This window comes from Lentilactobacillus farraginis DSM 18382 = JCM 14108 (assembly GCF_000583655.1).
Classification (GTDB): Bacteria; Bacillota; Bacilli; order Lactobacillales; family Lactobacillaceae; genus Lentilactobacillus; species Lentilactobacillus farraginis.
The window spans coordinates 1-47,370 of sequence record NZ_BAKI01000019.1; the positions used below are offsets into that span (position 1 = coordinate 1).

Consider the following 47,370-nt stretch of genomic DNA (forward strand, 5'->3'; position numbering starts at 1 on the left):
AGTTTGATGACCACCAATGACTATCAAAAATTCATACAGAAGTCACCCACGCAACGACTAACCCGGCAAATCCTGGCATTGTTTCCAAATAGCAAAGTGACCCAACCAATGAGTCAATACGCATTAGGAAATAGCACCGCTATTAATGAAAAAAGTTATCAACAAATTTCATCCATGAAAGATATGCAGCGCTTCTTAAACACGCCTAACACGTTGACAAATACGCAACGGCTGGCGAGAATTCGAAAAATTCTTAAAAATCATGGATACACTGGGAATAAATTAAATGATCAATACGAAATTGGGATTGTGATTCGCAATTTTAATTTAAAGCATCCCTATGATACAAATGACCTTTTGCAGGGGTTAGTAATTGCGAAAAAATGAGGAATGAAAATAAAACCGGAAAGCTTAGATCCACCTAGACTTTCCGGTTATTATTTTCGTCACACTTTACTTGTCTACAGTTACTAATGATTTAACTGCTTTACATTTAAGCATTAACTGATAAGCATCATCAATTTGATTGACCCCAAATCGTTATGAATTAATTCAAGAAGCCCTCGATTTTAATCAGCAACTTTATAAAATTCAAAAGTCAGCCTTTTACTAGAGGATTAAGTCAAATTAAAACCAGCTTCCAAAGACCAACCAGAGTTTCGCTCTGATTAAGTCCTTGGAAGCCGGTTTATTAGTATTAAATGCTATTTAACATTGTGCCTCTTTAAAAATTCACTTAACGGAATCAAATTGTCGGCATAGTAACGTTTTTTAAAGGCGTCAATTGTCTGCTGGTCATATTTATCCGGATCCAAAGTCAACTTTTCAACCGGAATCGGTCGTTCGTTGGTGATTTTAACATCAATCAGAACCGGCTTACCAGCCTTGTTTAATTCAACTGCTTTATCAAAAGCGGCTTTCATCTGATCAACTTTTGTAACTGTGATACCAGTCATTCCCTGTGCTTCAGCAGCTTTGGCAAAATCGGTTTGCGGTAGGCTGATGCCAAACCACTCGTGGTCTTCATCTTCCTGTTCATCTTCAATAAAGCCAAGTGCGTCATTAGAGAAAACCACGTTGATAATCGGCAGATGATAGGCAACTTCCGTACTCAAATCCTGCATAACCATCGCGGCCGCACCATCGCCGGCCAGGTTAAAGACTTGACGGTTTGGATAGCTGAGCTTACCGGCAATCGCCCCCGGCAGGCCAACGCCCATCGTTGCAAACAACCCAGACGTAATCCATGGTTGCTTGCCATTAACTTTCAGTAATCGAACCGCGTTTTGGGTAACATCACCAACATCAATCGAGTAAATCGCATCGTCTTCAGAAATTCGATTAATTTCCTTAAAGGCCGGTTCAAATCTTAACTCGCCGTCTGTTCGATTCATCATGTCATCATTGTACTGATGCCAATTGGCAACGTTATCCACATTTGCGGCATACCAATCTGAAGGCGCACTATCACTGCCCAATTCAATAAATCGTTGAAGGGACTTCTTAGCATCGGCCAAAATTGCCACATCCGTCTTGTGTCGTTTACCCAGCACCTGTGGATTACTGTCAATTTGGATAAACTTGACATCCGGTTTAAACATTATTTCAGCAAATGGATAGTTTGAGCCGACAAATAACATCAAATCGGTTTCTTGCAGTGCTTCATTGGCTGGTTTTGAAGCTACCCGGGCTGCCGATCCCAAAAGGGCTTCGAAATCATAAGGAATAATCTCCTTGCCAAGCGCCGTTGTAATCACCGGAACTTGGAATTTTTTGGCAAACTTCATGACTTCATCGGCCGCGCCAATTGTTCCCTGACCAACGTAAATTAGCGGTTTCTTGGCGTTTGAAATCAGGTCGAGTGCCTGCTTAATTTGCTCATCGGGGCCGGGACCCAGAACCGGTTTGGCAAAGTTGGCAGCGGCACTATAATACCCGTCTGCCGGAATTTCTTTATTTGCCAAATCATTTGGGATGGTCACAAATGCCGGACCGTGTTGCGCAAATGCCCGGCGAATCGCTTCGTCCAAGATATGGGGTAAACTCTCTGCCGTCATCACTGTTCGGGCATAAACGCCGGCATCTTTAAACCATGGGTTCTCATCAAATTCCTGGAAGAAGTCCTGATTCATCAGGCCTGCGGGTTTTGACCGACAATAAAAAGAGCCGGAATTTTATCAGCCATGGCATCATAAGCGCCCTGATACAAATGGGTCGCTCCAGGACCCGCCGAGCCAAACGCAACCCCAATGTGTCCGGTTAATTTTGTATCGGCAACTGCCGCTAATGCGCCAACCTCTTCATGTCGGACATGAATATATTTAATTCGATCTTTTTCAGCATCCAAGGCATACATCAAATTATTAACGGTGCCGCCGGGAATCCCATAAATATGATCAACGTGCCAACTTTCAAGTGTTCGCAGTGCGGCAACGCCTGAGTTAATTGTTTCTGCCATGATTAAGACCTCCCAAAATGATGATCATTTATCTTTATGAACTCATGATAACGATATCATTTTGGAAATACAAACAAATGCACTTATTTTTTGTAACCACTATTTATGTCTTAAAGAAGTTATTGGGTCTTCAAAAATAGTCACTTTCGCCCTTGATGGTACTGCTGCTTCGCCTTTTTCTCCCGAAGTTTTTCCTGCTCCTCGTAAATCTTCATATTCATATCCCTGGTAGCCGGATCATTATTCAGTAAAGGTAAATTACGAAACCCGCTAGCGATACCGCTAAGAATGGCTGCAATTTTATGTGTTATGCTGGATTTTGCCAATTATCCCTGCTCCAATCCTTTGAATTTTGTTTCTTATGATACACGCCATTGATTTATTGCGTCAATGAGGATTATCAATAATACTAAAAGTTAAATGACCGGTGTGAAATAAGCCATCCGCCAATTTCAAACCGGTCATAAAAGTTTTTTTCACTTAATTAGAGCTATTCTTCAAATAATTTGCCTGCCTTGGGTCCCGGATCCAGCGTCCAGATTTTTTCAATCGTGATCACCCCGGCACCTTTGGGAACCGGAAATTTACCGGTCGCCCATTCCTTAGCCTGTTCATAATAAGGGCCGTCCGTATAAAGCTTAGCGGTGCCCCCAAATCGAAACCCTTTCAAAGCCTTGGCATTGGCTACCGCAACAATCGCTTTACCGTTATCGTTAATGTTAGCCTGGGTTTGACCACCCGTCATTTCATTATAAATTAGGTGTTCATCATCCAATACCCGCATTGAAATTTTCGGACCAACATCCGGGTTACCATTTGCGTCAACCGTTGCGATATAGGATAATTCACCGGCAATGAGATCTTTCATTGCCTGATTCAATTTTGCCATTATATTCATCCCCTAATGAAATTGTAAGGTCATTTTAGGGCCAGTTGAACAGACAAGCAATCATTTAGCCCTGTTCAATATATTGACGACGAAATTCAGCCGGAAAATCAGGCGCCAACTTTAAGCCTGATTTCAAATAATTAGCAAAGCTGCCATACTGTTGTTCAATCGTTTCAAAAAAATGGCTTAAATAACGTTTGTCAACAACCAATGCCTGCCCCAGCGCCTTTTGCTGACCAGCCGTTAACTGATCCGCCAGGCGGGCAATTATTGCTTCGTTGGCTTTCTTTCTGGATTGGTTCGTTTTTAAGTAGTCCGAAAAGATTTCAGCGTCACTGGCACCGGCGATTTTTAAAATCAGTGCGGCCGCCACACCCGTCCGGTCCTTACCGGCAAAGCAGTGAAAAAAAAGTTGGCTGGGGGTCAGCCACCAAAGCAGTTAAAAATTGTCTGTAACCTTTTTGAGCCGATGCACTGGTTACCAATCGCGCGTAGGTTGCCAACATTACTTGGCTGATATCGCCGGCATTATTAATCATTCCTTCAATACTGACACCGCTCTTTTTGGCATCCACCAAAACATCAACCGGTTCATAGTCAACCCCCTGCCAAACACTATCCGGGTACTGGTTTCTCTCAGCTGTACTTCTAAAATCCACAATTCGCGAAATTCCCAAGTGATCTCTTAAAAAAGTGACCTGCTGGGTCGATAAATCAAAAATTTGGCCACCACGATACAACATACCCTTTTTAATTTGGCCATCGGCTGTCGCGTAACCACCCAATGACCTGAAATTTGTTAGTTCTACCATTATTTTCCCCACCTATTACATTATATTGGAGTTGAGACAAAAATAATTTTGTCCAGTCCTTTTTACATAATCAAGATTATTACCGAGAGAAGACGTGCTCCGGAAGTTAACCGCCTTTTGTCACACGCTTAGCTTTTTTAACCGGTAACTCGATAATATTCCGCACCGTAATTAGCCATAAACTCATTTAAGAGTTTCGGGTCCTGCTCCGTGATAACCACATCGGGCTCACCCGCAATCAACGGTTCCCGTCTACCTGTCGTCAACGGCCAATATTTAGCCACAAAATCCGGTAAGTTGGGATCAGAAATATGTTGTTTGACATACCAATCAATAAACCGTTTCATCCGATTAGTGGCATCATCGAAATGCTTAATTTCTTCAAGCTGGTTTTGAAGGGACTGTTCGGCTTTATCAATTGCTTTTTGCCGTGGTTCCGTTAAAATACCGAACCATGAAATTTCCCAAAGCAGCCAGGTGAAGCCCTGCCAAAACGGCCCGTGGGGAATCCGAACCGACATTGCCATCAGTGATTCGTAAGATTCCATATTGATACCGGCGTATTTTTCACCTGAACGCGGATCAAATAATACCGGATCCCAATTATCGTAAAATTCTTCATCTGAACGGGCTTTACTTTTATCGACCAGCAATTCAAACTTGGGCTTGGTCTCACGCTTAAGAGTAGCTGCCTTCAGCATTTCCGATAATTGCGTCATAAATACTCGGCGGATTTCAGGCAGCGCCCGTTCCGGATTCCGTGCATGAAATTCAGCTATCAACTGGTCAAAATTTCGAGGGTATCGAGCAGCGGCAACGGCCATTCTCATTGAATATTTCGTCTTTGGCAGCGCATAAATAAAGACTGCCCGATCAAGTTTTGTTAAATGTTGATTGACGTTTTCGACTACCGGATTGGACATTGGTGACCAATTAACCGAATAATTCACCCGTTTTCCCTGCCCAAATAATTCCAGTCGCGTAATATTTTGAAGATGCGTAAGCTGGCTTAAATTATTTTCAAATTCAGCCTGATGCTTCTTTAAAGTCAAATCAATTATCAATTCGAATCCGTTAATTTCATGAGCCGAATTGGTCGACGCATCGGGCTTTAAAATCAGCTTGGCAAGTTGCTGTGGTTGTATAATAACCGGCTGACCGGCTTGGAAATAAATCTTGATCTGGATTAACAACGATAAATCAACGACATTGCCATCGCGACTAAGAACTGTCAGCGCCTGCAGCGCAGCTTGCTGCCCAGTTGATAAGCTTGTCTGTAAATTTTTTGCCAGATAATCTCCGGCTGTCGTAGCCGTAATTAAGTTTTTGCCTGCCAATTCGGAAATTACATTTTCCGGTTCCATATCTGCCACAATCACCTTACCCCCATAAAAAACGAAATTACCATATCGGTTTTAATATTACCGATATTTTATCGGATAGGCAACTGATTTGCGGTCCCACAGGCTAAATTCATTTTAAAGAAGTATTTTTTGCGGTACCCCTAAATTATTCTTTTGTTTATCCGTAATCTAGTGTAAAATAGTTTTTAGAGAAGGTGAGCATGTGCAAAACGAACCCAGTCAGAATTTAGACCTCTATAAACAATTGGTCAAAGAAAAAGCAACTGTTGAAAAGCATGATACTGTCAAGGCATATAGTTTTCTGGCAATGCTCTACATGTTTCTCGGTGAATAAACGGCTGCCTTCTCTAGTTGTCCTCCTTATTATTAATCGTATTGTGGTTGTTTATTGGCGTTCACAACTAGAATACAGTTAATAATTCTGTTTGTTTTCCTTTATTTGCAGAAAAATCCGCCAGCTGGTTATTTTTAACCAGTCAGCGGATTTTTTGGTTTAAATATAATATGGCATTTTTAAAAGTTAATTTAAATCGCTAAAAACCATACGTAAAAAGTTTGTAAATTAATTGACCTACTATTAATTTGGTTCTATCCTGTAGGCGAAGTGGAAATTTGAGAATTATATTAGGAGGCATTTAATATATGGCAAATTCTACTGAAAGTAATCAAGCTTTAAAAGAAAGAGAAACTGATTATTCCTCAAAAGAATATTTTGATCTAATGACGAAGTATTGGCGGGCAGCAACTACATCTCCGTTGGTCAATTGTATCTCCAAGACAATCCTTTGTTGAAACGACCGTTAACAAAGGCCGACGTTAAGTTTCACCCGATTGGTCACTGGGGGACAATTGCCGGTCAAAACTTCATTTACACGCATTTAAATCGGATTATTAAAAAGTATAATCTGAACATGTTCTACATCGAAGGTTCCGGACACGGCGGCCAGGTAATGGTCTCCAATTCGTACCTTGATGGTAGTTATACGGACATCTATCCAAACATTACCCAAGATGAAAAGGGGCTGCAACGCTTGTTTAAACGCTTCTCCTTTCCTGGCGGTGTTGCTTCACATGCTGATGCCAAAACACCGGGATCCATTCACGAAGGCGGCGAACTGGGTTATTCGCTTTCGCATGGTGTCGGTGCCATTTTGGACAATCCAGATGTTATTGCAGCCGTTGAAATTGGTGATGGCGAAGCTGAGACCGGTCCACTGGCCACATCATGGTTCTCGAACGTCTTTATTAACCCGGTTAAAGATGGTGCAGCCTTACCAATTTTGAATTTAAACGGCTTTAAGATTGCCAACCCAACCATTCTTGGCCGCAAATCCGATGAAGAATTAACCAAGTATTTCGAAGGAATGGGCTGGGAGCCAATCTTTGTCGAAGGTGACGATGCTGACAAGCTTAATCCCGTTATGGCCAAGGCAATGGACACAGCGATTGAAAAGATTCATGCGATTCAACGACAAGCTCGTGAAAGCTCGGCTGATGACGCGACCCGCCCAGTCTGGCCAATGATTATTTTGCGGGCACCAAAGGGCTGGACAGGTCCAAAAGAGTGGGCTGGCAGGCCGATTGAAGGTTCATTTCGAGCCCATCAAATTCCAATTCCGGTGGATTCGCAACACATGGCACACGCTGATGCACTGGTTAAATGGCTTAAGTCTTACAAACCGGAAGAATTGTTTGATGAAAACGGTACTTTGAAACCGGAAATTCGAGCAACCACGCCTGATGGCGACGCCCGCATGGCAGCTAACCCAATTACCAATGGCGGCAAGGACCAAAAGCAACTTGACTTACCTGATTGGCGCAATTATGCATTGGATAATTCAAAGCGCGGTGCCGGTGAAGAACGTCAGGATATGGTTGAATTAGGTAAGTTCTTCAGAGACGTTATAAAGAATAATCCAAACACGTTCCGTTTGTTTGGCCCTGATGAAACTGCCTCCAATCAATTGCAAGAAGCCTTTGACGTTACCAACCGCCAATGGATGGAACCCATTCACAATCCAAATGATCAATGGATGAAAGCCGACGGTCGGATTATTGATTCACAACTTTCCGAACACCAGGATGAAGGTTGGCTTGAAGGGTATACCCTTACCGGCCGCCACGGTGTCTTCACCAGTTATGAAGCCTTTCTGCGAGTGGTTGATTCAATGTTGACCCAGTACTTCAAGTGGATTCGCGAAGCTGATGAACAACCATGGCGTCACAAGTATCCATCTTTGAACTTGATTTCATCGTCAACTTCATTCCAACAGGATCACAACGGCTATTCTCACCAAGATCCAGGTATTTTAACTCATTTGGCAGAAAAGAAGCCAAAGTACATTCGTGAATTCCTGCCTGCCGATGCCAACAGTCTTTTAGCTGTTATGCACAAAGCTTTGAATATGAAACAAACGTTGAACGTCACAATTGCTTCCAAGCATCCACGGCCACAATTCTATTCAGTTCAAGAAGCTGAGCAATTGGTCGACCAAGGCTTAAAGGTTATCGACTGGGCAAGCACGACTAAGCCGGGTGAGGAACCCGATGTTGTTATGGCTGCTGCCGGAACAGAACCAAACCTGGAGAGCCTGGCTGCAATTGATATTCTTCATCAACAATTCCCAGACTTGAAGATTCGCTTCATTAATGTGGTTGACCTGCTTAAACTTCACTCACCACAATTTGATCCGCGTGGCTTAAATGATGAAGAATTCGACAACTACTTCACCAAAGATAAACCGGTTGTCTTTGCTTTCCACGGTTATGAAGACTTGATCGAGAGTTTGTTCTTCCGTCGTCACAATAACAATCTGCACGTTCACGGCTATCGTGAAGACGGCGATATCACCACCCCATTTGACATGCGGGTTCTTAACCATCTGGATCGGTTCCATTTGGCCAAGGAAGTTGCTGAAGATGTTTACGGCGATAAAGCTTCTGAATTCACTTCCCACATGGATGACAAGCTTCAAGAACACCATGACTACATTCGTCAAAACGGTGCTGATTTGCCTGAAATCCGTAACTGGGAATGGAAAGACCTTAAGTAACCGCCAAATGACACGTTGGTTAATACCCATTAACAACAAAGTAACTTTTTAAAGTTAAAAAGAATCAAGCTTGAATTGCTTGATTCTTTTTGTTACTTTCGAGATTTAACTTCAACGTAGTCGGCAACTTGTTATAATATAAATGGTTATGGTTAAATGAGTTATTATTGGAGGCTATTATGAAAGTTATTAATGTTGAGTTAACGGTTAAGCCGGGGATGCAAAGTGAATATGAATCTTTTATCAATAAATTGGTTCAGGGTTCTCGAGCCGAAGCCGGTAATCTAAGCTACAACCATTTCAAGAAGATCGGTGTCGACAATGAATATGAAATCATCGAACATTGGCAGGATGCCGATGCGGTTGCTGTTCACAACGAAACACCCCATTTTAAAGCCTTTCTTTCGGGGGTTGGCCACTATCTGACCAAGGACCCGGTCATTATTCGTATGGATTATCAAGAATAATAGGACCAATAAAGCCGGCTTGCACGCGAAAACATGCAAGCCGGCTTTTTCTGTTTCAGCAGTTAGTTAATTTTTCGTTTTGGATTTAAAATTCCCATTGGATCAAACAAATTCTTGATCTGGTGCTGTAAAACATCCACCCGATCACCTAATTCTTCATTGGTCCACTGATTCTTAGACGTACCGACAGCATGCTCACCGGAAATTGTTCCACCAAGCGCCAGTGTCTTTCTAAATAGCCGCCGAGTAGCTTCGATAACCCTTTCAGGCGGTGTTGGCTGATCGTTCCACAACAGACTTGGGTGTAAATTACCGTCACCGGCATGCCCCGCCGTATAAATGTCGACATTCAACTCCCGGCCAACCTGGTTAATGTATTGGACCATTTCCGCCAGTTTGGAAAGTGGTACCGCCATATCTTCCATAATATAATATTTTGCATTTGAAAAGACCGCCGGCAACATATCCTGACGCAATTTAGTCAACGCCTTGGCTTTTTCGGGGTCATCTGTGATTTGAACCTGCCAAGCACCTTTTTCGGCTAAAATCTGCTTGGCGGCTGTCAGCTTTAAGTCACTGGCACTGTCGATACTGAAAATTAATAGGGATGACGCTTCACTTTGGGCATAATGCGTCTGTTCGTATTTGTCCAAGGCCTGAACGGTTTTACCATCCAATGCTTCCAACATTGATGGGTAAAGGCCGGAGTTTCGAATTGCCTTAACCCCTTCAGCCAATTTAGCCATATCATCAAAGAAGGCAATTCCGGTAATCGTCTTACCAATTGGAATCGGGAATAATTTCACCGTAATCTCCGTAACAATCCCAAGCGTTCCTTCAGAGCCGACCAACAACTGCGTCAAATCGTAACCATAGGCTTGCTTAAACGTCCGGCCGCCAAGTTTAATTTCCTGACCGTCAGTTAACATCACTTTTAATCCTAAAACAGAATCCTTGGTTGCCCCGTAACGAACACCGCTTAAGCCACCAGCATTGGTTGAAACGTTGCCGCCAATTGCCGACATGGGTTTTGATGCGGGATCCGGTGCATAAAACATCCCCTGTTCCCGCGCTGCTTTGTCCAGGTCCTGATTAATAACGCCGGGTTCGACGACAGCCAAAGAATCGTCTTTATTGATTTCTTTAATATGATTTAACCGGGCAACCGATAAAATAATGCCGCCATTAATACCGTCGGCCCCAATAACCGTACTGGTGTCGGCTGTTTGCGGAACTACCGGCAGGTGAAATTTCTGAGCTGTCTTAAGTACGCCACGGATATCTTCCTTGTCACCCACTGCAACGTAAGCCAGGATGTGACCGTTAATTGAACTTTCCGCATTGCCATTAGCGGTGTGTTTAGCTGCCGTTTCATCATCCACATGAATTTCGGCATGTGGGGCCTGCTTCTTTAGAAATTCAATTATTTGTTCGTCATTATAAGCTGTAAAAACTGCCATAAACTGACACTCCCTCATTCACAAGTTTAAAAATTGGTATCGAATCAATTGTCAACTCGATTTAAATTACCAACTTTAATAAATCCATTCTTAGTTTTAAAATGAATGACGCAGTTGGTCAAACATTTGCACGTTTAAATATTAAACAGGTAAGAATACTTATTACAACAACGATTATCAATACTAACTATTTATAAGTAGCCATTTCACAAGCTAATTTCTCACAATCAGCCATGCAAGTTTGCTATAATGAATTTAGAAGTTATAGAATTAAAAAGTTATAACTATCATAATTTTTAAGGAGTTGGTCAAGATGGCAGTTAAAACAACTGTTTCAGAACTGGCGAAGTTACCTGAGATGAACGCACCGGTAATTACGCTGAATTTGAACTTAAACAAATTGGCTTATGACGCAAATGAGCAACTTCGGGTGAAAAATATCTTGAAGCAAATTCAAAAGGAAATCGGTCCCAGCATCGAACCGTTTGTTAATGAAGCCAATGACCTCATTCGACAACAATTGCCCTATGATGGTATTACGCTGATTTCCGATCGAAGCAGCTCACATGTCTACTACCTGATTCGAACCAGTGTTGACGAAGCTGATTATCATACTGACAACTCCATAGACTTTCTGCTGCTTTTAAATGCTGCTCCCAATACCGACTACACCCTGCTTGAGTTGAACCGTGACAACAGTAAGCTATATCGGCTGCAAAATAAGCGAGTCAGCCCACTGGCCGTTGAAAAATATCCCTTAACTGTTCAAGACGCTTTGGGAACCGAGCTGCGCGGCGGTGAATTAAATTTCAGCGGCCGGGGTGGTCAAACGCAATATCATGGCCATAATGAAACCAGTCAGGAAAAACAAATCGATCAGGAAAGATACTACCACGTCATCGAGAACCTGTTGGCAAAAGAACCGACGTTAAAAGAGCAGCAATTTATTCTGATGGGTCTTCCCCAAAATATCAACCTTTTCAAAAAGATTAATCAGGATTTAAAGCTGGCAGCCGTTTCAATTGACCAGTCTGTCCAAAATCTGGCACCGGATAAAATTGCTGAACTGGTTAACAAGAAAGTTGACGATTACCACAACACCCATTCAAATGAAGCCATTACCAAGACGTTCAAAGGTGAACTGTTTACTGATTTGGAAACCATTCAGAATATGTTGAATGCCAATCAGGTTCGGCACTTATTCGTGGCTTCAAAAGATGAAATCAATCAAAATGACCCGGAGTCCTACGCTAAAATCAACACAATGATTAAGCAGGCCCTTGCCCAGGACGCCAAGGTTTCAGTCATTAAAGAGCAGCCGGAAATGCCACTGATTAGTGCAGTTAGCCACTAACAAATTCAAATAATTTCTTTTTAAGATAAACGTAGGAACATGGCTGAGACAAAAGTAATTTTGTCCAGCCTTTTTTGTGTTCACGATTATTACTAAGCGAAAACGTGCGCCGAATGGCAACTTCCTGCCACGTAATCAAATTATCCAAACATTCAAGCCCCGAATATTCGGATAATTCGATTACGCTTTGGAAGTTAACCGCCTTTCGGCCCACTCTTTAAATAAAAACGCATCAAGCTTCCCGGTTCAACCGCGCACGAATTTCTGCGGCAATTTCTACCAAGCGCTTGTGATTTTGAACCTGGGCAATTTTATAACCGACAAAGTAAGGTGATGTCGCAAATCGCGGCACAATTTTACAATAAAATCGGTCGGCCAATCGGTAAAAGAACAAGTTATAGGAAGACAAGCGGCCGCCCATATAATCCTTCAGTAAATACTTTACAATCACGTGAACCGCATCTGCCAAAGTATCGATCTCGGCAAGCTGATTAATTGAAATGTTGATTTCAACAAAGCCAATTATCGGGTTGGTCGATAGTGTAATCATTCGCCCTTCGGTTTTATCAACCGAAACACCGGTAAAGTTTTGAATATTGACATTTTTATAAACATCGTAATCGTTAAGCCCGACAATTTGAAAATGGGGATGTCGCAGACTACCGCCGGAAAGTGGTCCAAAATTTTTATACATAATCACGCTGGTATACTTATTCGATGAAATCAGTTTCTGCCAGCATTTAAAAGCAAACTGAAACACCCGCCGATTCTGTTCCAGTGAATATGTTGACGGGCCACCCTCATGATCGCTGGACTCAATCACAACTGTTTGAAAAGTATCTTCCAGTGTCCGAAATTTATTAACCAACCAAATTCGATCGGCTTCCTTTGCTAAAATGTTTGTTAAATGATCAACGTCACAAAAGGGACAGTAGCCCTTTGGATGTCGAATATTTTCCGGCTTTCCCTTTGCTGCTTCGTAGTCAAACGTTAATGGTTGGTTCACAGTCAAATTCACCCTTCTCTGTTATTATCTTTTATCATTGTAAGGCTATTGAATCTTGCCGTCTACCAATCACAAATTAATCATAAATACCATTTTATGCGAAGAAGTGAAAAAAATTGTAAAATTAATGATGAACGATAGGTTAACTTAAAGGAATGGTGAAAACGAATGAACATTTTATTACTTACCTCCGGCATCACGCTGGATCAATTGTCCCATGTAATCAAAACTTTCGATTTGTCTGCAGACAATCAATTCTACTTTAACGGTCGCTCGATGGACGACCGTAATCTGGCAGAAATGGATATTGTTTTTGGCTGGGACGCTAAAGTAATGTCAAAACTGTTAAATATGAAACACGCCAGGTTAAAATGGGTGCAGGCGTACTCTGCCGGCGTCGATTATTACCCACTAACCCAATTGGCAAACCGAAAAATTCTCCTCTCCAACGTTAGCGGGATTCATGCCGAACCGATTGCTGAAAACGTTTTGGGGATGATTTTAAGTTTCTATCGTGGCTTACACACGGCCGCAGCCAATCAGGTCCAGCAACAATGGCAGGCCCCCAACACGCCATTAACCCTTGCTTCCGGCAAACAAATGGTTATTTTTGGAACCGGCCATATTGGCAGCCGGATTGCCGAACTTGCGCAAGCCTTTAAAATACAGGTAATCGGCGTCAATCGTTCCGGCCATCCAGTAAAAGCGTTTCCACAAACAACCGCAATGACACAGGTTGATTCGGATTTACTCAAAAAAACAGACATTATCGTCAACGCATTGCCGCTCACTCCCGATACCAAAGGGTTTTATAATCGGGACTTCTTTAAATTGGCCGCCAATCGGCCCCTCTTTGTCAGCATTGGCCGGGGCCCGAGTACGGTAACCAATGACTTAGTTGAAGCCTTGCAAGCCGGACAATTAGGTGGTGCGGCATTGGACGTAACCGATCCCGAACCGCTTCCAGCCGACAACCCACTTTGGACCATGCCAAACGTGATTATCACGCCACACATTTCCGGTCTGTATCAAAATTATCTTCATGATGCCTTCGCAATCTTTGCTGAGAATCTGCACCAGTTCAAAACAACTGGCACCCTTGCCAAAAATGAAATCAATCTGAAAACCGGTTATTAAAGAATACCGGGATTTTACGATTTCAGTACCAGCTAATCATTCATGATGGCGGGGATGGGACGAAAGAAGCTGTGTGACAGGAAATTGCCTTTTGGCGTCTCCACTCGATAATAAGCATGATTAAACAAACGGGAATGATAAAATTACTTTTGTCGTCCTTGAAAATAAGGCTTAAATTAAATCCAGCAAAAAAGAGACCGATTAGTGGTCTCTTTTTGTATGAAAGCATTTTTAAAATTAATTGGTTGTTGCGACATTATCCGCCGGCTGTCTGTCAGCATCCCGCAAAATTTCCGAAACTTCTTGACGACGACCGTAAAGATAGGTGACCGAAAAACTCACACTGAAACTAATTAAACAGCTGATCAAAAATGCCGGGATTGATTGGGTTGCAATACTGATGAATCCAAGAACACTGTTTGACCCCAACGAGACAGCCAACACATGCGTTAACCCCAAATAAATTGAAGCAACCCCCGATCCAATCATAGAAGCAATAAACGGAAATTTCAGCTTTAGATTAATACCAAACATTGCCGGTTCCGTAATTCCCAAAAGCGCCGACATACTTGCGGACGAAGCCAGGCCCCGCTGCTTTTTATCCTTGGTCAGAAACAAAACTGCCAGTGCTGCTGCGCCCTGGGCAATATTGGAAACCGAAGCAATCGGAAAAATAAAGCTGCCGCCAGTTTTATTAACATTTGCGATTAATTGGGTTTCAATTGCCGGAAAGCTTTGATGCAGACCAGTAATAACCAGTGGTGCGTAAAACAAACCGAGTACGCCCGTGCCGAACGCACCGGACGTTTGGTACAGCCAAAGTAAACCGGCCGTCAAACTGTCACTGACATCGCGCATTACCGGACCAACAATTACAAAAGTTAGGATTGCAGTGACCAAAATCGTAATTAAAGGTGCAAAGGTATAATCCAAGGCTTCGGGCAGTCGCTTATGACACTGCTTTTCAATGGTTGCCAGCAGCCAGGCAACGGCCAACATTGGAATAACGGATCCCTGATAACCGGCCTGAGCAACCGGCAGCCCCAAAAAGTGCCAATAAGGCAGTTGATGATTGGCTAAAGCCGTGCTGACGTGATAACCACTCACTAAAGCTGGTGAAACCATCATCATGCCCATGCACCGCCAAGATAGGGATTACCACCAAACCGTTTGGTGGCCGAAAAGCCAATCAGAACCGGTAAAAAAGCAAACGGTGCGTTAGCCAGCATATTGATAAACGCCGCAAATCCTTTTAACGCCGGATATGCCATAATTAACGAAGGTTTCATAAATAAATGTGGCGCCGCCAATACATTATGAAGCGCCATTAACAGCCCTGCCGCGACGATCGCCGGTATAATTGGAATAAAAATATCTGCTAGTAAATTAATAAAGTTTAAAAAGCCGGTTTTTGTCTGTTTTAAGATACGTGTTTGAATCAAAATAAATCCTCCCGAAAAAATGTCACTTCGGCATAGTTTACAGGTTTTTTCAGCGGATGCAAGCTTTTTTATCAATTAATTTAAGCATTAAAGTTAGGAAAACGATTTCTTTACTATTCTATCAAGCTCAATTTAATTGTAATTAATTGCTTTTCTATCAGAATACATTAAACTGTAATTCGTTAACGATAACAGATTATGCTGAGGAGTGATTCTAATGATTGCATTTGGATACGAACAAAATGGCGGTCCTGAAGTCTTTCAACAATATCAGGTCCCCGTCCCAGAGATTTCAGCCAACCAGCTTTTAATTAAGACCCATGCTTTTAACTTAAATAATTTTGAGCAACTGCAACGGGCCGGTAAATTTAAACCGACCGATCATCGGATTATTCCAGGCCGTGATGTTGCCGGAGTGGTTGCCCAGGTTGGCAGTGGCCTCAACGGATTTAAAATCGGTGACCGGGTTGTCGCCCACGGTCATCATGCATACGCTGAATACGCGATTGGTGAAGATACCAATACCGTTAAAATTCCTGATAACGTGACTTTCGCACAAGCTGCCGGTATCGTCACTCCTGGATTAGCTGCTTATAAAGGACTGATCTTCTTTGCCAATATCAAAAAGGGGCAAACTGTCGTTGTCAAAGGTGCTTCCGGCGGGGTTGGTTCAATTGCCGCCCAGGTAGCACTCGATTTAGGTGCCAAGGTTATCGGTGTTGGTGCCGGTCGAAACGCGGATTACGTTAAATCGTTAGGAGTTTCTCAATACGTTGCCTATGACGAACAGGATCCGGCTGAAGTCCTCGCCGACACGGCAGATGTTGTTTTTGACGCTGCGTTAAACGGCCAAGGTGCCGATAGTGATGCTCAAATCGTCAAAAGTGGCGGTCTGATTGCAGCCGTTGCCAGCGATGAACCGGCTACCGAAAAACAAATTTTCTTTAAACAAATCCATCCCACCAGCAAAATTTCCGACACTGACGCGCTAACCGCCTTGTTGAAGCTGATGGCAGCCGAAAAACTAACTATCAAAATTGGCGCTGAGCTGCCCTTCACTATTGATGGGGTCATTAAGGGCCATCAATTACTTGAAACCAAACATGACGGTCGAATCATCGTTATCAACGACTAATTAACATTAAAGTTCTAAAAAAGCCGGGACAGTTTGTCCCGACTTTTTGCGTTCTGGATGAATCAACTATTGACCAGCAATTGAAAATGTTTTTGTTGTCACATTGCCAACCTGATCGACCGCTTTAATCGTAAAATGATTTGCACCGGCATTTAAGGCGTAAGTCTGATCCAATTGATAAGCCGGATATGGATTCAACGGTTGGTCGGCAGTGTGCTGATTAAAACCGGCAGCTTTTGACTGCGAGAAAAGATTGTTCTCGTTTACATAGACCTTAACACCAGCAACATTATCGTTCGCACTGCCTTTGAAAGCTACCTGATTCCCATTTGACGTTGCGGTAACGTCAAGTGTCGGGGTAACAACATCCAGGTAAATCTCCAAAACGCCGCGTTGCTTCTGCCATTGGTAATGACCATTCTTAGCCTTAACCCTGGTGTATAAATCATAGCCGACACCCCGTTGCTCAGTTGGCTTAAACGGCACTTTAAAGCTGAACCGGCCATTTTTTGATAGTGTCACCTGATTACTTGGATCATTTTCATTGGGAGTCGCCAGAATGACTAATTTTTGCTGCTTCGGTTTGTTAACCCGGCCGTTAATTGTCAGCATTTCACTATGAGAATCATAAATTGCCGCGCTGTTGGTTCGATTTAAATACGTCGCCGCATTATCCCGAAGCTGCGAAAATTTAATTCCCTTACTTGGCGTCGTCCGGTTCGTCAATTGAGATGGTTTGTGACCACTTGGAATTGGTGTTCCAAAAACAGTCGTAATTTTTTTAGCGGCCTGCTTATTTGACGATAGTTTGGGAACCGTCCTTTTAATTTTCTGCAGGGGAATTGCTCCCGGTGCCCTGGAGATGACAATTAATGGGGCAGTTGATTTGGAGTAGGCGCCAAATTTCTTTTCAGATAATTGACTCCATCCCCGAATTGTTTCATAACCGGTTTTGCCAAAGTGAAATTTAAAGGTCACAATCCCCGTTTTTGGATAAACCTTTCCTTTAACAATTTTGTTATTAGCCGTGTCCTTCGCAAACGCGGTCAGATCCGAAACATTTTTGGGTACCCGGCCGGCAATTACAAAGCTTTTTTGATTCGAAATTTCAACATAGGTTGAAGAAGCATCTTTGCCGGTTCCGTACCGCAGCCAACGGAACTGTGGTACCTGATTTAACGTGCCGGCCGCCACTTGAGATGTCGTTGCGGTCTTCTCGTGTCGAACAGGAACACTTATTTGATTACCAGCAATATCCGTCAGCTGTAATTTAGCTGAATGCTTCTGCAGCCAAGCCCGGGCAGCCTGATTCAACCGATCGTTAAACGTCCCCTTTAAGGTGGCCCGCCGCGTTAATCGAACACCAAACTGATGCCCGGCAACTTTAAGAATCCCCTCAGAAATTGACGTAAATCCTGCTCCCCGATCACTAAACCGGCCGGCAAGACGACCGGTTTTGGCATTATAGACAACACCGAAGGCCCGAGGGGATTGATTATCAACTTCAAGCGGATAAGAAACCAGCTGCTGCTTATCAGCACCTTGATTATAGTTGGTCGTTACCAATTGGTAATGATAGCGACCATTTGGTGCGACAATTGACCGACCGGTTTTCTGATCGACGTAGCGACCATCCCACTGAAGCGCATTGGGATTTTGACGCATATTAAAGGACGTGCTCAAATCGAGGTTGCCATCGTCTCCGGCAACTGATTTATCCGTGTCAGGCTCCTGATCAATGACTCGCACAACCCTGCCCTGATCGTTCACAATCCGAGCAGTCACATTGGCAAGGCTTTGTTTGGCAAATACAAACGGCATCACAACGTCCTGGCGACCATCACCGTTAGGCGAAAACGCAACCCGAGCCGGGTGGATCTTGTCAACAATCGTCTGCCAGTTGGTTCGATCCGCATGACCGTTTACGTACGCACTTAGAGAAGCTTGATCGCTAATTCCAAGCGGTGTGTAAGTATTGTCTACCAGGTAGCCACCATGAAAAATACTAGTCGTCATAAACGCCGGTGAATCAATAATCTGCTCCTGAGTTGGATCACCATAATAAGCCAGGTAGGGAACTGAAATGGCCTGACCGGCCTGATCTGCTTTAAATTGCAGAAACCCTTCAACAACTTGATTTTTGTTAACTGTTGGTGAAATGGTCAAATTAAACACCACTTCCCGGCTCTGTCCGGGAGCCACCGTTACCTGGTTTTGATCAGCCGATAACGTTGCGCCCTTTAACGGTATATCATGTACCCGACCGCCATTTTTCTTATCTCGAATTTCCGTCATTGGCCCCTCATAGCCGTTAAATGTATAGGAAACCGGCTTTGTTCCATGATTGGTCAATGTGAGCTTAAATGATTTTTGATGTCCAATCAGGCCCAAAGATTCCGAAGCAATGCCGGTTGTCGAATCCTTCGCCGTTACCTGTAAACCGGCAGCGGCAGCAACATTGATTTGACCGGCCCCCTGCCTTCGGGGTGAAACGTGGTATTTATCTGCGTAGTTGGCATCCTTTATCGGCACCGCGCTGTTCATTAGCATATTTTTGGCCGTCATCACCAGTTGGCTGCCGGTCAAATCAGGTTGAACCTGTTTTAATCGCTGAAGTACCAAGGCGGCTGCACCGGCAACGTATGGGGAAGCCATTGAGGTTCCTGATAAAGCCGAATAACTGTTATTCTGCCAAGTCGAGTTAATCCCCATACCGGGAGCGGCAACATCCGGCTTTAAACCAAAAGTCGGCGTCGGTCCCCATGAAGAGAAGGGCGCCATTTCGGCCTGGGACCCCCTTTCCGAGTTTTCAGCTGCGACCGTCATCGCGTTGGGTGAAACCCCCGGATCAGTTAGCGTCCCACTGTTGACTGCCTGATAAGCCGTTTGAATTGCATTCGTTTCGGCCAACGGATTCCTGGTATAAATACTGGCAGAATGGCCGGCATTTCCCGCCGCCAAAGCGACAAAGACACCGTGGGCAATCGCATATTGAACGGCTGCCTGCTCTTCATCAGCTGAAGATTGATTGGGTGCGCTGACTCCCAATGAAATATTAATCACGTCAGCGCCGAGATCAACCGCGTCATAAATTGCCCGGGCAACGTCATTTTTGGTCTCGTCACCAATCATGTCGGAAACCCGCAAGTCCAACAACTGCGCTTCAGGAGCCACACCAACAACATATTCCCTTTGTTTTTTGGTTGCCGGCCCGTTAGCGGCAATGATTCCGGCAACGTGTTCACCATGGAAACTTGAAGCTTCATCCGGTTCCGTTGCCTGATTGCTGTTGGTTGTGTAGTCATAGGCAAAAGGAATTTTGGCATTCACATACCTGCCATATCCCTTTTGGGCAATTTTTTGTTGCGCCGCGGCTTTAGAAATTTTAACTGAACCCGGATCACGCAACCGCAGATCTTGGTGGGGTTGAATTCCGGAATCAATCACGGCAACGACCATTCCCTGACCTCGATCACCCGCTTGCCACAGTTTAGGGACGTTTCCTTTATCAATTGCTGCCTGATTTTCGTTCTTCCCCTTTGCATAGGCAGCGATTGATTGCCCCAACAGCCGGGTCGCTGGTTGACTTGAATAGCCGGCCAAAAAGCCGATTCCCAAAGCTGTTAGAACAAGCAACCCCATGCGCACACGATTAAAACGCGTTTTAGATAAAATCTCTTCTCAATAGACATGCGAACTCCCCCTCGCAAATAAACTGTTTAACGACCTTAAGTATAGTGAAAGCCGGTCTGATTTGCATTTGATTAGTTCAACTTTTCCAATTCCCGACGAACTTGGGGAGCTTCTTGTTTACTGCTGGTAAAAATCACCCGATCATTCACCTTTAGGGAAGTGCCGCCGGTTGGCCGAATAAATCGCTTATCACGATAAATCTGGGTAATCGTAATTTTATCAATAAACGGCAGGTTTCTGACCTGAATATCGGCATACCGCCGATTTCGAAGCGCAACTTCATAAACGCTGGCCTCCGTTGATGTCATCAGCCGCATAGTAGACGGTGCTTCAATCAGAGACCGCAGCATACTGATGTTGACATCCGGCGTGTTGTACAGTTCAATCCCCAGGCCAGCTAATTCCTCCTGCTTTTCGTTTAAAATATTTCGATCCTCAAAGCGGACAATCACCCGCTTAACACCGTACTTTTTAGCGGCTTTGGCCAATTCATAGTTTTTCTTGGAGTTAACCTGACCCAAAACCACAATATCAGCGTCAAAAACGCCTTGATTAACCATGAAGCCGGTCTCCATGTTATCCAATAAGTCAATTGAAACCTCACTGTTAAACGCTCGGTAATTGTGCTGATTGTTGGTATACATTGTGACATCATACCATCCCTTGGCAAGCTGCTGAGCAACCGGAACCGTTGTTAAATTGGTTCCAATAAAGTGAACCGTTTTTTTCTTGAGGTCCTCGGTTTCTGCCGAGTACAATTTATTAAAAATTAACGGCCCAATAACACAGGTTAAAATGGCTGCCAGTAAAAAGGCTCCTGATTGCTGGCTGGTTAACCGGTGAAGATGAGAAGCCACCTGCAAAACTGCCAAAACAACTGTAATGGTCGTTGCCGACATTGCGGTCCCCGCGACAGCATTTGTTGATTTAAACCGCTTTTTCAACGTGAAGTAAACCAACACTTTTGCTAAAACATAAGCGGCAAAAATTACTGGAATCATCACCAGTGTTTGGGAGCTGGCTACCAATTGACGCAAATTCAAGTTGACACCACTCATCATGAAGAAAATCGGAATAAAGAACCCATAACCGATTGAGTCAAGCCGAACTTTGGTTTCTTCATGGGGTTCCAATAATTTAATCACAATCCCGGCTAAAAAAGCCCCTAAAATCCCTTCGGCACCAACCGACTCGGCAACCGTGACCAACGTTACAATCATAAAAAACGCCAGTCGGACGTCCAGTTGGGTCGTTGACTTGTTGATTTTGTCAAAAAACCGAAAGAATGGTTTAAAACGCCAAAACAGTAAAGCAGCAACTACCAGAACCAAAAGAATCAACCACAGGGATTTAGAGTTGGGGCTGTAAGCCGAGGCATAGAAAGTCAGGCCGACCATGGGGACTACTTCCCCCAATGCCGCAATCAATAAAATTGTTTGGCCAAATGGCCGACTCAACAATTCTTTTTCTTTCAGACTGGCAATTACAATTCCCAATGAAATGGTCATAAACAGAATTGACGACAGAAAAAGATCATCAAAGATTCCGGTTAGCTTTAAAGCATACCCATTACAACCGACATGATCATAATTGACAAGTAACTCATAACAGCAATGGTCAACACTGAATACTTGGGCGCATTTTGCTGATCCTTTTCCTCAAGCGGTGATAACCGTGTCGATCGACGTTTAAAGAGACTGAAATCAATTTCCATCCCACTAAGAAACAGCAGGACAATCACGCCAACATTCTGCAGTAAATCCAGCGTGCTGTTCATGTGAATCAAATTCAATAAAGAAGGCCCTAAAACGACCCCGACAATAATTTCAACAACGGCGGTTGGTAAAAAGGTCACCTTAAATCTGGCCATCGTCAGCGGGATAACCAACGCCGCAAGTAAAATAATCACTAATGATAGTTGGTTCAAAATATCAACTCTTTTCTAATTTTAGATTGAAGTTTAGCTGTATAGCTTATCATAAAAACAGCTAACACTTTAATAGAAACGAGGCCAAAATTCAAACAAAACTGTTTTTAAAATAGTTGCAGCTTGACGATTGCTTCTTCCAACAATTTTGAAAACGCTTTGAAAGCGCTTATAATGTAGTTAACAATCATTTTATCTGGAGGTCGTTAAGATGGATCCACGATGGCACAACGCATTATACACAACTGAAGGCATTAACTCAGAGGGCTTGGAAGGTCACGCATACATTCCCAATGGTCTAAAGGTTCAAACCAGCAGCCCGCTCAATCAGCATCCCGGAACCAATCCCGAACAGCTGCTGAGTCTTTCATTAAGCACCTGTTTGGAGGCAACGCTGGAAGCTATCGAACGAGAGCATCATCTGCCGCATACGTCCGCGGTTCGGGTTCAAGTAGCATTTATCGGTGAACGGGCCCATTATGAATTTCTGGTCAACGCCCAAATCAAAATTAGCGGTGTTGATTTTGAAACTGCAACTAAAATGACCGCCGAAGCTGAAAAGCGCTGCTGTGTTTCTCAACTGTTGGCCGGCAGTCGCAATTACACAGTCGAAACAGTTCGTGAATTTACTAACAAATAATAAGTCTAGACCCTTAAATTAAAATTATTTTAATTTAAATGGCATTATTTCTTGATCCGGGGTAGTAACTGAAGCTGATTTGCGGTAATATTTATTTAAATTAAGGAATTAATCAACTAACTTTATTCGTAAATACTCGAATTTAATAAGTGTTTATGAACAAAAAGGCTTGATTTTAAATTAATTTTTCAATTATGTCATTTTACTGTATAATCTCATTTAATGACATTAAAAGAAAACAGGAGGCATTTATTTATGGATAGAAAAATCCCAAACATTATGGGTACTCAACATCCAGATAACGCAGGAGTTCCGTTTTTCAAAAATCATGATAACCCGTTTATTTCAGCTTACCGGGAAATTGACGAAGCTTATGAAAACTTCTCAACCTTGGGTGCCGACGAATATATGTGGGACTGGGAAGGTAAGCACGCCGATGCATCGGTTATCGACCGCTTATATTCCGAACACTACGATTACTTCAAGAAGCACCAACTTGGCCGGGACAAATTTTTAACCTTCCGTTTTCCAAATATTTGGGAAGAAAAGGGTTACAGCTTAATGCAGGCCATGACAACGATCCTTTCAGCCGAGGATTTTGCGAAGGATTTGGGCTTTGATGAGCGGCCATTGTTTGAAGCTATTCTACCAATGACTCAGTCAGCCGATCAATTAATTGAAATGGAAGATAAGTTTTCAAGTTTAGCCCATTACAAATCCAAAGAATTCAATACCGGCCATGAAAATTCGGATACCCTGCAAATGATCCCCCTGTTTGAAGGTTTCCAATCACAATTGGACGCGCCTGAAATCTTAGAGAAGTTTATTGAATTATACAAAAAGCATTTTGGCCGAGATGTTGAATATATGCGAGTCTTCTTGGCCGGCTCAGATTCTGCCCTTTCAAACGGTTTCCTAAATAGTATTATTGGAAATAAATTGGCCCTGAGTCATTTAGCTAGATTTGAAGATAAAAGTGGCTTACCAATTTATCCGATTGCCGGAATGGGCAGCACCGTCTTCCGTGGTGGTCTTTCACCGCTGATGTTGGATCGCTACCTGGAAGAATTCCCCGGCTTAAAGACAGCCACAATTCAGTCTGCATTCCGTTACGACTACCCATTAGACGTGGTCGAACCGGCTATCATGAAATTACGTGACGGCCTGCAGCAAAGTAAGTTCCAAATCATTTCCGAAGAAGACGAAAAAACGCTTTTGGAAATTGCTGATAAAGCAGCTAAAGAATATCACGTAACACTGGATCCGCTTATTAACGATTTACAGCCGATTTTCGATGCCTTTCCAAAGCGTCGTGATCGTCACCAGCACGTGGGAATTATTGGTTATTCACGTGATGTTGATGGCTACAAGATGCCACGGGCAATTACATTTACAGGTGCACTCTACTCAATTGGTGTTCCGCCTGAATTTATCGGTGTTGGTCGGGTCCTTACCAAATTAAACGATAAGGAATTAACTGTTTTGAGAAAATATTATCATAACATTAAAGCTGATTATGAACATGTTTCCCATTACTTCAGTAAAGAAGCTTTAACCGAACTTCAACGAAAGAATCCTGCTTGGAAAGCCGTTGATGATGATATCGAAGGAATTGAAAAGCTGTTTGATATTGTTGCAGGTCCTGAAACCAAAGAGGAAGAAAAGCATGCCCAACTTGCTGCCGACTTGGTTAAAATTAACGATGATACCACTAAGACAGCTCTCATCCAGCGTCAAGCAACCTTGAGAAAATTCTTAGGTTAATTTATCCCAAAAAGACATCCTGTCCAGGGGTGTCTTTTTTGGTACTTGGCGATATAATTAAAATAGAATGGAATAGCTAAGAAACTTTGATTTCTAATGAAAGGTAGATTTTATCATGTTCAAAACCAGTTTAATTTTACCGGTACTTGTCGCCGGTCTCGCTTTCCTGACAACCGTCGGGGATTCAACTGCCGCTGAAGCAACGGTTGCCAAGGCTATGCCGGGAGCCCTCACTTACCATAAGACCGATCAGTTCGCAAGAATTGGTTCAAATTACAAATCATTTAAGCTTTATAACCACGTACCAACCAGCTCTTATAAAAACATCAAAACAATTTCCTGGAAAAAGGCCAAAATGAGTCCTAATGGTATTGTTAATAACGCCGTTCATATTGATTTGTATGCCACGCAAGGAACCCGATACAACTGGTATCGAATTTCCAAAGCCAACGTATTGCGGGGCAAAGCAGGTGCTGCTGATTCAACCGCCGGCAAACAAAGCGTTCAAAAATATTGGGTCTATGGCCAGGCGTTGATTTTTCCAAAGGTAACCACAACAGCCGTCTTTTCTTAGTACCTACGCCACTTTTGGCTGGACTGAGACAAAGGTAATTTTGGCCAGTCCTTTTCGATTATGCTCTGGAAGCTAATCATCTTTTGTCTCACTCTCAAAATAATTCATATTCCAGAAAACAGCCGATTGCGTTATGCTGGAAAGGAACAGAATTTTTGAAAGGATTGATTTAATTGAAAACAACACGAAATTTGTCAAGCTGTACAGCCGTTTTAGTCGGTAAAAAGGCCACCGTCGATGGGTCAACTATGATCGCCAGAAATGAAGATGCCGGTGGCGGTATTAACGCAAAACGCTTTATTGTCGTCAAGCCCGAAGATCAACCGAAAACTTACATATCAACTTTTAACAATTTTCAGCTGAAACTACCGGCTAATCCGCTTCGATATACTGAAACGCCATGTGCAGATCTTCGTAACGGCCGCTGGGGAGAATCGGGTATCAACACCGACAATGTCGCCATGAGTGCCACTGAAACCGAATTTACAAACACCACCACGCTCGGCTTGGACCCCTTGGTCGATGACGGCATTGGCGAGGAAGCCATGCTGACAGTTGTTCTCCCCTACATTCACAGCGCCCGGGAAGGCGTTCAGCGATTGGGCGAACTGGTTACCAAGTACGGGACCTGTGAGAGTAACGGAATTGCCTTTTCGGATCAAAACGAAGTTTGGTATTTTGAAACAGTTGGCGGCCATCATTGGGCTGCTGAACGGATTCCCGATGATACTTACGTGATTGCCCCTAATCAAACCGGCATTCAAGAAATCGACTTTAATGATTCACAACACTTTATGTATTCGGCGGATTTAAAGGAATTTGCTGAAAAAAATCATTTAAATAAAAGACCGGACAGTTTTAATTTTCGGGATATTTTCGGTGAAGATGTTCAAAGCGATCACTACTACAACACCCCCAGAGTTTGGTACGGTCAGAAATATCTTAACCCGGAAATTAAGCAGGACCTCAAAGCCGCACCATGCCGTTCAGTCGGGTACCCGCTCATCTGGTTTCAATTGAAGACGTGGCGTTTATCCTGAGCAGCCATTATCAAGGAACCGACTTTGACCCTTACGGTAAAACCGGAACCCCGGAAACCAGGCAGCGCTATCGGCCAATTGGCATGAACCGCAATCAAGAAATGCACATTCTTCAAATCAGACCCGACTTCCCTGCTGAGCACGCCGCCATTCACTGGCTGGCCGAAGGTGTTAACATCTTTAATTCACCGGTACCTTTCTTTGCCAATTGCCTCGACACGCCAAAGAACTTCAAGGAAACGCCGGAACGAACGACGACTGAAAGCTTTTATTGGCTGAACAAACTTATCGCCATGTTAGCCGACCCCTTCTTTGCCGAGCACGATCTGGCTGCAATGACCGCCGTTTCTGAGAGCCGTAAATTCGGATTTGCCAAGGGAAGAAGTGCTGTCACGAAAGCCGACCAGGAATTTGCCGAGCTTTCCAAGGCCGAACTGCCGAAATGGCACACCAAAATCAACAATGAAGTTGCCGCAGCCATTACCGATAATTTAAAAGATCTGCTAAACCAATTGGTCCTGCTGCGGGCGGAAAAAATGGTCCCAACCTTTGAAAAAGGCGGCGAACTATAAAAACCAATCAACTATAAATATAAAGCGTGAATCAAGTGATTACTTTCAATTAATGGCAGCCATCTTCTGATTCACGCTTTTTAATTTTCAATTATCCCCTTGACCTCATCGGGTTTCACCCGCGAATAGTTACTGCATAACATCCCCCCTTTCCATTCGTACCAAATAATTAACTGACCAGGATGCTTAACTGAATTTTTCACTATGGTTAAGCAAACGTTTATTTGAGAATGCTTAAATATAAATTTCAACTTGATAAATCAAGCCGACAAGCGTATGCTCTTATTTAAAGTAGTTAATACTTTTATTTTTTCGCTCTTTAAAGTATTAATTACTTTTATTAAGCTTGAAGGGAGTTTTTAATCATGGATAACGTTAACCAGCGGACAATTTCCCGAATTTTTCTGATTATCGGGACCGCATGGCTATTTGATGCGATGGACGTCGGCTTATTATCATTTATCATGTCCATTGTGCACAAAGAATGGGCACTAACAAATTCTCAAACCGGTCTGATTAGTTCAATCAGTACGATTGGGATGGTTTGCGGTGGCTTTTATTTTGGCCACCTGGCTGATCGAATCGGCAGAAAGAACACTTTAATTGCCACTCTGCTGACTTTTTCGATTGGTAATCTGATTCTGGCCGGTGCGCCCGGCTTTATGGCATTTCTGATCATCCGCTTCATTGTCGGTATGGGACTCGGTGGCGAGTTACCGGTTGCCGCCACCTATATCGCCGATATTTATCGTGGCCGCAAGCGCTCACAAATGCTGATTTTGGCGGATAGCTTTTGGGCGCTCGGTTGGCTGGCAGCATCATTTCTGTCATTTCTGCTAACCCCCTTTCTTGGTTGGCGGGGTATCTTAGTCATTACTGCCGTTACCGGATTCTTTGCTATTATATTGAGAAAACATATTCACGAAAGTCGTTCCGAAAGTGCCGTCAAGCAACACTGGCTGGTTTCTCTTCGACAGACATTCAAACCTTGGACATTAATGCTTTGGCTGGCTTGGTTCATGGTCATGTTCAGCTACTATGGCATGTTTATGTGGCTGCCAAGCATTATGGTAGATAAAGGTTATGGGATTGTTAACAGTTTTGGTTACACGACCATTATCGTCGTTGCCCAGCTGCCCGGTTACTTCTGTGCAGCCTGGTTGGCTAAACGGATTAAAGTAAAGTATGTTTTCGCCCTTTACATGCTGGGAACCGCGCTTGGCGCTGTTATGTTCGGTCAATCAACAACCGCTGCTTTAATCGTCGTTTCCGGTTGTGTTCTTTCCTTTTTCAATCTCGGTGCATATGGTGCGATTATCGCATTGACACCCGAGCTTTATCAAAATAACATTCGGGGAACCATGACCGGTATGGCTCAGGGAATTGGCCGAATTGGTGCTATTTTCGGTCCACTGTTAATTGGTGTTTTGATGGATCGACAAATCGGTATCAGCGTTATTTTTGGCATCTTCATGGTATCGCTGGTTATTGGCGCACTTGCCGTTTTAGCCCTGCCGACATCAAATAATCTTAAGGAGACTCACAACAATGAACCCAATCTTAATTAAAGAAAAACTGGCGGCGTTTTTAAAAGAAGACCTTCAATTTGATGATTTAAGCTTACGGTTCCTGCCAGCCGGTCAATCAATCAGCGGCAGCTTCATTGCCAAACAAAGTGGTATTATCTGTGGCCAGCAAATCCCTCAAATTGCCTACAACCTTATCGATAAGGCTGCTTACACGCCAGTTGTTTCTGATGGTACCAAGGTCAAGCCGGGGCAAACAATCGGCCGGGTTATCGGCACGCCGGCCGCTCTGCTATCCGGTGAACGGGTTATTTTAAATCTCATGCAGCATATGAGTGGCATCGCAACTAAAACAGCTCAAATGGTAACTAAATTAGCTGATCCGAGTATTCGCCTAACCGATACCCGAAAAACAACGCCCGGCCTACGTATGTTCGACAAATATGCTGTTACCGTTGGTGGCGGGGTTAACCACCGATTCGACCTGACCGGCGCAATAATGCTTAAAGATAACCACATTGCCTTGGCCGGTGGTGTTAAGTCTGCTCTTTTAATGGTCCAAAGGCACGCCGGCCCCTTGACGCCGATTGAAATTGAAGTCGAAACCGAGTCAGAACTACGGGATGCTGTTTCAGTAGGTGCCAACGTCATTATGTTTGACAACCAAACCCCTGAAACCATCAAAAAATGGCGGCGGCTGGTTCCCGCTACCATTAAGGTTGAAGCTTCAGGCGGTATTTCAGAGGATACAATTGCCGATTTTAAAGGCTGCGGCGCCGACTTTATTTCAGTCGGTAACTTGACAAACGATGTTTCACCGTTAGATATCAGCTTTTTGATTGATGGTGCTGTGAAAAGCACCCCCGTCTAAACATGAAATATCCTAATTTTAAAAAATTATGCCATTTATAATTGGTCATTATTTTACGTATACCCGGGCAATCATTGACACTGTTTATCTTTTTGTTAAGATTTTGTCGATTAAAGCGTATTATTACAGTGAAATGCTGTAATAATGCGTTTTTTAAACCTATCCTAATTTGACTTTTATGCTAAAATTATAGTGTGCTTGTTAATCAAAATTCACATGGGGGTCGTTTAATTGAGCCAATATACTTTTTTAAAACCTTACACACTTCGGAACGGTGTGACTGTCAAAAATCGGATTGCGATGTCGCCCATGACCGAACAATCCAGTTTCGAAGACGGTTCAATCACTTCTGATGAAATTGCCTATTACCATTTACGAGCCGGTGGCGTTGGCTTACTAATCACCGGCTGCGCCAACGTCAACGATCTTGGCAAGGGCTTTGAGGGTGAGCTAAGCGTTGCGCACGAAAGCATGCTGCCTGGTTTATCCCGGTTGGCAAACGCCATTAAAGTTAACGGTACAAAGGCTATCCTACAGATTTTTAGCGCCGGCCGAATGAGCCATTCAAGCATTTTGCGCGGCAAGCAGCCGGTTTCAGCCAGTGCAGTGGCAGCTGTTCGTCCAGATGCCGAAACACCCCGATCCTTGAGCGAAGACGAAATTGAGCAGACAATTACTGACTTTGCCAAGGCAACGCAATTAGCTATCGATGCCGGCTTTGACGGGGTCGAACTACATGGTGCCAACACTTATTTATTGCAGCAGTTCTTCAGCCCCCATTCCAATCGGCGAACCGATCGCTGGGGTGGTAGTTTGGAAAATCGAATGCGGTTTCCATTGGCAGTTGTTGACGCCTGTGCCAAAGTTGTCAGTCAAGCGGGCCGGCCGTTTATTCTCGGCTATCGCATTTCTCCTGAAGAAATCGAAAAACCCGGCATCAGATTATCTGATACCTTGGCACTGGTTAAGCAGCTGAATCAAAAACCAATTGATTACCTGCACGTTTCATTGGCAGATGCTTGGGGAACTTCAATTGTTGATCAAACAGACAAGCAACCGGTTTTTGAAAAAATTCAGGCTGTCTTGGCAGCTGACCTGCCGTTAATGGTTGTTGGTCACTTGGCAACTCCTGCTCAAGTCGAGAAGTTAATGAATGCCAATGTTGACTTCGCGGCACTGGGACGAGAGTTAATTCGGGAACCAAAGTGGGTTCAAAAAGCAGCTGCCGGCGACGAAAAAGCCATTCGTTATACATTTTCATTACAGGACCTGGATGAGCTGAAAGTCACGCCGCCACTGCTGCATTTCTTACGGACAGCCTTTAAAAAGGGCTTTCCAATCTCAACAGACACACGTCAAATTAATATCGATTAGGTAAATAGAGAAGGAGAATTTTATGGCAAAAATTCAAATGGCGGCGCAAGGGACGCTGACTTGATTTATCGACACCTTATGAAGGTTAGCGGGCAAACAAATAACCTTAGCTATAGTCAAAAGGACGTTCACAAATATCTGAATGAAATCAAAATTTCCGATAGAATGCGGGATGACAGTATTGCCGTTTCATTTGTTGCCTATGAAAACGAGGAAATCGTCGGCTTAGCACAATTGAGGCGAAGCGCACTGCCCCGCTATACTAATCGCGGTGAGCTGGCCGTTTCAGTTGACCAGGATTTTCAAAGCCAGGGAATCGGCAGCCAGTTAATAGAAGAAGTCCTGGATTGGGCTACTCAAGAATGGCAGTTGCACGGCATTTATCTGGACGTTCTGTCTGGAAATCTACGGGCGATCGATCTTTATAAAAAATACGGCTTTAAAATTGTTGGTGACCTGCCGCTTCTAATGACCATTAGTGGTCGCGACGTCGCCGGAAAGCGAATGTTTAAAGAACTAAAAAACGATTGAATCAAAACTGGAAGTTGCCTTTCAGCGCACGCTTTCGCTCGGAAATAATCGTGATTACAAACGGGTCTGAAACAAAAATAATTTTGTTTCAGACCCGTTCTTTTTCATAAAGCCCTTTCTTTGAATCCCACAAGACGGTTACAATAATAAGTGACCGATCAAAACTTTTAATGATGAAAGAAGTCATTCAAAAATGAAAGAAACGTTTACAGTTCCTTGTAACGATAATGAAATCACACTGACTGTCGACAATGTCAGTTATCAGTATTTGGCGTTGCGCCGAGCTTCTCTGGATGTTGCCCCCTTGGAATCCGTTAATGTGACCTTAACGGATGAACCGGTCGACGGTCACGCCTATTATGAAGTTGCCGGTTTTAGCGTCATGGTTTCCGCAACATTGGCCGATCACCAATTAGCCCCCGGAGACTACACTGTCTACCGGGCAACGCCAGGCAGTCATCCAAGTATGGTGATTCAGCGAGCAACCCCTGCTGAAGCCTAACGTAAAAAGAGGCGAGACTGAAACAAAAGTAACTTTGGCCAGTCCCGTTTCCTACAATTATTACCGAGTGGCAGTTAACCATCTGTCATCCCATTCTCGATTTAATTTAGCTTAATGGTTAATCCGATTATCAAGTGCCGCGCTTAAATCAGCAACCGATTCAAAGACAAACTGGTTTACCTGTCGCAGCCGATTTGAATCCGCGTATTGCGACCAGGCGGCAGAATAACAATCAATTCCCACGGAACGACAGGCATCAATATCACCAATCGTATCCGCAACATACGCCATTTGGCTGGGAACCAAATGGTAGCGGTCCAACAGCTTTTTAAAATTTTCAGCCTTGTTGGGTCCCTTGGACGAACCAATTAAAATTGGTGAAAAATAGTTAACTAATCCTAATTTTTCAAGGCTGATTCGACAACTAACCGAGCCTTTGCCGGTTACAAGCGGTGTCACAATTTGTCGGTTCTTTAAATGATCCGAGAGATTTTTAATTCCGGGAAACGGTGCCGTTAATGCCGCATGGCTTTCCTGATATTGTTGATAAAAATCGTCCAAAATATTCGCCGGCGCATGTGGAATCAACTGATTCAGCATCCCAATCTCGTTGGCGCCAAAGGTGGATAAAATCTCGTTATTGCTTATTTCACGGTGCGTATACTTATAAACTGTTTTTCGAAAAGCATCGAAAATAACCGGAAATGTTTCACCAACCGTGCCATCCAGATCAAACGCAATAAGTTTATAAATGAGAATCCTCTCCATTCTTGTGAGTTTAACTGATAAACTTATTTTAACCGACAAAGGGCCTCCTGCCAAATAAATGACGGGGGCCTTTTAATCGACAACTGTTTTAAATTAGTAATCAGCCGTTTGCTTTCTCAGGGTGTCCCTGAAGGTAAATGACGTGGGTATTCAAGTATTCTTCAATACCGTGACGACCATCATCACCGCCGATACCGGATTCCTTCCAGCCGGAGTGTGAACCGTTCATTGCTTCAAAGTTAAAGCGATTAATGTAGGTTTCCCCATCTTCCAGCTCGTTGGCAGCCCGCATTGCATTATCCAAGTTCTCAGTAAAGATGGATGATGTCAAGCCAAAGTCACTGTCGTTAGCCATTTCAATGGCATCATCCAATGTCTTAAAGGTCAAGACCGGCAATACCGGGCCAAAGATTTCATCCTGAACAATTTCTGAATCCTGCTTGACATTGGTAATAACAGTCGGTTCATAGTAGAAACCATTTGCAATATTCAACTTATGACCACCGGCTGTAATCTTGCCGCCGGCTTTGACTGCCCGGTCAACCATTCCGGCAACCTTATCCAAAGCTGCCTGGTTAATCAACGGTCCCATCCCAATGTTTTCATCTTTCATTGGATCGCCAACCGTGACTTCAGACATCTTCTTGGACAGTTTCTTGATAAATTCGTCGGCAACGTCTTCTTGAACGTAAACCCGTTCACAATTGTTGCAAAGTTGACCATTATTATCAACTCGGGAATCAATAATGGATTGAACCGCCAAATCAATATCGGCATCCTTGCAAACAATTGCCGGTGCTTTACCACCGAGTTCAAGAGAAACTTTAGCCATGTGGGTAGCAGCGCCTTCCATGATTCGCTTACCAGAGGCAACCGAACCGGTCAAACTAATAATGCCGACTTTCTTGTTACGGGTAAGTTCATCACCGACAACCGAACCGGGACCGGAAACAATGTTGACAACGCCCTTTGGAATACCAACCTTTTCACAAATCTTGGCAAATTCAAGTGCCAGGTTTGGTGTGTCGGAACTTGGCTTCATAACAATGGTATTACCGGTTACCAAAGCCGGACCCATCTTACGGGCAATCAGGAAGAATGGGAAGTTCCATGGTAAAATTCCGGCTGCCACGCCAATTGGCTGCTTGGCAATCATGATATTTTCATTCTTATTATCGGATTGAAGAATCTCACCTTCGTAAGTGCGGGCTGCACTGCCCATGTAATCAAAGTAATCCGCTGAGAATAGGATTTCGGTGGTTGCCAAAGACTTAATCTTACCCTGTTCTTCCTGGAGCATTTCAATCAAGTGATCCTTTTGACGACGAACCTCGTTGGCAACATCGTGTAAATATTGACCACGGGTTGCGGCAGGGACTTTCTTCCATGATTTTTCTGCTTCATAAGCAGCATCGATGGCTTCACGAGTTTCTTCACGGGTTGCGCTTGGCACCGTTGAAATCGGTTCACCAGTAGCCGGATTAATAACCGTAATGGTGTTACCCGAATTTGAGTCCTTAAATTCTCCGTTAATATACATTTGATAATGTTTTAATGCAACAGCATTTTGTGCCATAGTATTGCTTCCTTTCCAATGATATCCTGTCGAATTGACTGGCAGAAAAGAATGCTTTTAATACTTATCTGTAAATTATTAACAATCCGGTATTAATCTCCCGGCTTGTAGTCGTCATCAATGACCAAAACCGGTTTGATTGTTTTGCCACTGACTGAGTCGGCGTTGGCTTGATTGATGTCGTCAAACTTGTAAAACTTTTCGGTCTTGTCAAAATCAAACATGCCTAGTTTGTAGAAGCGAATTAATCTTGGAATATCAACTTGTGGAATTGAATCGCCCATATTGACACCGACAATCTTACGATCGCTGGTGCAAAGGTCATTCCACGTATCCAAATCAATATGCTGATCGGTAACGGCAATCGTTGCGGTCGTCCCACCTTGTGCCAATGCCTTAATGGAATCTTCCATGACCTTCTTAACACCGGTTGTATCAACCGCATAATCAACACCATGACCATCTGTCAGTTTTTGAATAGCTTTAACAGCATCTTCATCTTTACTATTAATGGCGTCCGTTGCACCGAGTTCCTTAGCCAGTTCAAGCCGTGACGGAACAATGTCGATGGCAATTACTTTCGTGCAACCGGAAATTCGGCCGGCCATCATAGCAGCCAAACCAACTGCCCCGGTTCCAAATACCGCGATTGTTGAACCGGGCTTTGGCTTCAACGTGTTAAAGACAGTCCCGCTTCCTGTGACATAGCCACAACCCAGAGGTCCAAGTTTTCGCAAATCCAGATCTTTGGAACTTTAACGGCATTTCGTTCACGAACAACCGTTGTTGTTGTAAATGATGATTGGTCAAACATATCCGCAACATCGTGACCATTCTCGGTAAAGTGGGCACTGCCGTCAGGTCGAACACCTGAAAGGTTATTGGCCGCATAGTTTAAGCATTGGGTCGGAATCCCACGTAAGCAATTAATACAATTTCCACAGCCATAGAATGACAAGACAACGTGATCGCCAGGCTTGAAGTTTTTAACTTCCGGACCAACTTTTTCAACGATGCCGGAGCCTTCGTGTCCTAAAACGATCGGGTAACCGATTTCCGCGGTTCCCTTTCGCAAAGCTTCGTCTGAATGACAAATCCCACTGGCAACCATGTGGACCTGAAGATCGTCAGCCTGCATATCAGCCAGTTCGACATCGTCCTTCATCTCAAAATTGCCACCCTTATTGTTGACAACTGCTGCTTTAATTCGCATAATCACATCTCCATAACAATTTATTTGTATTTAATGAGCAATCGTTATCAAATAAAAAGCGGACCTTTTATCACAAACTTTTTGATTAAAACCAATCGTTTGCCAGTCAATATTCTGACAATCGAGAATGATTCCAACAGCCATCCGCTTCTTTCATAACAACCGCTTACATCTTCATTTATAGTGCATTTCATATTTTTTTGCAAGTTTATTTTCATTATTTTTGGCGAAAAAAGCCATCCGGATTTTCACTCGTATACGCGCCGTAGTTATTTCACAATCGCACTTTTTTTAATTTATTGTGAAATAAATAATCAGTGAAATTTGAAAGATCGTGAAAAATTCACGTAAAAATTCGGCCGACTTTTTCATAGCAACCGCGTATCGATTGTAACTATCGGTTAACCGACCTGCCAATTTTCAATATTAGCGTTTTTTAATTTTCGAACTCTGAGCATCCCCTTAATCGCTCTAAATTTTGTCATTAACTCAGCAAGTCGAGCGTCGGAACAATCAGTCAGGTCTGTATTGACGATGGTATAGCCATAACCGTTTTGATTATTATTCATCATTTCCATCACCGTCAACTGCTGTTCATTCAGTAAAGATGAAATCTCAGCCATGGCATTATCCTGCAGTTTGAAGAAAAATGTCAACCGGTCTGGGCTGGTAAACGGCAGATCAACCCGGGGAAAATTCACTGACGAGCGGACCGTCCCGTTTTCCAAAAAGTCCAATAAATTTTGAAGAATTAAATTAGCACTATGCGTAAGTGCTTCGGTCGTATTGCCGCCCAGATGCGGCAATAACGTGACTTTTGGCTGTCCCTGCAGTGTATTAGTCGGAAAATCACTGACATACCCCGCAAAAACATCTTGTTTTAACGCAGCAACCACAGCTCGATCATCTACCAATTCGCCACGACCAAAATTAAGCAGAAAAGCCGACTTCTTCATCATTTTAAAATGCTTGGCTGTCAATAAGCCGCGGGTTTCCGGCGTTAGCGGTAATAACAGAACAATAAAATCCGCTGAGGTCAAGACTTCTTCAATCGTTTCAAGCTGCTGGACGTGCCGGAGATTCTTAAAACTTCGATTATACCCGATAATCTGCATTCCCAAATGATAACAGGCATCCGCCAACCGCTGGCCAATGGTCCCCAGGCCCAGAATCCCAAGTGTTTTACCATAGAGTTCCTGGCCAATATAATCCTTCCGCCTTTTTTCGGCGGCTTCTTGTAAAGTCTCGCCAGCAGCGCTTTTTTGCCGGTCAACCATTTGAATGGCCTCATTCAGTGGCCGAACACACCGAAACAGGTTTTGGATAATGAGTTCCTTCACCGCGTTTGCATTAACGCCCGGAGTGTTAAAAACAGCGGTGCCATTTTCAGTACAGGCATCAATATTGATTGTATTGGTCCCGGTACCCGAACGGGCAACCAACAACAACCGCTTTGAAATCAGCGCATCATCAACCCGGGAACTCCGGACCAGAATTGCATCCGGCGTATCGGTATCGGTTATTTGAAAAACATCACCGGAAAAATCAGTGACATCAAAAGGATCGATTTTTTTAACTTTGTACATAATTAAAAGCTCCTTTGAGTTCCTTTTTCTAAAATAATAGTATATTATACCAATAGTAAATTTTGAGAGAAAGAAGTTGAACGTTATGCATATTGATTTTGTCAGGCTGTCACAGGATAAACCAACCATCGGTAAAAATACGCAAACCAAAAATACAACTTTTGGCCAGTGGGTCGAAATCGGTGCGAGCAATCTGATCGATAACAGCACCATTGGTGACTACACGTATACCGGTCAGTATTGCTTTATTCAAAACAGTGATCTCCAAAAATTTATTAGTATGGCTGCCATGATTCGAATTGGCCCAACCAATCATCCCTATGATCGACCGGCTCAACACATCTCATTATATAACGGTGGCGCCTATGGGTTTGAACATCCTGATACGGATTTTCTGGAAAAGCGGACCCACGTTCGAACAACTATTGGTAATGACGTTTGGATCGGCCATGGGGCCATTGTTCAGGCCGGTGTAACCGTCGGCGATGGTGCTGTCATTGGATCAGGCGCCGTTGTGACCAAAGACGTTGCCCCCTATACAATTGTGGGCGGTGTTCCGGCAAAGCCAATCAAAGATCGGTTCCCTGACGAAATCAAAACGGACATGGAAAAAATTGCCTGGTGGAATTGGCCACGAGAAGACATTGAAAAATATTACCTTGATTTCCGCTTACCCGTCAAGGAATTTATTGATAAACATTTACCAAAAGCATGAAATTAACGATTAAAGACTGCCAGCCAATTATTACAGGTTGCAGTCTTTTTTATTTCAATGAATTCTTTGACCATTGGCAGTTGTATAATAGTAAACAGCTTCATTTTTAATACTGAAATTGGCTTTCATTAGCGCTTTTTTTGCTATAATTAACAGTTGGAAGCTATTCAGGTACATATTGGAGGAAACTAACATGTCGCAGGAAAAAACAAAGTCTTGCGTAATGTGCGGCAAACGAATTCCCGCATACGCAAACTTTTGCCCTTATTGTGGCGCAAAACAACCTTGGTTAAGTGAAAGTGAAGACAACCATTCCCGAATGCAAAGAGTCGTTGAATGGCGTGATACGCCCCTTGGCCGGCTAACGATGCTGGCTGTCGGCTTTTTAATTATCGTAGCTTTTGCCAGCTCGTGTCGGCTTCAGGACGGTCCTGGTCACAAAACAGTCGGTCGGGAATTAAATCAATATTTATTTAATGCTCAAGAAAAAACGCCTTTTGGTAAAAAGCCTAAAATCAAAGTCGATAAGAATAAAGGTGTTTCAATTAAGATTTCAAATTCAAGCAAAGCTGTGAAGAAACTGAAGGCGGGCAAGCCGGCAACTTGGAATCGGTTTGTTGCCCGCGTCAAACGACGATCAAATTCATTTAAGCACGTTTACGCCAACCAACTGTATTCAAAAATCAAAGTAACTGCTCGCGATGATAAAAACAAACTCCTGCTAAAAGTCGATCAGGGAAAAATTAAATATAATATTGCTGATAAATATCATTAAGTTGGTTGAATCATAGATCAGTTAAAAAGCGTGATTAGCACCAACTTGTTAGTTGTTGCCAATCACGCTTTCTGGTTTTTCCAATCAAATATCCTTTGCCATGATTAAGTCCCGCTGTCGGCTGCTGCCCAAAGTAAAAACATGCTCGCCGACCTGGACAAACCCCAGCTTTTGATAAAACTTTTTGGCACTCTCGTTATGTTCCCAGACACCCAGCCAAATCCGGTGTTTGGAAACCCGCCTGGCAATTTCGAAAGCTTTATTCATTAAGTGGGTTCCCAAGCCCAAATGTTTAAATGATGGCCGAATATAAATCCGTTGCACTTCAAGTTTGTCCGTTCCGTATTGTTCGGTTTGATTATTGCCAAAATTAACCTTTAAATACCCCGCCAACTGATCATCCATATAAATAAAGAAAAATGCTGATTCGGGATCCGATAATTCTTTGGTCAATTGATCAGTGTTATAAGCTTTCGTCAAATAGCGATCCAAATCAGCCTGCTGATTGGCATCACCAAATGTATCCGTAAATGTCTCCCTGCTAATTTGCTGAAGTGCCCCTACATCAGCCAACGTACACTCTCTTAATAACACACTCATCTAAGCTTCGTCTCCTTTAATTAATTAACCGCTGTTACTAATACAATCGTTGATGACCTTTTTTTACCCGTTCCCAATCATCACTCACGTTTTGGCTGACTTTTTCAAGCAGTTCTGCAAGTTGGTCAGCCTGCTGATTGGAAAGCCCCGTTAATGCCATTTTATTGGAATAATGGTTTTCCCGTTCAATAACTGGTGCCAACTGCCTGCCCCGCTCCGAGACAAACAGCCGCCGAATTTTTTTATTGTTGTCATCAGGGCGCTTTTCAATGAGGCCGCTCTTTTCTAATTTTTGAATAGCCCGGGCGGCAGTCGTTCGATCTACCTTAATCATTTCAGCTAAACGCTCCTGAATGATTCCCGGGTGTTCATAAATCCGGATCAGATATAAATATTGGCCCTTCGACAGATCAAATCGCTTAAATTCAACATTGGCAATTGCGTCCAATGCCCGGGCAATAACCCCGATTGGCCTTAAAATTTCCGCCACTTTGGTCCCTCCCTCGTTACCTTCGTGCAATAGGGCTATTTTATAATATTTTTGTTGTATATGCAATAAAAATATTATAAAGGAATTGGGATTGAAACAAAAATAATTTGTCTCAATCCCATGCTCCTACGATTACTAACAAGTAAAACTGTTTTCTGGAAATTAACCGCCTTTCATACCACTCTTACCTAACAGAACCGGAACGCTTATTCATCAGCGGCTTTTGACCACTAACAGGAACCTGCTTTGTATTTGTCAGCACCTCGGTAGAAAACAGCTTTTCAACCAAATCTTTTGGTAACAACCCCGCATTTTCAACCAGGTGTTTAACAGGGATATTGGTTTTTTCAGACGTCTTAATTAAGGCCGTCGTTCGCTCATAACCCAGATACGGTGAAAGGATCGTCGCGGCAATTGAAGAATGGTTAACCTCGTCTCGACAACGGTCAACATTTACCTGCAGGCCAACCAGGCAGTTGTCAATCAACGTTTGAACGGCTTTTGTTAAGTGCGCCTCACTGGTTAAAATTTCTTTAAACATAATGGGTTCAAAAGCATTTAGTTCCAGCTGACCACTTTCAGCAGCCATTGTCACCGTTAAGTCCTTACCAATTACTTCGAAGGCAACCTGGTTAACAACTTCGGGAATCACCGGATTGATTTTCCCCGGCATAATTGAAGAGCCGGCTTGAACTTTGGGAAGTGAAATTTCTCCCAGCCCCGCTTGAGGACCGCTTGCCAGCAATCGAAGGTCATGACACATTTTTGATAAATTAACAGCCACACCCTTTAAAATACCGGATAAACTTGTAAAAGCATCACTGTTTTGGGTTGCATCTACCAAATCGGTCGCCTGTGTCAGCGGTATCCCGGCAATTCGACTTAGGGCCGGCACAATGGCTTTTTCATACGATTGGCTTGCGTTAAGTCCAGTCCCAATCGCGGTGCCGCCAAGGTTCACCTGACAAAGCTGCTTTTCAACGGCTTTTAATTTTCGTAAATCACGCTTAAAGCCCGCCGCATATGCGTTAAAACTTCTACCGAAAGTTGTCGGCACCGCATCCTGCAGCTGCGTGCGGCCTACTTTGACTGCCTGACTGTACACCATCGCTTTCTGTTCGAGCACATGGATTAGTTGATTAATCTTTTCTTCCAGTGGTTCAATTGCCTTTAGCATCGCCATCTTACCTGCTGTCGGATATGTGTCATTAGTCGACTGGGATTGATTGACATCATCATTAGGATGAATTTTTATTGCTTCACGCCCGGATTGCGCGCTGATTTTCATTGCCAAACGGGCAACCACTTCATTGACATTCATGTTAGTTGATGTTCCGGCACCCCCCTGAATAGCTGGTACAATAAACGCTTGAAAATCTTTCGAAAATAATAGTTCATTACATGCCGAAATAATCAGCGCCGCTTTTTTGCGATTTAACGTTCCCGCCTTTTGATTAACCAATGCGGCCGCCTTTTTAATTTGTAAATAACTCTCAATTATCAATGGGTTGACCCGTTGATTCGTAATCGGGAAATTATGTTTTGCCCGCAAAGTATGGATCCCGTACAATACTTCATCCGAAATAAACATCTCACCAATACAATCCTTTTCTAATCTCATTGCCAATCCCCATTTCATGTAATATCTTTTAACATCAACTTACAAAAATAAATATATACCTATTTTATTTTTTGTCAACCAACTTCTTTTCTGCCAACCAATAGTCAATCATACCAATGATGACATTTGAATGACAGCTATTAACGCTTTTTTATCATTTCAGCCGATTTTATCCGTTTATGTAATAAAACATTACATGTAGTATTTCTGTTATCACCAGGTAGATCAGCCGATCAGCTTTCAGTCAGTTTAATTATTTCAAAATTCATTAAATTTCATAACAATTGTCTTTGTCTTTGGTATCCTTAAACTATCAACTGAATTCAAATTAATTGGGGGAATTGTTCGTTGAAAAAACTAATTATAATTTTCGCAGTGTGTTTCGTTAGCATCTCATTAACCGCCTGCAGCAATAACGGTAATCAAAAAAACAGTCACAACGCAAGCTCAAAAACCGCCCAGTCTTTTGCCGGTGCCAGCCGCAATAAAGCCATCAGCCGCTCAGACTATCATCACATAAAACTGGGAAACATTGCCTCACCCAAAGACGGTACCACACAAAAGCAGGTTCTACGTGTCTTTGGTAAACCCAATTCCAAAAGTCGGGTCACCGTGGAAGGCACCACTGATAAAAAAGCAGCTGTGCAGTATTCATGGACTAGGCTTAGCGATGGTTTTCGGGCGGCCGCCGTTACAGTAGAGTTCCTAAACAACCACGCGATTGGCAAGGGATATCTTCAAGCAACCCGCTCAAAGCGGCATTACCCGGCTAAAAGCCGATTTCAAAATCTTAATCTTGGCACTTCATACCAAACCGTTATTAGGGACCTGGGAAATCCCGATGCCGAGTCCTTAACCGGCCAGGGTGAAGTATCGGCCCACAATCTAACATATATCATCAGTAAAAATGGTCGGGCTTATAATTTATTATTTGCGGGTAATCGGCTAACTTCAAAAACTATCATCACCACAAAGGTGCATGACACCAATTAAACAAAAAAATACTGACAGTCGCCCTACCTACAGGTCAACTGTCAGTTCCTTTACGCTGATAACTGATTTTGTTTTATAATTTCAGGCTAATTTACCAGCCTGAATAAATTGATGATTTAAAAATTGATAGCGCCTGGGGTTGCCGGTTAGCTTGGAAAAAGGGTATGGCTCCTTTTCATGGTCCAAAATGACTTTAACCAAATAATTTCTCAAGATCCACGGTTCCTCAATTCGGGTAACCTTTAAATTCAAGACCTGTTTGAGATGAACCGGCGTCGTATGTAAGTCGGCTGCAGCCGTTTCCAAAGAAACATTCGCCAAGTCAAAGTTTCGCTGTAACTCATCAATTGTCGCTGCAATTTCATCCGCTGTAAGAGACATGACGTCACTTCCTTAAAATGGGTTATTGATATTTGAACGTGATTAAATTCACGTTAGATAAGATGGTAGCATATTTTGTATCCGTTAACAAATCATTCTTCCACCTATCCGCGTCATTGTGGCCATTGAGATGGCCCAACGTAACGTTTATAATAACAGATATACAGGTTTATCATTGACCTGTCAGCCACACTAACTATTTTTGGTTGGGTTGCCAAAACTACTAATCCAATAAAGTCTCCAAATATTTATGTGCCTGCTCCTTGGTCGTTGGTTTTTGCTTGAGAAAAATCCACTCCAAGATAAGCAGCACGGTTTCACTACAATGATCCGCCATTAATTGGGTAGGAATCTCTGATTTTGAATAGTTCAAAGACTCATAGAAAATTTTCTGCATAATATTTTTTAAGTAGTTTATAAAACTAGTCACCAACGTCCCGGAGAAAGCGTTGTTTTTTAAAATATTATTCAGAAGTTCCTGATTTTTTTCAAAGATTTCATACAACCGATCAAAGTAAACAATCAAAGCTTTATCGGATTCAACTTTGGTAATCTGTCAACTTCGATCTCAGCTGCCAATACGTGCCAACAATAATCGACCAAATCATACTTATCATCAAAATAGTTATAAAAGGTCGCTCTGGGAAAATTGCTGACTTGGCAGATTTCATTAACACTAATTGTCTCAAAGGCTTTTTTCGACAACAGCCCCAGCATGGTTTTGAAAAAAGCAGTCAGTGTTCGTTGGGCACCACGGGTTGGTTTTTTTGACAAATCGTACTTCATAAGCAGTCTCCTATTTTTGCACTTTTAACATTTTGTCTAAATTTAAACAAATGCAATAAATTGTAACTTGCGTTAAATCCATGCTGAGTTTATCATTTTCAAGTAGCTTATACAAGTGTCCAAGTTTAAACAGTCGTTAACTAATTATAACAAAGGGGAGAAAGATAAATGCAAAAGTTTCGTGAAAAACACGTCTTAGCACTGATTATTTGGCTTGGATTGGCATTAATTGCTATTTTTACCCTGCCGAATATTTCACAGCTGGTTCGTGATAAGGGTGCCATTACCCTACCAGCCAACGTTGAAAGTGAGGTTGCCAATAAAATTCAAAAGAAGGCCTCAGGCGGTAAATCCGTTCGCAGTTTAATATTGGTTTTCAATAATAAAAACGGTAAAATCACAGCCGAACAGTCGCAACAAATTACCGACGCGGCCAATGCTGTTCGCAACGATTCGAGCTTACATACCAGTAGTGTGACAAGCCCCGGTGATAATGCCGCCGCTAAAAAGCAGCTCACTTCAGACGATAAAACAACTCAAATGGTGATGGTCACGCTTCCCAGTAAGTATAAAGTTCGTTCCCAGACCGACAAACTTTTAAATAAAATCAAGACTTCCGGTTTGCGAACTTACGTAACGGGAAATGATATCCTAAACGAAGATTTTTCTACCGTAACTGAAAAGGGACTCCAAAAAACCGAAATTATCGCGGCCGTCTTTATTTTTATTGTCTTGGTAATTGTATTCAGGTCGTTACTCATTCCATTTATTTCACTGCTAACAGTTGGTCTATCCTATCTAATTTCTTTGAACATCGTGATGAACCTGGCAGATAAATACAACTTTCCAATCTCCAACTTTACCCAGGTCTTTTTGGTGGTCGTTCTGTTTGGAATTGGTACCGACTACAATATTTTGCTGTATGACCGGTTTAAAGAAGAGATCAAGAACGGCGTTGCGGCAGTTACGGCTTCCCGGACTGCCCGAAAGCACGCCGGCAGAACCATTTTATACAGTGGCTCATCCGTTTTAATCGGCTTTACGGCTCTAGCACTTGCAAAATTTTCATTCTATCGCTCCGGGGTTGCCGTCGCCGTTGGTGTTGCCATTCTATTGGCCGTTCTATTAACCTTTAATATGTTCTTTATGGCAACACTTGGTGAAAAACTGTTCTGGCCAAGTAAAGATCTGTCGGCACATGATCGAAGCTTTTTGTGGCATTGGCTATCAAAGTTAACGCTATCACATACCTTTGTGATGGTCGGCATTTTAGTAATTGCGGCAATTCCGTTACTATTCCTGGGAAAACAACAGTTAAACTTTAACAATGCCGATGAATTACCAAACACAGTCCAGTCAAAAGCTGGCTATGAAGTTATTCAAGCACACTATCCGGCCGGAATGTCCGGTCCATCTACCCTATACATTGAAAGTAAAAAACCCCTGAATACCCAAAAGGACTTGGCGGAATTAGATGATTTAACCGGTTACCTGAAATCAGAACCGGGGGTTAAAACAGTTGCATCCGTTACCCGGCCCAGCGGTGACAAGATTAAACAGCTTTATCTGAAAAGTCAGTTGGGTAAGCTGGTCAGCGGCTTAAATCAGGCAAACTACGGACTCAAAAAAGTTCAAAAGGGGCTTAAGAGTGCCAATAAGAAATTAGCTAGTTCCAACGCATCCCAAAGTGCCGCTCAAGTTCAAAAGCTTGCCAACGGCGCCAAAAGTCTCCAATCCGGCGCCCAGCAGCTCAGCCAAGGTGTTTCCAGCTACACTGCCGGCGTCGGTCAATTATCAAGCGGCTCGCAACAACTAAGTCAAGGTGCCGCTTCGCTCACCACCAGTACTGGTCGGCTGCAGGCAGGCAGCCGACAGGTAACCGCTGGTATTCGCCAGCTTCAGCGCCAAACCGGCCGAATTCCGACTGTTCAACGTCAAGCAGGCCGGTTAGCTGCCGGATCAAGTTCTGTGACATCGGGACTTGGTCAATTACGGTCACAATCAACGCCGTTTGCCAGTGGTCTGAACCGGTTGAATCAGGGAAGTTCTCAATTGCAGCAAAACAGTTCATCCCTGACTTCCGGCGCAAAACGGGTTGCAAGTGGCAGCACACAAGTTAACAACGGTGTACAACAGTTGAACAGAAAAATGAAACAGCTCGAATCTCAAACTCAACAGTTGCAACAGGGGCTGACCTCAGCTACCAATGCCCTGGGTCAAATTGACAGCGGTACAAATACCGTTAACAATTATTTGAAACAAATGCAAAAATCCTACTTGGGCGACACATTCTACATGCCGGCCGATACAATTAAGAGCGCTTCGTTTACACCGTCTCTTGATTCATATATGTCCAAGAACCGAAAGATTACCAACATTTCGATCGTTTTAACATCCGATCCAAGCACCACACAGTCAGCCAAACGAATTCGGACAATTTCAGCCGATGTAAAAGCACGGCTAAAGAACACGGATCTTAAAAATGCAACGGTTGCCGTGGGTGGTCAAAGTTCGCAAACTGCCGATTTACAAAAAACAGCTAATGGCGATTTCTTAAGAACGGTTGCGATTATGCTGGTTGGAATCGGGTTAGCACTTATGATTGTTACCCGTTCGCTTGTCCAAGCATTAACAATCATTGGAACATTGGTTGTCACCTACTTTGGGTCCCTTCAAATTACGCGTTTGCTGTCAGGATATTTGATGGCTCGGGACATGCTAACATGGAACACACCGTTCTTCAGCTTTATTATGCTGATTGCACTTGGTGTTGATTACAGTATTTTCCTAATGATGCGCTATCGGGACGATGCCAGTGCCATTCCGGATGTTCGCCGTCGTATTCTGCACGCCGCCACCATTATCGGTACAGTGGTCATCTCGGCAGCCATTATCCTGGGCGGTACATTTGCTGCGCTGATCCCATCCAACGTATTAACTTTAATCCAAGTAGCAACTGCCGTTATTGTTGGGCTCATCATCTTGGTCATCACATTGCCTATTATCATGTCGGCAATGATTAAATGGACCTATCCTTACGTTAATGACAAGATGTACCAGAAGAAACTAGAAGCGGATGAAAAGAAACATCCAACTCGTCGCAGTAAACACTCAGAGTCGTAATTAGATCAACCTTTTTCATCAGCTTAAGTTAAATAACTACATGGAAAAAGCGACCAGACAAAAATTTTGTTTGGTCGCTTTTTGGCATAATAACAACAGCTATTAAAAAGCCAAAAAAACAGCTACCGTTCGAGCCAATATTTGCCGGTTAACCCATCCGGTAATTCCCGCAATTTGACAGTCCCCTTCAAAAGACGATATATTGCATATATAATTGTATTACTGGAATCAATTTTATCATTCACAGAAATTCACGTTATGAAAGGAATTATCAACAAAAATGACAAAAAAATTTCTTAAGTTGCTTATCTTGCCGCTTATGGGGCTAATGTTTGGAGCTATCGCGCAATCTACTCACAGTGAACCGGTAAATGCTGCTTATTTTAAAATTGGCAAGATCTATCGCTATACACCGCCGACTTGGCGTGGTAACTGGTATTCCTACGTTAACGGTCATATGTGCGTTACCCACATCAATAAATACTCGGTCACTCAAACGTATAAGGGTAAAACCCACAGCTTGTTTCGCAGTAATTGGAAAGATTATAAAAAATTGGCGGTTGCCAAAATCAAAGGGACCAATAAATTCACTTTTAACGCCCTTGCAAATAAATCCTATGAAAGTGATGGCGGCTGGAAAACCACCTATCGAACCATTAATCGCCAGAAAGTAAAAGTTCTTAGAGATTATAGTGCTGCCGGCGGTTACGTCGATCTATTCAGAGCACCCGTATACAAATCCTATTCCAAATAAACCCCTTTTGGAGGAATGAAGTATGTCTCAAAATAAAATCGTTAACGCACTGTCTTATCTATCAATCGTCTTTGCGCCCTTTATATTTCCCTTTATCGTTTGGGTGGTTACCAGTCATTATCCAGATATGCACGAAACGGCCAGAAGAGCCTTTATCCTGCATTTGATCCCCTTGGTATTAACGATCCTCACATTCATGGTAATCGGCATCACCGGGCTCACAACAAAGGATTCTCAAGTCACGGGAATTATGTTCATCATTTTAGTGGTCTTGGTTGCTTTGGTTGACTTCGCGGTATTTGTTTATAATTTGTACTTGGGAATTAAAATTTTAATCGCTGATTAATAACAACTCAATTAAGCGGTTTCAAAGCCGTGTCAAAAAGGGACTGTAACAA

Annotated in this window: 32 protein-coding genes and 9 pseudogenes; 22 read left to right on the top strand and 19 right to left on the bottom strand. The window is 43.1% G+C overall.

Annotation, left to right across the window (positions count from 1 at the left end; genetic code table 11):
- Positions 1-387, top strand: a pseudogene (locus JCM14108_RS14685) (hypothetical protein); the annotation flags it as partial.
- 317 nt (positions 388-704) lie between these two features.
- Here JCM14108_RS14685 and spxB read toward each other — a convergent pair.
- From spxB to JCM14108_RS07705, 5 genes and pseudogenes are all read right to left on the bottom strand, one after another.
- Positions 705-2,458: pseudogene (spxB, locus tag JCM14108_RS07685) on the bottom strand (pyruvate oxidase).
- Between the two features lie 140 nt (positions 2,459-2,598).
- Positions 2,599-2,784 (bottom strand): hypothetical protein, encoded by a 186-nt coding sequence (locus tag JCM14108_RS07690; RefSeq protein ID WP_035179904.1) that lies wholly within the window; start codon positions 2,782-2,784, stop codon positions 2,599-2,601.
- A 164-nt stretch (positions 2,785-2,948) separates the two neighbouring features.
- Entirely contained in the window at positions 2,949-3,347 is a 399-nt protein-coding gene (locus JCM14108_RS07695; RefSeq protein WP_035179905.1) for a pyridoxamine 5'-phosphate oxidase family protein, read from the bottom strand.
- A 64-nt stretch (positions 3,348-3,411) separates the two neighbouring features.
- Positions 3,412-4,159, bottom strand: a pseudogene (locus JCM14108_RS16220) (tyrosine-protein phosphatase).
- A gap of 137 nt (positions 4,160-4,296) precedes the next feature.
- On the bottom strand, positions 4,297-5,532 hold the full coding sequence (locus JCM14108_RS07705) for a hypothetical protein (RefSeq protein ID WP_051996083.1): 1,236 nt from the start codon (positions 5,530-5,532) through the stop codon (positions 4,297-4,299).
- A gap of 193 nt (positions 5,533-5,725) precedes the next feature.
- On the opposite strand from JCM14108_RS07705, the gene JCM14108_RS15875 reads away from it, so the two are divergent.
- The 3 genes and pseudogenes from JCM14108_RS15875 to JCM14108_RS07715 all read left to right on the top strand — a co-directional run bounded on the left by JCM14108_RS15875 (position 5,726) and on the right by JCM14108_RS07715 (position 9,043).
- Entirely contained in the window at positions 5,726-5,857 is a 132-nt protein-coding gene (locus JCM14108_RS15875) for a hypothetical protein (RefSeq protein ID WP_268872158.1), read from the top strand.
- A 308-nt stretch (positions 5,858-6,165) separates the two neighbouring features.
- Positions 6,166-8,576: pseudogene (locus JCM14108_RS07710) on the top strand (phosphoketolase family protein).
- 179 nt (positions 8,577-8,755) lie between these two features.
- On the top strand, positions 8,756-9,043 hold the full coding sequence (locus tag JCM14108_RS07715; protein WP_035179906.1) for a putative quinol monooxygenase: 288 nt from the start codon (positions 8,756-8,758) through the stop codon (positions 9,041-9,043).
- Between the two features lie 62 nt (positions 9,044-9,105).
- On the opposite strand, the gene JCM14108_RS07720 is transcribed toward JCM14108_RS07715, so the two are convergent.
- On the bottom strand, positions 9,106-10,503 hold the full coding sequence (locus JCM14108_RS07720) for an FAD-binding oxidoreductase (RefSeq protein ID WP_035179907.1): 1,398 nt from the start codon (positions 10,501-10,503) through the stop codon (positions 9,106-9,108).
- A 313-nt stretch (positions 10,504-10,816) separates the two neighbouring features.
- Between JCM14108_RS07720 and JCM14108_RS07725 the strand changes: the two genes are divergently transcribed.
- Entirely contained in the window at positions 10,817-11,857 is a 1,041-nt protein-coding gene (locus JCM14108_RS07725) for a baeRF6 domain-containing protein (RefSeq protein ID WP_035179909.1), read from the top strand.
- A 232-nt stretch (positions 11,858-12,089) separates the two neighbouring features.
- On the opposite strand, the gene JCM14108_RS07735 is transcribed toward JCM14108_RS07725, so the two are convergent.
- Positions 12,090-12,863, bottom strand: a complete 774-nt coding sequence (locus JCM14108_RS07735; RefSeq protein ID WP_081759874.1) for a DUF4931 domain-containing protein — start codon at positions 12,861-12,863, stop codon at positions 12,090-12,092.
- Between the two features lie 168 nt (positions 12,864-13,031).
- On the opposite strand from JCM14108_RS07735, the gene JCM14108_RS07740 reads away from it, so the two are divergent.
- Positions 13,032-14,000 carry an NAD(P)-dependent oxidoreductase gene (locus JCM14108_RS07740; protein ID WP_235807150.1) on the top strand — a complete coding sequence of 323 codons (969 nt, stop codon included), beginning with the start codon at positions 13,032-13,034 and terminating at the stop codon, positions 13,998-14,000.
- 240 nt (positions 14,001-14,240) lie between these two features.
- Here the strand turns inward: JCM14108_RS07740 and JCM14108_RS07745 are convergent.
- Positions 14,241-15,403, bottom strand: a pseudogene (locus JCM14108_RS07745) (PTS transporter subunit EIIC); the annotation flags it as partial.
- A gap of 256 nt (positions 15,404-15,659) precedes the next feature.
- On the opposite strand from JCM14108_RS07745, the gene JCM14108_RS07750 reads away from it, so the two are divergent.
- Entirely contained in the window at positions 15,660-16,577 is a 918-nt protein-coding gene (locus tag JCM14108_RS07750; protein ID WP_035179914.1) for an NADP-dependent oxidoreductase, read from the top strand.
- A 66-nt stretch (positions 16,578-16,643) separates the two neighbouring features.
- Here JCM14108_RS07750 and JCM14108_RS07755 read toward each other — a convergent pair whose 3' ends face one another.
- The gene (locus JCM14108_RS07755) at positions 16,644-20,213 is read right to left on the bottom strand and encodes a S8 family serine peptidase (RefSeq protein WP_237745757.1); all 3,570 of its coding nucleotides are present in this window, start codon (positions 20,211-20,213) and stop codon (positions 16,644-16,646) included.
- 128 nt (positions 20,214-20,341) lie between these two features.
- Positions 20,342-22,197, bottom strand: a pseudogene (locus JCM14108_RS07760) (cation:proton antiporter domain-containing protein).
- 211 nt (positions 22,198-22,408) lie between these two features.
- On the opposite strand from JCM14108_RS07760, the gene JCM14108_RS07765 reads away from it, so the two are divergent.
- From JCM14108_RS07765 to JCM14108_RS07805, 9 genes and pseudogenes are all read left to right on the top strand, one after another.
- Positions 22,409-22,837 carry an OsmC family protein gene (locus JCM14108_RS07765; protein WP_035179917.1) on the top strand — a complete coding sequence of 143 codons (429 nt, stop codon included), beginning with the start codon at positions 22,409-22,411 and terminating at the stop codon, positions 22,835-22,837.
- 255 nt (positions 22,838-23,092) lie between these two features.
- Positions 23,093-24,601, top strand: a complete 1,509-nt coding sequence (gene ppcA / locus JCM14108_RS07770; RefSeq protein ID WP_035179919.1) for a phosphoenolpyruvate carboxylase — start codon at positions 23,093-23,095, stop codon at positions 24,599-24,601.
- A 115-nt stretch (positions 24,602-24,716) separates the two neighbouring features.
- Positions 24,717-25,175, top strand: a complete 459-nt coding sequence (locus JCM14108_RS07775) for a hypothetical protein (protein WP_035179920.1) — start codon at positions 24,717-24,719, stop codon at positions 25,173-25,175.
- A 173-nt stretch (positions 25,176-25,348) separates the two neighbouring features.
- Positions 25,349-26,787, top strand: a pseudogene (locus JCM14108_RS07780) (C69 family dipeptidase).
- A 365-nt stretch (positions 26,788-27,152) separates the two neighbouring features.
- Positions 27,153-28,355 (top strand): MFS transporter, encoded by a 1,203-nt coding sequence (locus JCM14108_RS07785; RefSeq protein ID WP_035179922.1) that lies wholly within the window; start codon positions 27,153-27,155, stop codon positions 28,353-28,355.
- Entirely contained in the window at positions 28,336-29,184 is an 849-nt protein-coding gene (gene nadC, locus JCM14108_RS07790; protein ID WP_035179925.1) for a carboxylating nicotinate-nucleotide diphosphorylase, read from the top strand. The genes JCM14108_RS07785 and nadC overlap by 20 nt, the downstream gene beginning before the upstream one ends.
- Before the next feature lie 231 nt (positions 29,185-29,415).
- Positions 29,416-30,558, top strand: coding sequence for an NADH-dependent flavin oxidoreductase (locus tag JCM14108_RS07795; protein ID WP_035179927.1), 1,143 nt, complete (start codon positions 29,416-29,418; stop codon positions 30,556-30,558).
- 60 nt (positions 30,559-30,618) lie between these two features.
- Positions 30,619-31,089, top strand: a complete 471-nt coding sequence (locus JCM14108_RS07800) for a GNAT family N-acetyltransferase (RefSeq protein ID WP_237745758.1) — start codon at positions 30,619-30,621, stop codon at positions 31,087-31,089.
- A 193-nt stretch (positions 31,090-31,282) separates the two neighbouring features.
- The gene (locus JCM14108_RS07805) at positions 31,283-31,591 is read left to right on the top strand and encodes a hypothetical protein (RefSeq protein WP_035179930.1); all 309 of its coding nucleotides are present in this window, start codon (positions 31,283-31,285) and stop codon (positions 31,589-31,591) included.
- A gap of 111 nt (positions 31,592-31,702) precedes the next feature.
- Here JCM14108_RS07805 and JCM14108_RS07810 read toward each other — a convergent pair whose 3' ends face one another.
- The 4 genes and pseudogenes from JCM14108_RS07810 to JCM14108_RS07825 form a co-directional block, all read right to left on the bottom strand.
- Positions 31,703-32,398 carry an HAD family hydrolase gene (locus JCM14108_RS07810; RefSeq protein ID WP_235807151.1) on the bottom strand — a complete coding sequence of 232 codons (696 nt, stop codon included), beginning with the start codon at positions 32,396-32,398 and terminating at the stop codon, positions 31,703-31,705.
- 61 nt (positions 32,399-32,459) lie between these two features.
- The gene (gene aldA / locus JCM14108_RS07815) at positions 32,460-33,935 is read right to left on the bottom strand and encodes an aldehyde dehydrogenase (protein ID WP_035179933.1); all 1,476 of its coding nucleotides are present in this window, start codon (positions 33,933-33,935) and stop codon (positions 32,460-32,462) included.
- 92 nt (positions 33,936-34,027) lie between these two features.
- A pseudogene (locus tag JCM14108_RS07820) lies at positions 34,028-35,148 on the bottom strand (NAD(P)-dependent alcohol dehydrogenase).
- A gap of 401 nt (positions 35,149-35,549) precedes the next feature.
- On the bottom strand, positions 35,550-36,734 hold the full coding sequence (locus tag JCM14108_RS07825) for an NAD(P)-dependent oxidoreductase (protein ID WP_035179936.1): 1,185 nt from the start codon (positions 36,732-36,734) through the stop codon (positions 35,550-35,552).
- A gap of 85 nt (positions 36,735-36,819) precedes the next feature.
- Here JCM14108_RS07825 and JCM14108_RS07830 point away from each other — a divergent pair, with 85 nt between their 5' ends.
- Both JCM14108_RS07830 and JCM14108_RS07835 read left to right on the top strand, forming a co-directional pair.
- Complete coding sequence (locus JCM14108_RS07830) at positions 36,820-37,449, top strand: DapH/DapD/GlmU-related protein (RefSeq protein ID WP_035179942.1); 630 nt, start codon at positions 36,820-36,822, stop codon at positions 37,447-37,449.
- 193 nt (positions 37,450-37,642) lie between these two features.
- Positions 37,643-38,224 (top strand): zinc ribbon domain-containing protein, encoded by a 582-nt coding sequence (locus tag JCM14108_RS07835; protein WP_035179945.1) that lies wholly within the window; start codon positions 37,643-37,645, stop codon positions 38,222-38,224.
- A gap of 84 nt (positions 38,225-38,308) precedes the next feature.
- Here JCM14108_RS07835 and JCM14108_RS07840 read toward each other — a convergent pair whose 3' ends face one another.
- The 3 genes from JCM14108_RS07840 to JCM14108_RS07850 form a co-directional block, all read right to left on the bottom strand.
- The gene (locus JCM14108_RS07840; protein WP_035179946.1) at positions 38,309-38,824 is read right to left on the bottom strand and encodes a GNAT family N-acetyltransferase; all 516 of its coding nucleotides are present in this window, start codon (positions 38,822-38,824) and stop codon (positions 38,309-38,311) included.
- 37 nt (positions 38,825-38,861) lie between these two features.
- Entirely contained in the window at positions 38,862-39,314 is a 453-nt protein-coding gene (locus JCM14108_RS07845; RefSeq protein WP_035179948.1) for a MarR family winged helix-turn-helix transcriptional regulator, read from the bottom strand.
- A 184-nt stretch (positions 39,315-39,498) separates the two neighbouring features.
- Positions 39,499-40,935, bottom strand: a complete 1,437-nt coding sequence (locus tag JCM14108_RS07850; protein WP_081759872.1) for an aspartate ammonia-lyase — start codon at positions 40,933-40,935, stop codon at positions 39,499-39,501.
- Between the two features lie 348 nt (positions 40,936-41,283).
- On the opposite strand from JCM14108_RS07850, the gene JCM14108_RS07855 reads away from it, so the two are divergent.
- Positions 41,284-41,928, top strand: coding sequence for a DUF3862 domain-containing protein (locus tag JCM14108_RS07855; protein WP_081759873.1), 645 nt, complete (start codon positions 41,284-41,286; stop codon positions 41,926-41,928).
- An 81-nt stretch (positions 41,929-42,009) separates the two neighbouring features.
- Here the strand turns inward: JCM14108_RS07855 and JCM14108_RS07860 are convergent, their stop codons facing one another.
- Both JCM14108_RS07860 and JCM14108_RS16225 read right to left on the bottom strand, forming a co-directional pair.
- Positions 42,010-42,309, bottom strand: coding sequence for a DUF2316 family protein (locus tag JCM14108_RS07860; protein ID WP_035179951.1), 300 nt, complete (start codon positions 42,307-42,309; stop codon positions 42,010-42,012).
- Positions 42,310-42,532: 223 nt separating this feature from the next.
- A pseudogene (locus tag JCM14108_RS16225) lies at positions 42,533-43,095 on the bottom strand (TetR/AcrR family transcriptional regulator).
- A gap of 168 nt (positions 43,096-43,263) precedes the next feature.
- On the opposite strand from JCM14108_RS16225, the gene JCM14108_RS07870 reads away from it, so the two are divergent.
- From JCM14108_RS07870 to JCM14108_RS07880, 3 genes are all read left to right on the top strand, one after another.
- On the top strand, positions 43,264-46,218 hold the full coding sequence (locus tag JCM14108_RS07870; protein WP_035179952.1) for an MMPL family transporter: 2,955 nt from the start codon (positions 43,264-43,266) through the stop codon (positions 46,216-46,218).
- 280 nt (positions 46,219-46,498) lie between these two features.
- Entirely contained in the window at positions 46,499-46,972 is a 474-nt protein-coding gene (locus JCM14108_RS07875; protein ID WP_035179954.1) for a hypothetical protein, read from the top strand.
- Positions 46,973-46,994: 22 nt separating this feature from the next.
- Positions 46,995-47,318 (top strand): membrane protein, encoded by a 324-nt coding sequence (locus JCM14108_RS07880; protein WP_035179957.1) that lies wholly within the window; start codon positions 46,995-46,997, stop codon positions 47,316-47,318.
- The last annotated feature ends 52 nt before the right edge of the window (positions 47,319-47,370 follow it).

Excerpts from the sequence above, each read along its gene's own strand:
- JCM14108_RS07870 (WP_035179952.1), top strand. The coding sequence starts at position 43,264 with ATGCAAAAGTTTCGTGAAAAACACGTCTTAGCACTGATTATTTGGCTT.
- JCM14108_RS07750 (WP_035179914.1), top strand. The coding sequence starts at position 15,660 with ATGATTGCATTTGGATACGAACAAAATGGCGGTCCTGAAGTCTTTCAA.
- JCM14108_RS07695 (WP_035179905.1), bottom strand. The coding sequence starts at position 3,347 with ATGGCAAAATTGAATCAGGCAATGAAAGATCTCATTGCCGGTGAATTA.
- nadC (WP_035179925.1), top strand. The coding sequence starts at position 28,336 with ATGAACCCAATCTTAATTAAAGAAAAACTGGCGGCGTTTTTAAAAGAA.
- aldA (WP_035179933.1), bottom strand. The coding sequence starts at position 33,935 with ATGGCACAAAATGCTGTTGCATTAAAACATTATCAAATGTATATTAAC.
- JCM14108_RS07825 (WP_035179936.1), bottom strand. The coding sequence starts at position 36,734 with ATGTACAAAGTTAAAAAAATCGATCCTTTTGATGTCACTGATTTTTCC.
- JCM14108_RS07775 (WP_035179920.1), top strand. The coding sequence starts at position 24,717 with ATGTTCAAAACCAGTTTAATTTTACCGGTACTTGTCGCCGGTCTCGCT.
- JCM14108_RS07740 (WP_235807150.1), top strand. The coding sequence starts at position 13,032 with ATGAACATTTTATTACTTACCTCCGGCATCACGCTGGATCAATTGTCC.
- JCM14108_RS07835 (WP_035179945.1), top strand. The coding sequence starts at position 37,643 with ATGTCGCAGGAAAAAACAAAGTCTTGCGTAATGTGCGGCAAACGAATT.
- JCM14108_RS07785 (WP_035179922.1), top strand. The coding sequence starts at position 27,153 with ATGGATAACGTTAACCAGCGGACAATTTCCCGAATTTTTCTGATTATC.
- ppcA (WP_035179919.1), top strand. The coding sequence starts at position 23,093 with ATGGATAGAAAAATCCCAAACATTATGGGTACTCAACATCCAGATAAC.
- JCM14108_RS07805 (WP_035179930.1), top strand. The coding sequence starts at position 31,283 with ATGAAAGAAACGTTTACAGTTCCTTGTAACGATAATGAAATCACACTG.
- JCM14108_RS07875 (WP_035179954.1), top strand. The coding sequence starts at position 46,499 with ATGACAAAAAAATTTCTTAAGTTGCTTATCTTGCCGCTTATGGGGCTA.
- JCM14108_RS07880 (WP_035179957.1), top strand. The coding sequence starts at position 46,995 with ATGTCTCAAAATAAAATCGTTAACGCACTGTCTTATCTATCAATCGTC.
- JCM14108_RS07715 (WP_035179906.1), top strand. The coding sequence starts at position 8,756 with ATGAAAGTTATTAATGTTGAGTTAACGGTTAAGCCGGGGATGCAAAGT.
- JCM14108_RS07850 (WP_081759872.1), bottom strand. The coding sequence starts at position 40,935 with ATGAGATTAGAAAAGGATTGTATTGGTGAGATGTTTATTTCGGATGAA.
- JCM14108_RS07720 (WP_035179907.1), bottom strand. The coding sequence starts at position 10,503 with ATGGCAGTTTTTACAGCTTATAATGACGAACAAATAATTGAATTTCTA.
- JCM14108_RS07725 (WP_035179909.1), top strand. The coding sequence starts at position 10,817 with ATGGCAGTTAAAACAACTGTTTCAGAACTGGCGAAGTTACCTGAGATG.
- JCM14108_RS07830 (WP_035179942.1), top strand. The coding sequence starts at position 36,820 with ATGCATATTGATTTTGTCAGGCTGTCACAGGATAAACCAACCATCGGT.
- JCM14108_RS07840 (WP_035179946.1), bottom strand. The coding sequence starts at position 38,824 with ATGAGTGTGTTATTAAGAGAGTGTACGTTGGCTGATGTAGGGGCACTT.
- JCM14108_RS07860 (WP_035179951.1), bottom strand. The coding sequence starts at position 42,309 with ATGTCTCTTACAGCGGATGAAATTGCAGCGACAATTGATGAGTTACAG.
- JCM14108_RS07765 (WP_035179917.1), top strand. The coding sequence starts at position 22,409 with ATGGATCCACGATGGCACAACGCATTATACACAACTGAAGGCATTAAC.